This is a genomic window from Gordonia sp. NPDC003424, assembly GCF_053588655.1.
Genome location: NZ_JBSFQJ010000016.1, coordinates 1 through 57,316 on the forward strand (window position 1 = coordinate 1; position 57,316 = coordinate 57,316).

General features: G+C 67.8%; 49 protein-coding genes and 1 riboswitch (1 of these 50 cut by a window edge). Of the genes, 31 read left to right on the forward strand and 18 right to left on the reverse strand.

What is annotated here, in order from left to right; all coding sequences use genetic code 11:
* Positions 1-305 precede the first annotated feature (305 nt).
* The 3 genes from ACWDTI_RS20230 (at position 306) to ACWDTI_RS20240 (ending at position 3,561) form a co-directional block, all read left to right on the forward strand.
* Positions 306-848: a hypothetical protein gene (locus ACWDTI_RS20230; RefSeq protein ID WP_449739911.1), complete on the forward strand. Its 543-nt coding sequence runs from the start codon at positions 306-308 to the stop codon at positions 846-848.
* Entirely contained in the window at positions 845-2,068 is a 1,224-nt protein-coding gene (locus ACWDTI_RS20235) for a type III PLP-dependent enzyme (protein ID WP_449739912.1), read from the forward strand. Before ACWDTI_RS20230 ends, ACWDTI_RS20235 begins: the two co-directional genes overlap by 4 nt.
* Before the next feature lie 149 nt (positions 2,069-2,217).
* On the forward strand, positions 2,218-3,561 hold the full coding sequence (locus tag ACWDTI_RS20240; RefSeq protein ID WP_449739913.1) for an NAD-dependent succinate-semialdehyde dehydrogenase: 1,344 nt from the start codon (positions 2,218-2,220) through the stop codon (positions 3,559-3,561).
* Positions 3,562-3,585: 24 nt separating this feature from the next.
* Here the strand turns inward: ACWDTI_RS20240 and ACWDTI_RS20245 are convergent, their stop codons facing one another.
* Genes ACWDTI_RS20245 through ACWDTI_RS20260 form a run of 4 tightly spaced genes read right to left on the reverse strand, consistent with a single transcriptional unit; the run spans position 3,586 to position 7,312 of the window.
* Positions 3,586-3,969 carry a nuclear transport factor 2 family protein gene (locus tag ACWDTI_RS20245; RefSeq protein WP_449739914.1) on the reverse strand — a complete coding sequence of 128 codons (384 nt, stop codon included), beginning with the start codon at positions 3,967-3,969 and terminating at the stop codon, positions 3,586-3,588.
* 16 nt (positions 3,970-3,985) lie between these two features.
* Complete coding sequence (locus ACWDTI_RS20250) at positions 3,986-4,789, reverse strand: carbon-nitrogen hydrolase family protein (protein WP_449739915.1); 804 nt, start codon at positions 4,787-4,789, stop codon at positions 3,986-3,988.
* 38 nt (positions 4,790-4,827) lie between these two features.
* A complete protein-coding gene (gene speB, locus ACWDTI_RS20255; RefSeq protein WP_449739916.1) occupies positions 4,828-5,817 on the reverse strand; it encodes an agmatinase in 990 nt (329 codons plus the stop codon).
* Between the two features lies 1 nt (position 5,818).
* Positions 5,819-7,312, reverse strand: a complete 1,494-nt coding sequence (locus ACWDTI_RS20260; RefSeq protein WP_449739917.1) for a purine-cytosine permease family protein — start codon at positions 7,310-7,312, stop codon at positions 5,819-5,821.
* Between the two features lie 166 nt (positions 7,313-7,478).
* On the opposite strand from ACWDTI_RS20260, the gene ACWDTI_RS20265 reads away from it, so the two are divergent.
* Entirely contained in the window at positions 7,479-8,969 is a 1,491-nt protein-coding gene (locus ACWDTI_RS20265) for a PucR family transcriptional regulator (RefSeq protein ID WP_449739918.1), read from the forward strand.
* 6 nt (positions 8,970-8,975) lie between these two features.
* Here the strand turns inward: ACWDTI_RS20265 and ACWDTI_RS20270 are convergent, their stop codons facing one another.
* The 3 genes from ACWDTI_RS20270 to ACWDTI_RS20280 all read right to left on the reverse strand — a co-directional run bounded on the left by ACWDTI_RS20270 (position 8,976) and on the right by ACWDTI_RS20280 (position 13,876).
* On the reverse strand, positions 8,976-10,373 hold the full coding sequence (locus ACWDTI_RS20270) for a carotenoid oxygenase family protein (protein WP_449739919.1): 1,398 nt from the start codon (positions 10,371-10,373) through the stop codon (positions 8,976-8,978).
* A gap of 19 nt (positions 10,374-10,392) precedes the next feature.
* Entirely contained in the window at positions 10,393-11,022 is a 630-nt protein-coding gene (locus tag ACWDTI_RS20275) for a hypothetical protein (RefSeq protein ID WP_449739920.1), read from the reverse strand.
* A gap of 109 nt (positions 11,023-11,131) precedes the next feature.
* On the reverse strand, positions 11,132-13,876 hold the full coding sequence (locus tag ACWDTI_RS20280) for a LuxR C-terminal-related transcriptional regulator (protein ID WP_449739921.1): 2,745 nt from the start codon (positions 13,874-13,876) through the stop codon (positions 11,132-11,134).
* A gap of 95 nt (positions 13,877-13,971) precedes the next feature.
* On the opposite strand from ACWDTI_RS20280, the gene ACWDTI_RS20285 reads away from it, so the two are divergent.
* On the forward strand, positions 13,972-15,555 hold the full coding sequence (locus ACWDTI_RS20285) for an adenylate/guanylate cyclase domain-containing protein (RefSeq protein WP_449739922.1): 1,584 nt from the start codon (positions 13,972-13,974) through the stop codon (positions 15,553-15,555).
* On the opposite strand, the gene ACWDTI_RS20290 is transcribed toward ACWDTI_RS20285, so the two are convergent.
* The gene (locus tag ACWDTI_RS20290; protein WP_449739923.1) at positions 15,531-17,123 is read right to left on the reverse strand and encodes a Na+/H+ antiporter; all 1,593 of its coding nucleotides are present in this window, start codon (positions 17,121-17,123) and stop codon (positions 15,531-15,533) included. The genes ACWDTI_RS20285 and ACWDTI_RS20290 overlap by 25 nt on opposite strands.
* A 43-nt stretch (positions 17,124-17,166) precedes the next feature.
* Between ACWDTI_RS20290 and ACWDTI_RS20295 the strand changes: the two genes are divergently transcribed.
* From ACWDTI_RS20295 to ACWDTI_RS20310, 4 genes are all read left to right on the forward strand, one after another.
* Positions 17,167-17,511, forward strand: a complete 345-nt coding sequence (locus ACWDTI_RS20295; RefSeq protein ID WP_449739924.1) for a UBP-type zinc finger domain-containing protein — start codon at positions 17,167-17,169, stop codon at positions 17,509-17,511.
* Between the two features lie 21 nt (positions 17,512-17,532).
* Positions 17,533-19,263, forward strand: a complete 1,731-nt coding sequence (gene purT / locus ACWDTI_RS20300) for a formate-dependent phosphoribosylglycinamide formyltransferase (RefSeq protein ID WP_449739925.1) — start codon at positions 17,533-17,535, stop codon at positions 19,261-19,263.
* A 15-nt stretch (positions 19,264-19,278) separates the two neighbouring features.
* The gene (locus ACWDTI_RS20305) at positions 19,279-19,758 is read left to right on the forward strand and encodes a DUF456 domain-containing protein (RefSeq protein WP_449739926.1); all 480 of its coding nucleotides are present in this window, start codon (positions 19,279-19,281) and stop codon (positions 19,756-19,758) included.
* A 135-nt stretch (positions 19,759-19,893) separates the two neighbouring features.
* Positions 19,894-20,352, forward strand: coding sequence for a hypothetical protein (locus tag ACWDTI_RS20310; protein WP_449739927.1), 459 nt, complete (start codon positions 19,894-19,896; stop codon positions 20,350-20,352).
* A gap of 83 nt (positions 20,353-20,435) precedes the next feature.
* On the opposite strand, the gene ACWDTI_RS20315 is transcribed toward ACWDTI_RS20310, so the two are convergent.
* Positions 20,436-21,827: an FAD-dependent oxidoreductase gene (locus tag ACWDTI_RS20315; protein WP_449739928.1), complete on the reverse strand. Its 1,392-nt coding sequence runs from the start codon at positions 21,825-21,827 to the stop codon at positions 20,436-20,438.
* 221 nt (positions 21,828-22,048) lie between these two features.
* Here ACWDTI_RS20315 and ACWDTI_RS20320 point away from each other — a divergent pair, with 221 nt between their 5' ends.
* From ACWDTI_RS20320 to ACWDTI_RS20330, 3 genes are read left to right on the forward strand one after another with little or no spacing between them, the layout of a single operon-like run.
* A complete protein-coding gene (locus ACWDTI_RS20320) occupies positions 22,049-22,543 on the forward strand; it encodes an Rv0361 family membrane protein (protein ID WP_449739929.1) in 495 nt (164 codons plus the stop codon).
* Positions 22,540-22,953 carry a rhodanese-like domain-containing protein gene (locus tag ACWDTI_RS20325; protein ID WP_449739930.1) on the forward strand — a complete coding sequence of 138 codons (414 nt, stop codon included), beginning with the start codon at positions 22,540-22,542 and terminating at the stop codon, positions 22,951-22,953. Before ACWDTI_RS20320 ends, ACWDTI_RS20325 begins: the two co-directional genes overlap by 4 nt.
* Complete coding sequence (locus ACWDTI_RS20330; protein WP_449739931.1) at positions 22,950-24,149, forward strand: O-succinylhomoserine sulfhydrylase; 1,200 nt, start codon at positions 22,950-22,952, stop codon at positions 24,147-24,149. Before ACWDTI_RS20325 ends, ACWDTI_RS20330 begins: the two co-directional genes overlap by 4 nt.
* A gap of 13 nt (positions 24,150-24,162) precedes the next feature.
* Here the strand turns inward: ACWDTI_RS20330 and ACWDTI_RS20335 are convergent, their stop codons facing one another.
* Positions 24,163-25,107 (reverse strand): ERCC4 domain-containing protein, encoded by a 945-nt coding sequence (locus tag ACWDTI_RS20335; RefSeq protein ID WP_449739932.1) that lies wholly within the window; start codon positions 25,105-25,107, stop codon positions 24,163-24,165.
* A gap of 9 nt (positions 25,108-25,116) precedes the next feature.
* The gene (locus ACWDTI_RS20340) at positions 25,117-26,226 is read right to left on the reverse strand and encodes an isochorismate synthase (protein ID WP_449739933.1); all 1,110 of its coding nucleotides are present in this window, start codon (positions 26,224-26,226) and stop codon (positions 25,117-25,119) included.
* 101 nt (positions 26,227-26,327) lie between these two features.
* Positions 26,328-26,441, forward strand: a riboswitch (SAM riboswitch).
* Between the two features lie 15 nt (positions 26,442-26,456).
* Between ACWDTI_RS20340 and ACWDTI_RS20345 the strand changes: the two genes are divergently transcribed.
* Positions 26,457-27,734: an aminotransferase class V-fold PLP-dependent enzyme gene (locus ACWDTI_RS20345; protein WP_449739934.1), complete on the forward strand. Its 1,278-nt coding sequence runs from the start codon at positions 26,457-26,459 to the stop codon at positions 27,732-27,734.
* A 127-nt stretch (positions 27,735-27,861) separates the two neighbouring features.
* On the opposite strand, the gene alc is transcribed toward ACWDTI_RS20345, so the two are convergent.
* Positions 27,862-28,845 (reverse strand): allantoicase, encoded by a 984-nt coding sequence (gene alc / locus ACWDTI_RS20350; protein WP_449740034.1) that lies wholly within the window; start codon positions 28,843-28,845, stop codon positions 27,862-27,864.
* Positions 28,846-29,024: 179 nt separating this feature from the next.
* On the opposite strand from alc, the gene ACWDTI_RS20355 reads away from it, so the two are divergent.
* Both ACWDTI_RS20355 and ACWDTI_RS20360 read left to right on the forward strand, forming a co-directional pair.
* On the forward strand, positions 29,025-29,522 hold the full coding sequence (locus ACWDTI_RS20355) for a MarR family winged helix-turn-helix transcriptional regulator (RefSeq protein WP_449739935.1): 498 nt from the start codon (positions 29,025-29,027) through the stop codon (positions 29,520-29,522).
* Positions 29,519-31,222, forward strand: coding sequence for an MDR family MFS transporter (locus ACWDTI_RS20360; protein ID WP_449739936.1), 1,704 nt, complete (start codon positions 29,519-29,521; stop codon positions 31,220-31,222). The genes ACWDTI_RS20355 and ACWDTI_RS20360 overlap by 4 nt, the downstream gene beginning before the upstream one ends.
* 67 nt (positions 31,223-31,289) lie before the next feature.
* Here the strand turns inward: ACWDTI_RS20360 and ACWDTI_RS20365 are convergent, their stop codons facing one another.
* The 4 genes from ACWDTI_RS20365 to ACWDTI_RS20380 all read right to left on the reverse strand — a co-directional run bounded on the left by ACWDTI_RS20365 (position 31,290) and on the right by ACWDTI_RS20380 (position 35,362).
* Positions 31,290-32,903, reverse strand: coding sequence for an acyl CoA:acetate/3-ketoacid CoA transferase (locus ACWDTI_RS20365; protein WP_449739937.1), 1,614 nt, complete (start codon positions 32,901-32,903; stop codon positions 31,290-31,292).
* A 64-nt stretch (positions 32,904-32,967) separates the two neighbouring features.
* Positions 32,968-33,417, reverse strand: coding sequence for a MaoC family dehydratase (locus ACWDTI_RS20370; protein ID WP_449739938.1), 450 nt, complete (start codon positions 33,415-33,417; stop codon positions 32,968-32,970).
* On the reverse strand, positions 33,414-34,622 hold the full coding sequence (locus ACWDTI_RS20375; RefSeq protein WP_449739939.1) for a glycerate kinase: 1,209 nt from the start codon (positions 34,620-34,622) through the stop codon (positions 33,414-33,416). The genes ACWDTI_RS20370 and ACWDTI_RS20375 overlap by 4 nt, the downstream gene beginning before the upstream one ends.
* Positions 34,619-35,362: an SDR family NAD(P)-dependent oxidoreductase gene (locus ACWDTI_RS20380; protein WP_449739940.1), complete on the reverse strand. Its 744-nt coding sequence runs from the start codon at positions 35,360-35,362 to the stop codon at positions 34,619-34,621. Before ACWDTI_RS20380 ends, ACWDTI_RS20375 begins: the two co-directional genes overlap by 4 nt.
* 155 nt (positions 35,363-35,517) lie before the next feature.
* On the opposite strand from ACWDTI_RS20380, the gene ACWDTI_RS20385 reads away from it, so the two are divergent.
* From ACWDTI_RS20385 to ACWDTI_RS20435, 11 genes are all read left to right on the forward strand, one after another.
* Positions 35,518-36,675, forward strand: a complete 1,158-nt coding sequence (locus ACWDTI_RS20385; RefSeq protein WP_449739941.1) for a dihydrodipicolinate synthase family protein — start codon at positions 35,518-35,520, stop codon at positions 36,673-36,675.
* Positions 36,676-36,678: 3 nt separating this feature from the next.
* Positions 36,679-37,578 (forward strand): sugar phosphate isomerase/epimerase family protein, encoded by a 900-nt coding sequence (locus ACWDTI_RS20390; protein ID WP_449739942.1) that lies wholly within the window; start codon positions 36,679-36,681, stop codon positions 37,576-37,578.
* 91 nt (positions 37,579-37,669) lie between these two features.
* On the forward strand, positions 37,670-38,689 hold the full coding sequence (locus ACWDTI_RS20395) for a LacI family DNA-binding transcriptional regulator (protein WP_449739943.1): 1,020 nt from the start codon (positions 37,670-37,672) through the stop codon (positions 38,687-38,689).
* Between the two features lie 159 nt (positions 38,690-38,848).
* Positions 38,849-40,405, forward strand: a complete 1,557-nt coding sequence (locus ACWDTI_RS20400; protein WP_449739944.1) for a malonate decarboxylase subunit alpha — start codon at positions 38,849-38,851, stop codon at positions 40,403-40,405.
* 53 nt (positions 40,406-40,458) lie between these two features.
* On the forward strand, positions 40,459-41,637 hold the full coding sequence (locus tag ACWDTI_RS20405) for an acyl-CoA dehydrogenase family protein (RefSeq protein ID WP_449739945.1): 1,179 nt from the start codon (positions 40,459-40,461) through the stop codon (positions 41,635-41,637).
* 230 nt (positions 41,638-41,867) lie between these two features.
* Positions 41,868-42,953: a sugar ABC transporter substrate-binding protein gene (locus ACWDTI_RS20410; protein ID WP_449739946.1), complete on the forward strand. Its 1,086-nt coding sequence runs from the start codon at positions 41,868-41,870 to the stop codon at positions 42,951-42,953.
* Between the two features lie 13 nt (positions 42,954-42,966).
* On the forward strand, positions 42,967-44,001 hold the full coding sequence (locus ACWDTI_RS20415; RefSeq protein WP_449739947.1) for an ABC transporter permease: 1,035 nt from the start codon (positions 42,967-42,969) through the stop codon (positions 43,999-44,001).
* The gene (locus ACWDTI_RS20420; protein ID WP_449739948.1) at positions 43,998-45,503 is read left to right on the forward strand and encodes a sugar ABC transporter ATP-binding protein; all 1,506 of its coding nucleotides are present in this window, start codon (positions 43,998-44,000) and stop codon (positions 45,501-45,503) included. The genes ACWDTI_RS20415 and ACWDTI_RS20420 overlap by 4 nt, the downstream gene beginning before the upstream one ends.
* A gap of 2 nt (positions 45,504-45,505) precedes the next feature.
* Positions 45,506-46,510: an ABC transporter permease gene (locus ACWDTI_RS20425; protein ID WP_449739949.1), complete on the forward strand. Its 1,005-nt coding sequence runs from the start codon at positions 45,506-45,508 to the stop codon at positions 46,508-46,510.
* A 21-nt stretch (positions 46,511-46,531) separates the two neighbouring features.
* Positions 46,532-47,650 carry an NDMA-dependent alcohol dehydrogenase gene (locus ACWDTI_RS20430; RefSeq protein WP_449739950.1) on the forward strand — a complete coding sequence of 373 codons (1,119 nt, stop codon included), beginning with the start codon at positions 46,532-46,534 and terminating at the stop codon, positions 47,648-47,650.
* A 41-nt stretch (positions 47,651-47,691) separates the two neighbouring features.
* Positions 47,692-49,209: an aldehyde dehydrogenase family protein gene (locus ACWDTI_RS20435; protein ID WP_449739951.1), complete on the forward strand. Its 1,518-nt coding sequence runs from the start codon at positions 47,692-47,694 to the stop codon at positions 49,207-49,209.
* A gap of 66 nt (positions 49,210-49,275) precedes the next feature.
* On the opposite strand, the gene ACWDTI_RS20440 is transcribed toward ACWDTI_RS20435, so the two are convergent.
* Entirely contained in the window at positions 49,276-49,758 is a 483-nt protein-coding gene (locus ACWDTI_RS20440; RefSeq protein ID WP_449739952.1) for an inorganic diphosphatase, read from the reverse strand.
* Positions 49,759-49,940: 182 nt separating this feature from the next.
* Here ACWDTI_RS20440 and dacB point away from each other — a divergent pair, with 182 nt between their 5' ends.
* Genes dacB through tilS form a run of 3 tightly spaced genes read left to right on the forward strand, consistent with a single transcriptional unit; the run spans position 49,941 to position 53,286 of the window.
* Positions 49,941-51,284, forward strand: a complete 1,344-nt coding sequence (gene dacB, locus ACWDTI_RS20445; RefSeq protein ID WP_449740035.1) for a D-alanyl-D-alanine carboxypeptidase/D-alanyl-D-alanine endopeptidase — start codon at positions 49,941-49,943, stop codon at positions 51,282-51,284.
* On the forward strand, positions 51,281-52,357 hold the full coding sequence (locus ACWDTI_RS20450) for a zinc-dependent metalloprotease (protein WP_449739953.1): 1,077 nt from the start codon (positions 51,281-51,283) through the stop codon (positions 52,355-52,357). Before dacB ends, ACWDTI_RS20450 begins: the two co-directional genes overlap by 4 nt.
* Positions 52,336-53,286 carry a tRNA lysidine(34) synthetase TilS gene (tilS, locus tag ACWDTI_RS20455; protein ID WP_449739954.1) on the forward strand — a complete coding sequence of 317 codons (951 nt, stop codon included), beginning with the start codon at positions 52,336-52,338 and terminating at the stop codon, positions 53,284-53,286. Before ACWDTI_RS20450 ends, tilS begins: the two co-directional genes overlap by 22 nt.
* Positions 53,287-53,322: 36 nt before the next feature.
* Here the strand turns inward: tilS and ACWDTI_RS20460 are convergent, their stop codons facing one another.
* Entirely contained in the window at positions 53,323-54,048 is a 726-nt protein-coding gene (locus tag ACWDTI_RS20460) for a glycine zipper family protein (protein WP_449739955.1), read from the reverse strand.
* A 304-nt stretch (positions 54,049-54,352) separates the two neighbouring features.
* On the opposite strand from ACWDTI_RS20460, the gene hpt reads away from it, so the two are divergent.
* Together hpt and ftsH are read left to right on the forward strand one after the other, a co-directional pair.
* The gene (gene hpt / locus ACWDTI_RS20465) at positions 54,353-54,916 is read left to right on the forward strand and encodes a hypoxanthine phosphoribosyltransferase (protein WP_449739956.1); all 564 of its coding nucleotides are present in this window, start codon (positions 54,353-54,355) and stop codon (positions 54,914-54,916) included.
* Positions 54,917-55,086: 170 nt separating this feature from the next.
* Positions 55,087-57,316 carry the 5' portion of an ATP-dependent zinc metalloprotease FtsH gene (gene ftsH / locus ACWDTI_RS20470; protein ID WP_449739957.1) on the forward strand. The gene runs 113 nt beyond the window's last position, so only the first 2,230 of its 2,343 coding nucleotides appear in the window; its start codon is at positions 55,087-55,089; the stop codon falls past the right edge of the window.

Below are 57,316 nucleotides of genomic sequence, written 5' to 3' on the forward strand. Positions count from 1 at the left end.
AGCCATCTGAACTCCCTCGACATGGCCTGACGACAGCATCCACCCCCGCACCGCCATACCCTGGGACGACTCGCCGATCACCTACATATCAAGCCACTCTTCGCGGTCCACGCTGGCCGTCTGCGGCGGCCCAGGTTACTTACTCGGCCAGCGAAGGGGCGGTGGCTCGGTCGGCGAAAGGTGATGGCTCGGTCGGCGATCGGTGAGGGACGGCCTGCCAGGGCGCTGATCTTCGCAACTTACCGGCGAGTTCAGGTAATGAACTACGCGTGTCCGACGCGGGCCGACCACGGCACGCTATGGCTATGTCGCACAGCCGTACTGAGCGGTGGTCAAAGGCGCGTGAGTGGTTCCGACGATACCTACCGGGTGAAATCGCTGGAACGGTCGGTGAACTGGGCTCGGCGGTGGTCGCGTATCTGCTGACCGATTCGTTGATCGTCGCCGCGGTGGCCGCCACGATCGGTGCGAACATCGGCTATTACGCCACGAATTATCTTCGCGCACATCGTGCCTACCTGTTCACCCGCAGATCGTCGAGCATCTCGCGGGGATACGATCACCTCTGGGCGATGGGTTATGCCGTGCGAAGCATCCTCATCGAGTTCGGGCCGGGGGAGATCGCCGACTCGGTGATCGTGCGCCCGGGACTCTATGCGGCGGTACCCATGGTGATCGCGTCACTCGGGCTGGCGGCCGGGTCGATGACGGGCATCGGTGTCGGGTGGGTTCTCGCGAAGGTGGCGGCCGACGTCGTGTTCTACGTGTGCACGATCCTCTCCTTCGAGGCCAACCGATCTCGGGTGGCCGACTATGGTGACGGCGCCGAATCCGTTGGTGAGTCATGAGATCCGCCTTTCGTGAGCAGGTCGTGACCGACCTGCGCGCCGCCGCGGCAGCGGGTCGGTGGCGTGAGCACGTCGTCGCCCACGGCACACCGCTCCTGCTCTTCGACCCGGTCGAACTGGCCCACAGCTACCGACGTCTCGCGACCGCGATGCCGGATGTGGCGTGGCACTTCGCGATCAAGGCCCAACCCCATCCGCGGGTGCTGTCGATCCTGGCCGCGCTCGGCGGACGATTCGACGTGGCGAGCCGATCCGAGACCGATCTCGTTCGGGCGCTGGACATTCCGATGTCACACTGTCTGTACTCCAACCCGCACCGGACCCGGGCGGACATCGCCCATGCGGCGGGTGCCGGCGTCCGTCGCTTCGTGGTCGACACGCCGGGCGCGCTCGCCAAGCTCGCCGGGGTCGAGGGCGTCCGGGTGCTGATGCGGCTCGCGACTCCCCGGGCCAACGCGCACACAGATCTGTCCACGAAGTTCGGGGCCACCGCGGAGGAAGTGGTGTCCCTGGTGAAGATGGCTCTGTCGCTGGGGATCATGGTCGAAGGCCTGTGTCTGCACGTGGGCAGCCAATGCACCCGGCCGGAGTCGTTCGGCCGCGCGATCGCCGCGGCGATCGGCCTGGTGGACCACCTCGACCGGACGACGGGCGTCCGATTGACTGTGCTCGACATCGGCGGCGGCTTTCCCGTCGCGTACACCGAACACGTGCCGCACGTCGGTGCGATCGCTAGCCACGTCGATGCGGCATTCGGGCGGCGACGTGGTGAGTTCGAGATTCTCGCCGAACCCGGGCGGTATCTGGCGGCGTCGTCGATGACGCTGATCACCTCGGTCGTCGGCACGTCGACCCGTAAAGGCCGCGAATGGCGGTTCCTCGACGACGGCATCTATGGCACGTACTCCAACGTGCTGACCGAACAGATCACCCCCGCCCTGGTCGCGGGGAGCGAGGTATTCGACGGGGCGACGCCCACCACCTCGATGATGCTGGCGGGGCCGACCTGCGACAGCATCGACGTCATCGTCGCCGACCATCCGATGCCACCGCTCGACGAGGGCGACCTGGTCATCAGTCCGATGATGGGCGCCTACACCACCGCCACCGCGAGCCGGTTCAACGGATTCGGGGCGGCGCCGATCGTCGAGGTGTACGACGACGTCCGTGCCTCCCCGGGAATTGCGGATTGGCTCGATCTGCCCACAGGCATTCACTGATCACGTTGTCAATAGCCGATTTGTCCACCGATTCCGTCACTGCTGCCGATAGTTGCTCGCGGTTTACCCTGGCCAGCGTTCGTCTCGCTGGCTAGGGTCGGAAGGAGGTGCGGCCGGCCGGCCGTCCGCTGACGTGAGAAAGGACTGCGATGAGCCTGTACGCAGTGGTCGATCCCGCCACCGGCGAGGTCGTCGAGGAGTATCCGACCGCCACCGACGAGCAGGTCGATGCGGCTGTGGCAGCCGCCCAGAATGCGTATTCGACGTGGTCGAAGACGTCGACCGTGGCACAACGTGCCGAACTCATCCGCAAGGTCGCCGCGCTGCACACAGAACGGCGTGACGAACTGGCGAAGATCATCCAGCGCGAGATGGGCAAGCCACTCGACCAGTCGCTCGGCGAGGTCGACTTCTCCGCCGCGATCTACGAGTACTACGCCGACCACGCCGAGAAGTTCCTCGCCGACGAGCCCATCGATCTGCTCGAGGGCGACGGCAGCGCGTTCATCCGCCGCAGCGCCGTCGGCGTGCTGCTGGGCATCATGCCGTGGAACTACCCCTACTACCAGGTGGCCCGGTTCGCCGGCCCCAACCTCACCTTGGGCAACACGATCGTGCTCAAGCACGCCCCGCAGTGCCCCGAGTCGGCGGCCGCGCTGCAGCAGATCTTCCTCGACGCCGGCTACCCCGAGGGCGCCTACGTGAACGTCTACGTCACCAACGAGCAGATCGCCGATGCGATCGGTGATCCTCGCGTGCAAGGCGTCTCGCTCACCGGTTCCGAACGCGCCGGTGCCGCCGTGGCGGAGATCGCCGGCCGCAACCTGAAGAAGGTCGTCCTCGAACTCGGCGGCTCGGACCCGTTCATCGTGCTGTCGTCCGACGACATCGACGCGACCGTCTCGGCCGCCGTCGACGGCCGCTTCGAGAACACCGGGCAGGCGTGCAACGCGGCGAAGCGCTTCATCGTCGACGAGAGCGTCTACGACGACTTCGTCGCGAAGTTCACCGACAAGGTGAAGTCGAGTGCCGACGGATTGGCACCGCTCTCGTCGGTGGCCGCCGCCGAACGGCTCGAGGAGCAGGTCGCGGGTGTCGTGAAGGACGGCGCCACCCTGGATTCCGCGGGCGAACGCAAGGGTGCCTACTTCCCGCCCGGTGTGCTGACGGGCGTGAACCCGGATCTTGAGAGCGCCAAGCAGGAACTGTTCGGGCCGGTTGCCACCGTGTACAAGGTGTCGGGTGAGGACGCCGCCGTCGATCTGGCCAACGACACCCCGTTCGGCCTCGGATCGTATGTGTTCACCACCGATCCCGAGCAGGCGCTGCGCGTCGCCGACAAGATCGACGCCGGCATGGTGTTCATCAACGCCGTCGGCGCCGAGGGCGTCGAGCTCCCGTTCGGCGGCGTCAAGCGTTCGGGCTTCGGCCGCGAGCTTGGCCGCTTCGGCATCGACGAGTTCGTCAACAAGAAGCTCATCCGCGTCTCCTGATCTGACTGACCTGGGCGCCGGTGCTCAACTCGACAGATGCTCGTGCATCACCAGGGGTTTGGGCTCGGCGCTCAGGTCGATGATCACGGTCTCGCGTTCATTCAGGGTGGTGCCGTCGCCGAGCGCGGTGGTGACGCGATGGGTGACGACCGCGGTGTCACCGGCGCAGGTGACCTGCCGATCGGTACTCGTGCACGTGACCACGCGCCAGCCGTCGGCGCGCCACTCGCGCCACAGCGTGCGGTACTCGTCGACGCTCAGAGCCACCGGCGACGTGTCCGGTAGCACGAAGCGCGCGGTGGTCGCGAAGCTGTCGAAGTAGGCATCCTCGTCGTTGGCGGCGAACACCGCCACGAGGTCGTCGAGTGCGGCCAGGGCGCGTTCTGCGGGAGTAGCGTTGCCGGACATGGCTTTTCGTTTCCTGTCAGTAGAGTTCGGGGCGTCGGTCGGTCAGGTAGGGGTTGCGGGCGCGCGACTCGACGAGGAGATCGCGACGCAGATCGACGACGATGAGCGCCGGGTCATGATCGGCCACCGCGAGGATCTCGCCCGACGGTGCGATCACCTCGCTCAATCCGCCATAGGTCAGATCGCGTTCGGCCCCACAGTAATTCGCATACGCGACGTAAACCTGGCTCTCCAGCGCACGAGCCGGTAGCAGGACTCGTTGCACCGCGTCGAACTCGATCATGTTTGCGGTCGGTACGCACACCACGTCGGCGCCGCCGACCGCGAGCAGCCGGACCAGCTCGCCGAACTCCACCTCGTAGCAGATCAGCATGCCAAGACGCCAGCCGTCGAGGTCGACGACGGGCGGCGGGGCTGCTCCGGGGGTGACCATCTCGCGGTCGAGATCCCCATACAGATGCGACTTGCGGTGCGTCGCCACACTGGTTCCGGACGTGTCGACGAGGCGGATCGCGTTGTACACCAGGCCGTCGGCGTCTATTTCAGCACATCCGTACAGGACTGCGACACCGGTCCGACGCGCTTCGGCCGCGACACGTTGGGCGATCGGACCCCCCGGCGGGTCGGCCAGTCGTCGAGCGCTGTCGGCGCCGATGTTGTAGCCGGTCACCATCATTTCGGGAGTGAGCAGCAGGTCCGCCGACGCCGCGACGGCCTGGTCGAGCGCGGCCGCCAGCCGGTCAAGATTCTCCTCGACCTGTTCAGGATGGGGTTCGCATTGCCACAAGGCAATTCGTAGGACATCTGATGTGGCGGTCATGGGTCAGGCTCCGAGGGTCGATGAATACGAGGTGCTGATCAGCGGTTGGCCGAGAGCACCGACAGCAGTTCGTAGGCGACGTGCGCGGCGGCGATGCCGGTGATCTCGGCGTGGTCGTAGGCCGGTGCGACCTCGACGATGTCGCCGCCGACGATGTCGAGGCCCGCGAGCCCGCGAAGCGTGTTCAGCAACTCGCGCGAGGTGAGCCCGCCTGCCTCCGGGGTGCCGGTACCCGGGGCGTGCGCCGGATCGAGGATGTCGATGTCGACGGAGACGTAAACCGGTCCGCCGGCCAATCGCGTGCGCACGCGCTCGACGATACTGCGCACCCCGTCGACCTCGTAGTCGTCGGCGCGCACCACCGCGAAGCCGAGTCGCTGGTCGTCGTCGAGATCGCCTGCGCTGTACAGCGGTCCGCGGATTCCGACGTGCATCGACCGCTCCATGTCGATCAGGCCCTCTTCGCTCGCCCGACGGAATGGCGTGCCGTGGGTGTAGGGGGCGCCGAAGTAGGTGTCCCAGGTGTCGAGGTGAGCGTCGAAGTGCAGCACCGCGATCGGCTGGCCGTGCAGCTTGTGCAGGGCACGCAGCATGGGCAGCGCGATGGTGTGGTCGCCGCCGAGCGCGAGGGTGGCGGCGCCGTCGGCGCCGAGCGCGGTTGCCGCGGCGTCGATCGTCTCGATGGCCTCGGTGATGGCGAAGGGGTTGACCGCCAGATCGCCGCAATCGACGACCTGCTGGTTGGCGAACGGCGACACGGCCATCGCAGGGTTATAGGGCCGCAACAGTTTTGACGAGGCGCGGATGTGGCCGGGGCCGAAGCGGGCTCCGGGACGGTAGCTGACGCCGGTGTCGAACGGGATGCCGACGATGTTCACGTCGCTTCCGGTGACGTCACCGCGGCGGGGGAGCCGGGCGAACGTGCCGGGCTCGGTGTATCGCGGGAACCGGGCGGCGTCGACCTGTCCGACGATGTCACCGCTGGTGATGAACTCGTGGGCGAGTCCGGGAATGATGGTGGGGGACATGTCAGTTCTCCTCCTCGGCGGCGATCTCTGCGCGGATCTCCGATGTGCTTGCGGGGTCCGACATCTCGGGATGCTCGGCCAGTATCCGTTGCTCGCGACCGAGATCCGCTGAGCGGGTGAAGGCGAGGTACGCGCCGCCGGAGACGACGAGACCGACGGCGAACGCGATGTCCACGTTGCCCATGGCGGAGGCGGCCGGGCCGACGTAGAACGGCAGGTCCATGAACGGGATCTCGGCGGCGATGCCGATCAGGAAGGCCGCGATGCCGCGCCACGGCCAGCTGCCGTACACCCCGGCCGGGGTGAAGAGGTCGGCGATCACGTAATGCCCACGGCGCACGAAGAAATAGTCGGTCAGATTCACCGCGGTCCACGGCACGAGCAGGTACAGCATGATCAGCAGCGCGGTGTTGAGCGACTCGGTGGCGTCCGACAGTGCGATGCCGAGCACCAGCCAGACCGCGGCGAGAACGACGATGGTGATCACCCGCAGGTTGCGCGTCGGGCTCACGCTCCGGACGGAGTCGATGGCGGTCACCACGGTCAGCATTCCGCTGTAGGCGTTGAGGCCCATGGTGGCGACCAGGACCAGCGTCGACACCAGTGCGAGGACGCCGCCGAGTCCCGAAACGATCTGATTGGCACCGTCATTGATACCGGAGAGGGCATCGGTGGCGCCGAGGTAGGTGGCCAGGAACGCGCCGAGCGGGATCAGCCACGCCGGTGAGGCGACCGCCCCGACGAACACCGAGGCGATGATCGACGACGGCTTGGTGTCGCGCGGGAGGTAGCGGCTGTAGTCGGAGACATAGGGCGCGTAGGTGATGTTGTAGGAGGCTGCCACCGAGAACTGCACGAGGAAGGCCACCAGGGTGAAGCCGCCCGGACCGGATGGGCCGATCGACCCGTGCACGCCACCGGCGAAGACGCCGATGGTGAGGATCAGCCACAGGGGCAGCGAAATCCAGAACAGGACGCGGAAGCTCTTGTGCAGCAGGTCATGTCCGAAGATCGCGAGTAGTGCGGCGACCACCGTGATGACCACGGCGACGGCCACGGTGTTCCAGCCGAAGATCGACTGGAGTCCGGACTTGAGGATCACCAGGTCGACGACGTTGAATCCGACGAACGTGAAGAGCGTGCCGATCAACGGGAGAAGCACACCGCGGTAACCGAATTGGGCCCGGGACTGGATCATCTGCGGCAGCCCGAGCACCGGACCCTGGGTGGCGTGGAAGGCCATGAACAGCGTGCCGAAGGCGATGCCGGCGATGCCCGCGACGATCGTCCAGATCAGCGAGAGTCCCATGGACGGCCCGACGAATCCGAGGGCCAGGGTGAACGGCTGGAAGTTCCCGACGAACCAGAACGGCCCCTGATGCGAGACCTTGCCGTGCCGTTCGTCGTCGGGCACGTAGTCGATGGACCGGGTCTCGATGGTCGGGCGCCGGGTTGAGTCGGGCTCGGCCGCGAGGTCGGCGGAGAAGGCGGTCATGGCGGGATGTCCGATCTGTGGGAGCAAGGGCGGGGAGCAAGCGTCGGCGATTACGTGTGATCCAGCGTGCGGGAAGTGTGTTCCGCGCAACAGTGACGATCTATCCAATCTGGACATTATGATTGGGCAATATGTACAACCGCTGTTCCCGAGGCGGTGACCGTCGATGATCACCGTCGCCGACGTGGTCGCGGCCCCGGAGTTGAAACTGCAGGTCGCGGCGGGTGCTGACGACCTGGACCGACCGATCTCGATGGTCCACGTCTCGGAGTTGACGACCCCACACGAGTGGTTGCACGGCGGTGAGCTGCTGATGACCATCGGGGTGCTGGTGGAGATGACCGACGCGGGGTGCCGCACCTACCTGGAGAACTGTGCGCGCGGTTCGGTCGCCGCCGTGGTGCTGGGCCTGGGCGCCCAACTCCCGTACCAGAGCTGTCCGGAACCCCTGCGCGTCGCGGCCGAGCAGGTCGGGGTGCCGTTGCTGGTGCTGCCGGGCGATGTGCCGTTCATCGCGATCACCAAGTGGGTGTTCGCGACGATGGCCGAACAGGAACGTCGCGATCTCGAGGCGGCCATGGCCACCAACCGGCGACTCACCGGGCTGGCGACCGCGAGCGCCCCGCTGCCGGCACTGCTCGAGGCGTGGTCCGAACTCAGTTCGGCACCGTGTGTCGTCTGCGACGGAGTCGGCCGGCTCGTCGCCGCGACCCCCGATGCCTCCGAGTCCGATGTCGAGGCGATGTGCCGCCTCGCCGTCGGGGTCGCCGATGACTCCGATGCGCCGGCGTGGTCGGTCCACGGAGATCACGAGATCCACACCGTCGGAACGCATGTGGCGATCGGGTACATCGTGCTCGGGGCGCAGCTCAATCCCGTCGCCCGGCACTCGTCGACCGTGCTGGTGTCGTTGCTGGCCCTGGAACTCGAGCGCCGCCACGTCGCCGGGCAACCCGAACGGCAGCGGCGCCTGACCGTGTTCAACCAGTTGATGCATCCGGGGGTGAAACCTGCACGCGCACAACAACTGGCCGAGTCGGTGGGGTGGCGGGCGTCGCTGGTCCAGGTGGCGGTCCTCAAGCCCGCGCCGGCAGACGTCGACAACATCGCCTTCCGGGTGCGGGCGTCCCTGTCGGCGGCACTGATCCGGGTGCATGCCCAACTGATCGAGGTCGCTCACCCCGAATCCGATGGTTTCGTCTCGACGATGAGCGCTCTGGCGCCCGGCTGCCCGATCGGGGTGGGGGCGCCGGTGTCGGTGGAGTCGCTGGCCGTCTCCGCGACACAGGCGAGGTCTCTGGTCGTCGTCAGCGAACAACTCGGCCGCACGGTCAGCGCCCACGACGGTCAGACCGTGCAACTCCTGCTCGGTCTCGGCAGTCCCCGGGTACTGCGCGGATTCGCCGATTCGGTGCTCGCCCCCCTCGACGGCCTCGACGCGTCCGAACGCGTGCAACTGCTCCGCACCCTCGAGGAATGGCTGCGGTGCAACGGTGCGTGGGATCCGGCGGCGAGCCGGTTGTCCGTGCACCGCAACACCGTTCGCAACCGGATGGAGCGGATCGCCTCGCTCACCGGGCGACGCCTCGACAGCGGCGACGACCGGATGGAGTTGTGGCTGGCGCTCAAGGCCCGCGCCGCGACGCCGCGGGTGTGACGCCGCTCAGGCGGGCAACCAGGCCCCGTGCAGGCCGGCCGGCACCCGGATCGGCAGGTCGATGGTGGCGATCGCGCCCGCCGACGGGTCGTCGGCGGACAACAGGTAGAAGCGCGATCGCATGTCGGTGGGGTCGGTCCCGATCGCGCCCCAATAGTCCTGGCCGCCACCGGGGAGGTAGATGGGTTCGCCGATGGCCACGCCCGGTCGCCACACCGTTTCGGTACCGGCGTGCAGGTCGTAGAACCACAGACTGTCGAGGTCGCCGCGGTCGCCCGGGCTCTTGGCGACCGTTGCGATCCGGCGGTGGTCGCGGGTCAGTGAGCGGTCGTCGATGCGGGGGAACTCCATGTCGACCGCGTTGTCGCTCAAGGTGTTTCGGGAGATACGGCCGCCGGGGTCGATGACGGCCCGGGTCAGCGCGGAGGTCGCCGGTGTGGGTTGATCGGTGAAGCCGCCCGGATAGGTCCACTCCACGTAGTCGACGGTCACCGACCCGTCGGGATCGTCGAAGGCGTTGGCGAAATGCCACACCCAGAACGGGTCGGTGTGGACCCAGCGCACCGCACCACCGTCGCGGGGGATGAGCGCGATCCGGGTGCCGTCGTCGGGCCGCCACGAGAGCAGGGAACCCCCGGTCATCGCGGCCTCCAGATCAAAGATCAAGGGGCACACGAACAGGACGATGTACCGGGAGGTGAGTGCCATGTCGTGGATCATCACCGGCTCGTCGAGTCCATCGACGGGCGTGGGGTTGCGTACCGGCTGACCGTCGGGCCCGATCACCGCCCATGTCAGGTACGGCGCCTCCAGCCCGTAGTTGAACAGCACCAGCTCGCCGGTCGCCGGATCGAGCTTGGGGTGGGCGGTACTGCCGACGCGCATGGCGCCGTCGCAGTCCGTTCTGGCCAGCGTGGCCAGGTCCTCGGACGAGAGCAGATACGGCTGATCGGCCTCCGCCATGGCCATCAGCCGACCGCCGTGGCGCACGATGTTGATGTCGGGCAACGCGCGGACGGTGCCGGCCAACCGGTCACCGACCTCGGCGGCCGGCGGTGTGTAGCCGTCGGTGATGCCGGACCAGATGGCATGTCCGGCGGCCTCTTCCGCGATCACCATGGGCGTCCGCACAAACCGGTTGCGATAGGCGGCGGTGCCGCCGTCGAGCGTGATCCGGTGCACCATGGCGTCGCCGTCGAGCGGGTAGACATACGACCCGATCGGGTCGAAGCGGGGATTGGGGCCGTTGCGCAGGTAGCTGCCGGACAGGTCGGCGGGAAGCTCGCCGCGGATCGGCAGATCGGTGACGTCGACCTCGTCGCGCTGCGGAGCGAATACCCCGGTCAGGTGTGCGTGATGGGTGAGTTCGACGGGTGCGGGGCGGGTGGGGGCGGCGTTGGTCATCGGGGTTCTCCGGTTTCGGTCAGGGGCGGCGAGCTGGAGTGGTGGGTTGTGCGGTGCCGGCCGATGCTGCCGGGCCTTGGGCGATGGCCTGGGTGCGCTTGACCGCGAGAACGATCAGCGCCACCGGGATCACCCAGTTGAGCAGGACGTTGCCCGGGTGCGCGCCGGCCACTCCGGCGGCCGATGCCAGGACACCCGCGATCACGTGGCAGCAACCCATGACGGCGACGGCACCGGCCCAGACGAGGCTGATCTGGCGGTTCTTGGCCCGGAAGATCGGCGAATGCCAGAGTGCCGGATCGACGGTCTCGCGCGCATACTGCTCGGTGAACGGCACCGTGAAGGCCGAGACCGCCATGATCGCGGCCAGGATGAACGCCGATCCGCCGCGACCGAAGGACACCAGCGCCTCGTCGACCTGGTGATTCCCGACGATGCCGATGACGGCGATGACGCCGAACAGGATCACGCCGGAGACGTCGAGGATCTTCCATCCGCGTCCCTGCATGGCGCCATACGCGGTCATGCCGAAGGCGATCGCGCACGCCGCGAGGGCGGCGACGGTCACGTGATCGGCGCCCAGTCGCTCGGCGGCGAAGCTGAAGACGAACCAGGGGGCGAGGCCGAGGATCATCGATTTGGTGTTCATGGTGTTCTCCTTGCGAGGTGGTGTTGCGGTGATGCATCCACTCTCGCCTCCGTGAATGGCGCAGACATCTGCGTCATGACGGACATTTCGCTGCCATCCGCTGGCTTCGCTAGCGCCGCGCGGCGACGTGGGCAGCGAGTTCGACGCGGGTGCGCAGGCCGAGCTTCGCCAGGGCATGTGAGACGTGGGTCTGCACGGTCCGTGTAGAGATGAACAGCTGATCGGCGATCTCGGCGCCGGACAGGCCGGTGGCCACCAGCTCGACGACGGTCACCTCGGTCTTGGTGAGACTGGCCCAGCCGTGGGTCGGCCGGTCGCGGATCGCGTTCGGATCCATCCGCAGGCCGTGTGCGCGCAGCCGTGAGGCCAGCCGGGACGAGAAGGTCACCGCCCCCATCGCCTGTGTGCGCAGGAAGGCCTGGCTCGCCAGGTCGCGGGCCTGCGACTTGTCGCCGTGTGCGGCCGCGGCGCACGCGGCCTCCTCCCAGGCGTAGGCCTCGTTGAGGCCGTCACCCAGCGCACCGAGGCCGGTTGCCGCGCGCTGCGCGACGTCGACCAGCTCCGCGAGGTCGATCCGGCCGAGCGAGGCCAGACACCGGGCTCGCGCCACGTCGGTCGGGCCGGCGGCAGCCGCGGTCGGGGCGTACGGCATCGCGTCGAGGCCCGCGAGGACCGACTCGAGCAGCGCCACGTCCTGTGCGCGTGTGCCGATCCGGGCGCATTCGATCGCGAACCACGGCAACCAGCCGTACAGGTGTGCCGACACAGCCCGGTCCCAGGTTGCCGCGGCCCCGCTCGCGGCAGGTTTGAGTTTGCGGCGGGCCTCGTGCTGCAGGGCCCACGCGCGAGCGGCATTGGGAAACCCGAACTGGTCGGTCAGCCCGGAATCGTCCCAGAGGTCGAGTCGAGTTGTCGCCGACGCCAGGTCGCCCCGGAACAGGTCGACCATGGCGCGGCCGGCGATCGCCTGCGAGGTCCACCCCATGTCGGCGGCTGCCGCCCGTTCCAGCCCGGCGTCCCAGGCCGCCGCCGCGTCGTCCAGGTTGCCACGCCCGAAGTCCACTGCGCCCTGGGTGAGCTCGTGATAGGCGGTCATCCAGTCGGTGCCGCGGTTGGCGCGCAGCCGGACGACGCTCTCGAGCAGATCGGCGGCCGCGGCCGGCCCTCGGGTGTAGAGACCGACGAGCGGCGGCCAGATGTCGGCCGACGAGGTCGCGAGCCCGCCCGACCCCACGTCCTCGCCCTGGCGCGCCGACGCCGCCAGCGCCAACCGCAGTCCGTCCTCGACCTGTCCGATCAGGAACAGCCGGAGGGCCTCGGCGACGAGTCCCTGGACCGATCTGCCCGGGCCGTCACGCTCGATGTCGAAGAACGGCTCGAGCGGGACCGGGGTAGCGCAGTCGAGCAGGTTCAGATAGTGGCGCAGATCGATGAGGCCCTGTGCCACGTCGTCGGCCAGCGGGAGCTGCAACGTCTGATCGATCAGGGATCGCGCCTGCCCGGTATCGCCTTTCGCGATCAGCGAAAAGAGCTGAATCCGAAGCAGATCGGCGATCTCGGGAATCTCTGTCGCCTGGGTGAGACCCTCCTCGGCGACCGTGGATGCGCGGGCCAACTGCCCGGTGCGTGCCAAGGCCACCGCCAGCGCGACATTGACTCCCGGCGCGGTGCTGCCGGACGTCGTGGCGGTCGTTCGGGCCAGCGTGTCGAGGAGGTCGACGGCCACCGACGGGGTGTTCGCCAGATCATTCTCGGCGCGGCGGACCGCGCTGAGCATCGCATCCCCGCCGGTCCCGGCGGCCAGCCGGTGGTGGGCCACGAACTGCGTGTTCTGTGCGTTGGCCGGAAGACCGGCGATTGCCTCGTGCAGCACCGACCGCAGCGCCGGAGCCATTCCCTCGTACGTGACGTCCGCGTAGAGGTCGTGCGTGAACCGGACCGTACGGTCGTCGGAGATGGCGATGATCCCGGCATCGACCGCCGACTGGGCCGCGCCCACCAGGGCCGCGGGGGCCGAGCCGTCGAGCGCCGCCAGATCGGCGATCCTCGCGGGGCCGCCCCACACGGCGAGTTTCCGGGTCAGTTCCCTGGTGGGTCCGTCCAGGAGCGAGAGGTGCTCGGCGATGGCGCTGCGCGTTCCCGAGGTGACGTCGGCGGCCGCCCCGGAGACCATCGACGCGTGCCCGCGGGAGATCTGCAGGCCGCCGGATTGCTCCAGCGAACGCACCATCGAGATCGCCTGCATCGGATTGCCGCCCGCCGACGACAACGCGGCTGCCAGTCCGCGGTCGGGAACGGCGCCGAGGATCTCGCCGGCGATGGCGGCGATGCTGTCCTCCGTCATCGGCGGCAGCGTCCACTCGCAAACATCTGCGCGAACAACCAAGCGGCTCAGCAGATTTCGCTCCGGAAGTGGGCGACGCCCGACGAGGAGGACCAGGGGGAGGTCACGCGTCGCCCCGGACAGCCGGAACAGCAGGTCGAGCGTCCCGGCGTCGGCATGGTGGGCGTCGTCGAGAACCAGCACGAGGGGGCCGTCGGCACACAACCCGTCGACCCGGCTGTACAGACGGTCCTCGAATCGGTCGGGCACCGGATGAGGGAGATCGATCCCGACGAGCCGGGCCGCCGCGGCGAACGGCTGCCGCCACGACATCTCATCGGCCGCCGCGTATCGGGTCGCCACCTCGAGTTCGGACTCGAACGTGCGCAACAGGTGTGACTTCCCGGTTCCCGGGCCGGCCGTGATGACCAGCGTCCGGGGCGCACCCCGCTCGTCGTCGAGGGCTGCCGCCAGCGCGCGCCGCAGTTGCTCCACCGTCGCCCGACGACTCGGGTGAACCGACGCGATCATGCGGTCAGGCTAGCGCCGAATCGGACACCGGCGCCGGACAACGATGTCGGTGCGTATCGTCGTCGGCTGGTGCCGGGCATGAGAAGCTGAGCGTCATGAGCTCGACGAGGGCGGGCCGCGATTACGGGTCGATCCTGCTGGGGCGGACGGGGGAGAGTCCGCGGCGTCGGCGCGTCCGGATTCAGGTGCTGCTCACGGTGTCCCTCGTCGGGTCGAATCTGGTCGGTGTCTGTGTCGCACTGTTGCTGGCGACGGTGGGCATTCCGGAGCCCTCGGTGTTTCAGGCCCGGTTGTGGTGGGTGAACCTCATCGCGGTTCCGGTGTACATCGTGGTGGCATTCGCCGTCGGCATCCTGCTCGGCACGGTGGTCGAGGTGCGCAACCTGCGGTGGGCGATCCGCCGGGTTCCCCCGACCGCACGGGACGCGCGTCGCGCCCAGCGCGCCCCGCTGGTCCTCGTCGCGATCCAGGCCGCGCTGTGGGGAGTGGCCACGGTGATGTTGACGATCATGTACGGCGTCCTGGACCCGGATCTGATCCCGAAGGCGTTCTTCGTGGTCGGGATGTCCGGGGTGGTGGTGGTCATGGCGTCCTACCTCTTGATCGAATTCGCGATGCGACCGGTGATGGCCGAGGTGATCAGCGCCGGATTCCGTCGCCGCGAGCGCTCCGGCATCCTGTCGCGGGCCGTGGTGTCGTGGATCGCCGGCTCGGCGATACCCACCGTCGGCATCATGCTGATCGTCCTGTTCGGGGCGTTGCGTGACGACACGTCCAAGATGGACCTGTTCGTGGGCGTGACCGTCCTGTCGATCATCGCGCTGGTCACCGGTCTCGCCCTGTGTGTGCTCTCGACGACGAGCGTGAACGCCGCGATCGGCAGCGTCCGCGGCGGCATGCGGCGCGTCCAGAAGGGCGATACAGACGTCGACCTGGTCGTCTACGACGGCACCGAGGTCGGCGACCTGCAGGTCGGGTTCAACAGCATGGTCGCGGGCCTGCGGGAACGGGAACAGCTCCACGACCTGTTCGGCCGGCACGTCGGGCGCGACGTGGCCGACGCGGCACTACAGCGGGACCCGGAACTCGGCGGCATCGAACGCACGGTCGCGGTGGTGTTCGTCGACGTCATCGGGTCGACGACGCTCGCCTCGAACCGGTCGCCCACCGAGGTCGTCGACATCCTCAACCGCTTCTTCGCGGTCATCGTCGGCGCGGTCGAACGCCGGCGCGGCCTGGTCAACAAATTCGAGGGCGACGCGGTGCTGGCGATCTTCGGCGCGCCCGTCGACCTCGACGACCCGGCGGGTGCCGCGTTGTGCGCCGCCCGCGAGATCGCCTCGGGACTGGCCGCCGACGTTCCCGACCTCGTGGCCGGCATCGGTGTGGGCTACGGCCCCGTCGTCGCCGGGAACGTCGGTGCCATCGAACGCTTCGAGTACACGGTGATCGGCGACCCGGTCAACGAGAGTGCCCGGCTCTCGGAGCTGGCCAAGCGGGATCCGGCCCGCCCGCTGGCGTCGGGAAGAGCCGTCGACGCCGCGGCAACGGAGACCGCGAACTGGGAACGGTTGGAGACGACGACGCTGCGCGGCCGGACCGACCAGACGACGGTCTACGCGGCGCGCATCGCCCAGCCGGCCGCCGATGCGCATCAGTCCACCTCACGGTCCATCTGACCTTCGGCGAAGTCCAAGCGGCGCAACGCCGTTCGCAGCACCTCGTCGTCGATGTGCCCGGCGTCGCGTTCGGCGATGAACACGGTCCGCTGGATCTGCACCAGTTCCATCCGCATCCGGTCGGATGCCGCGGTCGGACTCTCGCCGATGTCCTCGGGTCCGCGGCCGAGTTCCTCCCACGCGACGTTGCGCTGGGTGGTGACCCATTTGCGCAGCATGGCGACCTGATGTCGGCGGGGGTCGTCGGGTGCGACGCCGGCGGCCAGTTCGTCGAGACGTCGCTCGCACTCGCGTGACGCACGATCCTGCGCCGCGGCGAAGGCGAGCCGGTCGGCCGCCGCGTCGTCGACGGCCACGTCGAGTCGGCGGATCATCCACGGCAGCGTGGTGCCCTGGATGAGCAGGGTGCCGACCACGACGACGAAGGTCAGGAACAGGATTTCCGCGCGGGCCGGGAACGGCTCGTCGCCGTCGGTGGTCAACGGGATGGCGAACGCGGCGGCCAGCGACACCACACCGCGCATGCCCGCCCAGCCGACGATGAACACCGCCCGGACTGTCGGGACATCCTCGCGCGCGCGGATTCTCGGCAGCAGCCGCGGGAGGTAGGTGGCCGGGTAGACCCATACGAAGCGGACCAGGATGGTTGCGGCGAGAACGACGGTCGCATCGATGGTCACCTGCATCCACGACTGGCCGGTCAGACCCCGGATCAGGAACGGCAGCTGCAGGCCGATCAGCAGGAACACGAACGATTCCAGGATCGCGTCGATCGATTTGCGGGCCGCGTCGTCCTGCAGCCGAGTCGCGTACCCGAGCCGCACGGACCGCTGACCGAGGAAGAGACCGGCGACGACCACCGCGATGACGCCCGACGCCTCGACCCGCTCCGCGATGTAGTAGGTGCCGAACGGCACCAGGATGCCGATGGCGGTCTCCATCGGGGGGTCGGTGAGCCACGTCCGCAGCCATGACACCGCGTAACCGATGCCCAACCCGATCGCGACGCCACCGACCGCCGCGATGGCGAACGTCGACAGCCCGTCGGCCACCGTGGCGGTCGCGCCGACCGCGGCGGCCAGCGCGATGCGGAACGCCGTGAGTGCGGTCGCGTCGTTGAGCAGGCTCTCCCCACCCAGCAGCGTCATGATGCGCCGGGGCAACCCGACCCGGCGACCGATGGCCTGAGCGGCCACCGCATCCGGGGGAGCGACGACCGCGCCGAGCACCAGCGCCGCGGCGAGCGGAAGGTGCGGCACGGTCCAGTAGGCGACCAGCCCGACGGCGACGGTGGAGAACAGCGGCAGACCGATCGCCAGGAGACCGATCGCGCGGTAGTTGGCGCGAATCGCCTGGTAGGAGCTGTCCTGCGCCGCCGAGTACAACAGTGGCGGCAGAATCAGGAACAGCACGAGCTCCGGCTCGAGCGCCACATCGGGGGTGCCCGGAATCCAGGCGAGCCCCAGACCGACGACGACCAGGATCAGGGGCGCCGAGAGGTTGTAGCGCCGGCACAACGCGGCGATCAACACCGCGACCACGGCGACCAGCAGAAGGGAAGCGCTCACGCGAAGAACCTAACCCGATGTGCCGACCCGGATAATGGTGAACATGCGACTCTTCCGACGTTCCTCAGACGCCGACGCCTCCGGTGCCGAGTCCCCGCGCCCGTCGTCGACCGCTCGATGTGACGAACTCGCCACCATCGGTGTCGACGTGAACGACGACCCACCACCGCATGCCGCGCTCGATGCGTGCGAGGAGTGCACCCAGCTCGGCGAGCATCACTGGGCTCACCTGCGGATGTGTCTGACCTGCGGACATGTCGGCTGCTGCGACTCCAGTCCGCGCCGGCACGCGACCGCCCATTTCGAGGACACCAGGCACCCGGTGATGCGGTCCGCGGAGCCCGGCGAGGTGTGGCGGTGGTGTTACGTGCACGAGGTCACGGGCTGATCGGCACGTAGAATTCGGCGCATGACCTCAGAGTCTCAGAGCGCCGCAGAGTCTCGAAGCGCCGCCCGGCCGCAGAGCGCTGCCCCGCCCCCGAGCGCACCGCCCCAGGGCGCGATGCCCACGCGTGTGGTGGGCCCGCCGGCACACCTCGGTACCCCGCTGACCCGGACCGCGACCACCGTGATGGTGCTCGGGGCCGGTGAACTCGGCAAGGAGGTGATCATCGCCTTCCAGCGCCTCGGTGTCGAGGTGATCGCCGTCGACCGCTACGAGAATGCCCCCGGTCATCAGGTCGCCCATCATGCCGAGGTCGTGGACATGACCGACGCCGACGCGCTGATGGCGCTCGTGGAGAAGTATCGGCCGAACTACATCGTCCCGGAGATCGAGGCGATCGCCACACCGGCGCTCGTCGAGGTCGAGCGGCGCGGGCTCGCCGAGGTCATCCCCACCGCACGCGCCGTGGTCACCACCATGAACCGGGAAGGGATTCGGCGACTCGCCGACGAGGAACTCGGCCTGCCCACTTCCCCGTACCTGTTCGCATCGACCCCGGAGGAACTCGAGATCGCCGCGACGCAGATCGGCTTCCCATGCGTCGTCAAGCCGGTGATGTCGTCGTCGGGCAAGGGGCAGACGGTGGTTCGGGTGCCGGCCGACATCGGTACCGCCTGGGAGAACGCGAGTTCCGGTGCGCGCGTTGCCGGCGACCGGGTCATCGTCGAGGGTTTCATCGAATTCGACTACGAGATAACGCTTCTCACGGTCCGGTCGGTGGATCCGGCGACCGGCCGGCTGGTCACACACTTCTGTGCACCGATCGGTCACCAGCAGGTCGGCGGCGACTACGTGGAGAGCTGGCAGCCCCACGAGATGAGCACCGACGCGCTCGGTGCCGCCACCTCCATCGCGGCGCGGATCGCCACCGCACTGGGTGACGGAAGGCTCGGCGGCCGAGGGATTTTCGGGGTCGAACTGTTCGTCAGGGGCGACGACGTCTACTTCTCCGAGGTGAGCCCGCGGCCGCACGACACCGGTCTGGTAACTCTTGCCACACAACGACTTTCGGAATTCGAGATGCACGCCCGGGCGATCCTCGGCCTGCCGGTCGACGTGACGCTCGCGTCGCCGGGTGCCTCCGCGGTGATCTACGGACAACTCGACGAGACCGCGATCGGGTTCGAGAACGTCGCACAGGCACTCGCGGTGCCCGAGACCGACATTCGGCTGTTCGGCAAGCCGGAGAGCTTCCATCGGCGTCGCATGGGTGTGATCACCGCGACCGCCGACGACGTCGCCACCGCCCGGAAGCGCGCGGTGCACGCCGCGTCGCTGGTGAATCCGGTGTCCGGCCGACCCTTCGAGGTCGCACCGACGCCGATCGCGCCGCCGCCCCCACCGGCAGTCCGTCCGGGTGGGCCCGGTGGCCCAGCCGGCCCAGGTGGCCCCGGCCCGGTTCTCGGGCCGCCACCTCCCCCGGGGCCTCCGGCCTCCGCGCCCCGCGGCGGCGCGCCGGGACCGTATCCACGGGGTCCGCTGCCGCCGCGCACTCCGGGGCGTCCGATCGGACCGCCGGGCGCACGACCGTTTCCGCCGCCACCAGGCCATCGGCCGGAGGGTCCGGCGCCGCAGGGCCGGGTGCCGCAGGCCTATTCGGCGCAGGCCGGTGCTCCGCAACCCCGTGCACCGAGGCAACAGCCACGGACCCAGTCGCCCCCGGCCGACGGCGTCGACCGGGCGTCGGTCGACTGATCGGCGCGGACACCGATGTCATTCGGGGGTGAGCTGCTCGTCGGGGTGGTGATCCTCGTCGGGCTCCTCGGGATCGTGTTCCCGGTACTGCCGGGCAGCCTGTTGATCGTCGCGGCGATCGGGGTGTGGGCGGCTTTCGTGGGTGGTGGCGCGTGGGGCGTGTTCGCCGCCGCGGCCGTCGTTATCGTGCTCGGCGAGGTGATCAAGTACTTCCTCGCGGGCCGGTCGCTGAGGTCGGCGGGCATCCCGAATCTGACCATCGCCGTCGGCGGTGTCCTCGGGATCATCGGGTTCTTCGTGATCCCGGTGATCGGGCTGTTCCTCGGCTTCATCCTCGGGGCCTACGCGGCCGAGCTGATCCGCACGCGTAGCGGCGGGTCCGCCTGGCGCGGGGCTGTTTCCGCGTGTAAGGCGGCGGCGATCACGATGGGTATCGAGCTCCTCGCCGGGCTGATCGCGAGCGGGATCTGGCTGGCCGGTGCGTTCGGCTGGTGAGTAACCGACCGTGTCGTTTGCATAACGATAGGGTGACCGGTGCTGTGAATCGGCTGTGCGGTGGGTAACGATCGGCTTGGGCTGGGCCGATATACGGTCCAGATGTCGAAAACGCCGTCAACATAAGGAGACTCGATGAGAGCATCGCTCAAGCGCGCAGCCGTGGCGGTCATGGCGACCGTCGGAATCGCTGCCGGTACGGTTTCTGCGACCGCCCCCGCCCAAGCGGCCACACCGGGTGACCTGGAGATCCTCGGTGGCATCGAATGTCACTTCGGTCAGTGGGGTCAGCCATGGAATCAGGCGTGGTACATGTACCGCTGGATGACCGTCCGCAACATCGGCGGCACGACGGTGCACAACGTGATCCTGAACGAGATCAACGGCGCGTCGGTGCGCGTGAAGGAACTCAAGCCCGGCCAGTCGATGTCACGATGGGACAACAAGACGCAGCGCTGGGTGCGCCCGATCGAGACGCGCTGGTTCGGTTGCGTCCCGGCGACGATCTCCGGATTCACCTTCGGTGACGAGGCCGAGAACCTCCTCAACAACTTCGGCTACTGGCAGAACTGGCGCCGCATGGACAACCCGTGAGATAGCCGAACCCGGTACGTCACCAGCATTCGCGCCTGTCGGTGCGTGTGCTGGTGACGTACGGACGTCGGGTTCGGTGGGCGCTACGCGCCCTGGACCTTGTGCGGCTCACTCGCCGCGAGCATGTCTTCACGCTCGACGACCTTGATGCGTTCGCGTCCCTCGGCCGCGCCGAGCTGGCGCTCGTGCTCGTCGAGGCGATACCAGCCGTCCCACGTGGTGAACGGGATGCTCTTGGACTCCAGCAGCTCGATGACGGCGTCCTCGTTCGGCGTCGCCGGGTCGAGCAGGGCGCCGTTGGCCATGTCCTCGAGGATGCAGTCGACGGTCTCGTTGGCGTCGCCCTTGGTGTGGCCGATCAGGCCGACCGGTCCGCGCTTGACCCAGCCGGTGGTGTACATGCCGGTGAGTTGGTGGCCCTCGTCGAACACCCGGCCGGCCTCGTTCGGGATCACACCGGCCTGCTGGTCGAACGGGATCTGCGGCAGGTTGTCCGACAGGTAGCCGACCGCGCGGTAGACCGCACCGATCTCCCAGTCGGTGGTTCTCCCGGTGGCCTTGACGTTGCCGGTGCCGTCGAGTTCGGTGCGCTCGGTGCGCAGCCCGACGACCTTGCCGTTCTCGCCGAGGATCTCGGTGGGGTTCTCGAAGAAGTGCAGGAACAGTTTGTGGATCGCGCCCTGCTTGGGTTCGCGGATCGCGTAGTTCTCGATGATCGTGGCGACCTGGTCGGTGATCTTGGAACTGCGGCGCGCGACCGTGGAGCCCTCGTCGTACTCGATGTCCTCGGGGTTGACGATGACCTCGATGTTCGGCGAGTGATCGAGTTCCTTGAGTTCGAGCGGGGTGAACTTCGCCTGCGCCGGGCCGCGACGGCCGAAGACGTGGACCTCGATCGCCTTGTTGGCCTTGAGGCCGTCGTAGACGTTGGCCGGGATCTCGGTCGGCAGCAGTTCGTCGCCGGTCTTGGCGAGCACGCGTGCCACGTCGAGGGCGACGTTGCCGACGCCGATGACGGCGACCTTCTCCGCCTCCAGCGGCCAGGTGCGCGGGAAGTCGGGGTGGCCGTCGTACCAGGCGACGAACTGGGCGGCGCCGTAGCTGCCGTCGAGGTCGATGCCGGGGATGCCGAGTGCGCGGTCGTCGGTGGCGCCGGTGGAGAAGATCACCGCGTCGTAGAGATCCTGCAGTTCGGCCAGCGTGATGTCGGTGCCGTAGTCGACGTTGCCGAGCAACCGGACCTGCGGCTTGTCGAGCACCTTGTGCAGTGCGGTGATGATGCCCTTGATCCGCGGATGGTCCGGGGCGACGCCGTACCGGATGAGGCCGAACGGGGCGGGCATCCGCTCGTAGAGGTCGATGCTGACGCCGCGCTCCTTGGCGGTGTCGGACTTCATCAACGCGTCGGCGGCATAGATCCCGGCGGGACCCGCACCGATGATGGCAACCCGCAACGGGCGGCTGTTGTCACTCATGGAGTAGGTGCTTTCCGTGGCTCTCGTGGAGACTCCCCGAAGAGAGTCGCTGGTGGCGGCCGCATTTGCGGACCCTATCCCTTCTACGGTAGGCGTTCTGTGCCCGTCACCAAAATCTGGCTGTGAGGCTTGCCTCACTTCACGCTTCCTCCGGCCCCGTTCGTGTCCGTTCCGGTGGACCCTGCCGGGCCGCATCGCCGACGATCGATAGACTTCGCGCCATGTCTGAAGGCCAACGCGGCCGCGGGTCGGCACGGAACGACGATGCGGCCGACGCGCAACGCTCGTGGAAGGACGCCTGGCCCTTTCTGCTCGCGTTGATCGTAATCGTCGTCGCGGCGGCCGCGATCGGGATCTCACACCTGCTGCGGCCGGCGGAGGACCGGATGAGCGAGACCGCCCGGGTCCAGCACGCGATCAGCGACGCCTACACCGCCCGCAACAACGCCGACTACGCCGCATACCGGTCGGTGACCTGTGCCGCGGAACTGTCGTCGGACGCGTTTCCGACCGAGTCTGAGTTCGTCGAGCAGAACCGCCGCTCGAACGAACAGAACGGGCACATCGTGATCCCGGAGATCACCGACATCACCGTGACCGGAGATCGAGCGTCGGCGCAGGTACATTGGCACTTCGACGGCAAACCCGACGAGCAGCAGGTCGCCGGCACGGTCGTGGTGCGTGAAGACGGGAACTGGAAGGTGTGCAAGTCGTGACTTACGCGGGAGATCTGACACCGCAGCAGGCGTGGCAGAAACTGGAGAACGAGGTGGACACGGTGCTCGTCGACTGTCGGACGCGCGCCGAGTGGTCGTTCGTGGGTGTACCCGACCTCGAGATCATTGGTAAGAACACCGTGTTCGTCGAGTGGACGACCTTCCCCGACGGTACGCACAACGACGCGTTCGTCGACCAGATCCGTGCCGCCGGCATCACCGACGACACCGAGGTCATCTTCATCTGTCGCTCGGGACATCGGTCGATCGGTGCCGCGGAAGCCGCCACCGCCGACGGAATCCGTAAGTCCTACAACGTGCTCGACGGATTCGAGGGTGCCCTCGACGAGAACGACCATCGCGGCGCCGTCGGGTGGCGGGCAGGCAATCTTCCCTGGAGACAGTCATGAGCAAGCAACTCCCCGAAGGGCTCTCCGCGGACACCCTCGCGGTGCGCGCCGGCCTCGACCGGTCCGGGTTCTTCGAGACATCCGAGGCGCTGTACCTGACCAGCGGCTACGTCTACGACTCGGCCGAGGCCGCCGAGCGCGCCTTCACCGGCGAGGACGAGCGATTCGTATACTCGCGCTACGGAAATCCGACCGTGCACATGTTCGAGGAACGCCTGCGGCAACTCGAGGGCGCCGAGGCGTGTTTCGCCACCGCCAGCGGCATGGCCGCAGTGTTCGTCGCGCTCGGTGCGCTGCTGAAGGCCGGCGACCGCCTGGTGGCCGCGCGCAGCCTCTTCGGCTCCTGCTTCGTGGTCTGCAACGAGATCCTGCCGCGGTGGGGTGTGGAAACCGTGTTCGTCGACGGCGAGGACCTCGATCAGTGGGAGCAGGCGCTGTCGGAGCCGACGACCGCGGTGTTCTTCGAGACCCCGTCGAACCCGATGCAGACGCTGGTCGACGTCGCCAAGGTCTGCGAGATGGCGCACGCGGCGGGAGCGCAGGTGGTGCTGGACAACGTCTTTGCCACGCCGTTGCTGCAGCAGGGGCTGGACATGGGCGCCGACGTGATCGTGTACTCCGGCACCAAGCACATCGACGGGCAGGGCCGGGTGATGGGCGGTGCTGTACTCGGCACCAAGGAGTACATCGACGGGCCGGTGCAGACGCTGATGCGGCACACCGGTCCGGCGTTGAGTCCGTTCAACGCCTGGACGCTGGTCAAGGGGCTCGAGACGATGCGGCTGCGGCTGGACGCATCGGTCGCCTCCGCTCTGCTGATCGCACAGTTCCTGGAGGACGACCCCCGCACCGGATGGGTGAAATATCCCTTCCTGCAATCACATCCGCAGTACGAGTTGGCGCGTGCGCAGATGTCCGGCGGTGGCACGGTCGTCACCTTCGAGATCGCCGATCGCGACGGCGTCGACGGCAAGAAGCGCGCCTTCGAAGTCCTCAACGGGCTGCAGGTCATCGACATCAGCAACAACCTCGGTGACTCCAAGTCGCTCATCACGCACCCGGCGACCACCACACACCGTGCCATGGGACCGGCGGGTCGCGCGGCAATCGGGTTGGGCGACTCCGTCGTTCGGCTCTCGGTGGGCCTCGAGGGCGTCGACGACCTGCTGGCCGACCTGGACCGCGCGCTCGGCTGAACGGACGGTGGGGTCAGCCGTTGCGGACCTCGTAGGCGTTGCGGATGGCGGCCGGGATGCGGCCCCTGGCGGGAACGTCGAGCCCCTGGGCCAGTGCCCACGCACGGATCTCGGCGGGGCTGGCCGCCGGGCCCGCCAGGTCCTGCACCACGACATCGGTCCGCTCGCTCAACTGCCATTCGTGGCGGGCCGCGCCGAGCCATCGGTAGGTCCACTCCTCGGCCATCTTCCGGTTGTCGCAGAACACGATCGGGACCGTCGGGAAACGGACCTGGGCTTCGGCGAGCGACTCGGCCAATGACGCACCGGCGACATACTCGCGTTTGAACAGGGCGCTGTACGGCGCCTCGACGACGACCGCGGCACGCTCGAGGCCGGAGAGATCGGCGAGTTGGTAGGTGAACTTGCCCGACAGCAGGCCGCCCGAGAGGTCGTCGACGGACTTGCGTTCGACCGCGGCGATCACGATGTCGCCGTTGACGATCGCGTAGTCGCCGGCATGCAGGCGCCGGCGGGTGGTGGTCGCCTGCTGATGGCCGAAGGTGTAGGCGTACTTCTCGCCGGAGTCGACGACGATCTCGAGCACCTGCCCGTGAGCCCGCGCGGTGGGCAGGGCGACGTTCGGCCGGGCCTGTTTGGTGGTGCGCCGGGACTGCCAGAAGATCATCTCCCGGCCCCGCGCCTGGGTCAGCACGAACTGCGATCGGTTCTCCCGCGCCCGATCGATGACCAGATCGATGGCCGCGCCCCGTCGGGACACCGAACGCACGGGGTGTTGCTCGACGATCTCGGGTCTGTCCGGCCACTCCTGGGCCCGGTGACAGTAGACCTTGCTGGTCCGTGGCCACGTGTCGCGGACCTTCAGGATGATCCCGTTGGGGCCGAGCGGGATTCGGACGAGATACGGCAGGGTCGAGCCCTCTTCGGGATTACGGGCGATGAGGAAGTCGTCAGGCATCGTCGCCGGTCAACGGTCGATGCACAGCGCGTTGAGGACGGTGCGGAGCTTGGCCGTCGTCTCGTCGAGCTCGGTCTGCGGATCCGATTGCGCGACAATGCCCCCGCCCGCCCACGTACGCAGTGAGCGATGATCGGCGGACAGGTGCAGACACCGGATGGTCACCATCCACTCACCGTCGCCCGCGTCGTCGCACCAGCCGACCGTACCCGCATAGAGGCCGCGATCGCCTTCGGTTTCGCGGATGAACTGTGCAGCAGGGTCGCTCGGGGTGCCGCACACCGCGGGGGTGGGACTGAGCAGCAGGGCGAGATCCAGGGCGGTGACCGAATCGTCGCGCAGCACACCGTGGATCGGGGTGGCCAGATGCCAGATCTCACCGGTCGCACGGACATCCGGGGTCGCCGGCGCATCGAGTTCGCGGCACAGCGGGGCAAGTCGTTCGCGCAGATAGTCCACCACGAACGCGTGCTCGGCCAGATCTTTCGACGACGTCCGCAAGGTCTCGGCCGCGGCCCGATCGGCGGCCGGGTCGTCGCTGCGGGGCCGCGACCCCGCGTAGGGCCGGCAGGTCACCTCCCTACCGTGCTTGCGCAGCAACACTTCCGGGCTCGATCCGAGCAGCCACGAAGCGTCACCCCAGGCCGCGCCGACATCGACGGCGAACGCATTGTGCTCGGTGTTGCCGTGCGCGAGTGCACCGATCACCGCGGCGACATCGATCTCGGGTTCGACGACGAGGTCGACGGCACGTGCCAGCACCACCTTTTCCAGATCACCGTCGGCGATCGCCTTGACCGCGTGGGCGACACGGTCGCGGTGTTCGGTGCGCTCGGGGGAGAACGACATCGCGGTCACCGTGTGCGGTCGGCCGCGTGCGCCGGTGACGGGTGCCGGCGAGTGCGTCAGCGCCACCGGTGCGACGAGCGCGCTGCGTGCTGAGCTGTCGAAGGCGATGGCACCGGTGATCGCCGTGACGGACCCCGAACGGACCGCGGCGGCCGCGGCGGTCGCGTCGGTGAACGTCGCTGCCGTACCGGTCGCGCGCACGGTTCCGTGCGGACGGGACAGGACGAAGACGTCGCCGGTGGCGGTGTCGTCGGCTGCGCTCATCGTCATGCCCCCAACCGTACGCCAGAGACTGAGGGTACCCTCACTCGAGTTTCGCGCAGCGTGAGTGAAAATTGACACTCCCGTGGTCGTCCGTCACTCTTGGTGCAGGTCATGAGTGCCAGTGACAAGCCCCGGCTCGCTGGTCGGCAACCCTCCTTCGCGGTGGGGTGCTCCGGGTGACGACCTGGCCGTCGGTCGACCGACCACGGCAAGCGCGAATCCACAGGAGTACTGCCATGACCGCTGTCCTCACAGCACCCGCAACCCGTCGTGCCGACAGGTGCGCCGTGCCCACGATCGCCCCGCTGGCCGCCGTCGTCGGAGCCGATGAACACGTCCCGGTCCGAGCCGGTGACCCCGTTCGATATGCCAATCTCGACTATGCGGCGAGCGCGCCGGCACTGTGTGCGGTCGCCGGCGCGGTGACGGAGGCGCTGACCGGATACGCGAGCGTGCACCGCGGGGCCGGGCACCTGTCGCAGGTCACCACCCGCCGCTACGAGCAGGCGCGGGAGACGGTGCGCCGGTTTGTCCGGGGCCGCGCCGACGACACCGTCGTGTTCACCCGGGGCACCACCGACTCGATCAACCTTGCCGCGCACATCACCGACGGGGACGTCGTGGTCCTCGACATCGAGCATCACGCGAACCTCTTGCCGTGGTGCGCACCGCGCCCCGACGGCTCGACCCGTGCGCGTATCGTGCCGGCCGCGTCGACCATCGAGGACACCCTGGTCGCGCTGGAGCGCGAACTCGCGGCCGCGCCTGCCGCGCTGCTGGCGGTGACCGCCGCGTCCAACGTCACCGGGGAGGTGCTGCCGATCGGACAGCTCGCCTCCCTCGCGCATCGCTACGGCGCACGCATCCTCGTCGACGCCGCGCAGTACGTCGCGCATCGGCCGATCTCGATGGTCAGCCACGGTATCGACTATCTCGTGTTCTCCGGGCACAAGGTCTACGCGCCGTTCGGTACGGGCGTACTGATCGGCCGTGCCGACTGGCTCGATGCTGCCGCACCGTATCTCGCCGGCGGCGGCGCGACCGCGGACGTGGGCGTCACCGGCGGCTGCACGGATGTCCGCTGGCACACCGGCGCCGCACGCCACGAGGCCGGCTCGCCGAACGTCCTCGGGGCGGTCGCGATAGCCGCTGCCTGCCAGGCGATTTCCCACATCGGCTTCGAATCGATCGGCGATCACGAAGAACGTCTGCGGGCCCGCCTCGACGACGGTCTGGCCCGGATCGACGGGGTCGACACGCTGCAGGTCTTCGTCGACTCCACCGACCGGGTCGGCATCGCCGGATTCGCGGTGGCCGGCCGCGCGCCGCGCGTCGTCGCCGAGTTCCTCAGTGAGAGTGCGGGAATCGGTGTGCGGGACGGCAAGTTCTGCGCTCACCCACTGCTGCGTCGACTCGGCTACGACGACGGCGCCGTCCGGGCCAGCTTCGGACTCGGCACCGGATCCGACGACATCGACCGGTTGGTCGATGCGTTGGCGCGCCTGACCGCGTGAGCGGGGGACACGTGGTCGAGCGATCCGGCGGATAAGCACATGAAACCGCCCAGGTGCACACGGATTTCCGTGTGTTCCTGGGCAGTTTCGTGTGCGAAAGGCGGGTCGAGCCGCCCGCGCCGATACCTCAGGCCTCGCCGCGCTCCCACTGTTCGAGGAGCGCGGCTTCGGCGTCGTCGGTGAGGGTGCCGTAGAGCTTGAACCGGGCCATGCCGCCGTCGGGGTAGATGTCCATCCGCGCCTCGGTCATCGGCCGGTCGAGATCGATGACGAACCGATGCCGGGTGTCGGGCTGTAACTCGGTGCGCCCCAACATCTCGAACCATTCGCCCGTCTCGCCGTCGCGTCCCCGGACCGTCGCGGAGCCCGGCGAGTTGCCGAGGAACCAGCTGGTGTCGAGTTCGACCAGACTCACCCGGCCCCGGCCCGCGAGGCGGACCTGCACCCAGTCGTTGCCCTCGTCGCGACGCCGCGATGTCTCCCATCCCTCGCCCATGTGTCGGGCCCGGCCGGGCATCAGCAGGTTGTTCGGCGAACTGTAGAACATGTTGGAACACGCGGTGATCAGGCCACCGTTCTCCAGCGCGGCGAGGTCGAAGTGGCCGTAGCGGAAGAAGCGCGGGTCGGGGACGCCGCGTCCGTGCACCCGGAAGCGGGCGACGCCGCCGTCGGGATACATCGTGAGCCGCACGTGCGTGAATCGATTCTTGGCGTCCACCTTGAACGGGTTGCGGGTGTCGCCGTCGACCGGACTCTTGTCCACGATGGTCATCCAGTCGGTGTCGTTCACCAACTGATCCGCCGACGCCACGCCTTCGACCGCGGCCGCCTCCACCGAGATGAACGGCGGATAGTTGCCCTTGAACCACGAGGTGTCGACGACGACGCCGTACACCACGCCCGGAGCGCCCAGGCGCACGATCGCCTGATCGACACCGGTCGACCGTCGTCGTCGCGTCTCCCAGCCGTCGTAGATCTGGCCTTTGTGGCCGAAGGTCGCCGGCTGGTACTGCGCGGGCGGTGTCTTGATGAGGTTCTGGGCCTCGGCGAAGAGATCGTCGTTGGTCCAGATCACCGCGCCGCCGAGGTCGCGCAGGGCGAGGTCGGGCATGGACGTGAAGTGCGGCCGATTGCCGGAGGTCGGTGGTTGCGGTGTCACGAGTGTTGATCGTAGGTAAGGGTTTGCCTCAATTCGAATCAGCGCGCATACTTGTGCGATGCAATTAGTTTCGGGCTGAAACTAATTGCAAAGAGAACGTAAAGGATTCGGGGAGAAGGGAAGGCGGGCGCATGCTCGATGATTCGGCTGTCGATGAGCTGTTCGACGTGCTCGCCCGCTACATGCGCGTGCGGGACCGCGCCGTACACACCACGTTGAAGACCGCCGACGGTGAGTTCGAGCTCGCGGCGTTCAAGGGGCTGTTCCATCTCGAACGCCAACCGATGCGTTCCCGGGAACTGGCCGAGAGTCTCAATGCCGACCCGTCGACCGTGAGCCGGCACGTCTCCCAGCTCGTCGATCTGGGACTGGTCCGTCGAGAGGCCGATCCGGACGACGGTCGGGCCACGCTGCTCGTGGTCACCGACGTCGGTCGGGCGAAGGTCGAGGCGATGCGTACCGCACGCCGCACGGCCATGGGCACGGCGATGGCCGACTGGACCGACGACGAGCTGCACACGCTGGTGCGACTCCTCGGCCGTTTCGTCGACGCCGCGGAAACCGTGATGGCACCGCACTGTGCCAAGCCCCCGGCATCGCCCACAGATTTTGTGAAAGGACAGCAATGACAGAGTCATCGGCCGCCGCGCACGCGGTGACCCACGACGAGGTCGCCGGAGCCGGACTGACGCATCGTCAGATCCTGACGATCCTCGCCGGCCTCATGATGGGCATGTTCCTCGCAGCCCTCGACCAGACGATCGTGTCGACGGCCATCCGCACCATCGCCGACGACCTCAAGGGCTACGACATGCAGGCGTGGGTGACCACCGCCTACCTGGTCACCTCGACCATCGTGACCCCCCTGTACGGCAAACTCTCCGACCTCTACGGCCGCAAACCGTTCTTCCTGCTGGCCATCTCGATCTTCATCGTCGGCTCCCTCCTGTGCAGCATGGCCACCTCGATGTACGAGCTCGCCGCATTCCGGGCCTTCCAGGGTCTCGGTGCCGGCGGTCTGTTCACGCTGGCCCTCACCACCATCGGCGACATCGTGCCGCCACGCGAACGGGCAAAATACCAGGGCTACTTCCTGGCCGTGTTCGGTACCTCCAGCGTCCTCGGCCCGGTGCTCGGCGGCCTGTTCGCCGGCCAGGCGTCGATCCTGTTCATCGCCGGCTGGCGCTGGGTGTTCCTGGTGAACGTACCGATCGGCATCGTGGCACTCGCGGTGGTCTACAAGGTGCTCAACTACGACCAGCAGAAGGGCACCGGCGGGCGCACCGACTACTGGGGCGCCACCGCGCTGGCGGTTGCCGTCGCACCGTTGCTGATCGTCGCCGAGCAGGGGCGCGTTTGGGGCTGGACGTCGGGGACCTCGATGCTCTGCTACGCCATCGGCGTGATCGGCATCGCGTCGTTTGTCTGGATCGAGCACAAGATGGGCGACGACGCCCTGATCCCGTTGCGCCTGTTTAAGAACTGGGTGTTCTCGCAGGGCATCCTGATCTCGATCATCGTCGGTGCGGTGATGTTCGGCGGCATCTCGATGCTGCCGCAGTACTACCAGGTGCTGCGCGGATCGAGCCCGATGGTCGCCGGCCTGCAGATGCTGCCGATGGTGATCGGCCTGATGGCGGGTTCGATCGCGTCGGGCCAGCTGATCTCGAAGACCGGACGCTACAAGGTCTTCACGATCATCGGTTCGATCCTGATCACCGTCGGCACGTTCCTGCTGCACACCGTCGGCACCTCGACGCCGGTGTGGCTGGTCATGGCATTCGCACTGATCCTGGGCTTCGGTCTGGGCAACATGATGCAGCCGATGATGCTCGCGATGCAGAACATCCTGCCGCCCAAGGACATGGGTCTGTCGACGGGTACCGCAACGTTCTTCCGTCAGATCGGCGGCACGCTGGGTGTGGCGGTGTTCTTCTCGATGCTGTTCTCCCTCATGGGCCCGAACATCAAGGACGAGATGACCGCGGCCGCGGCCCAACCCGAGTACCGGGCTGCCGTCGCGCAGGCAGCGCAGAGCGAGGACCCGCAGGTGAGCGGCTTCGCCAAGTCGTTGATGTCCGCGGCGCAGAATCCGGGTGAATCGACCTCGTCGTCGGACAGCGTGATGAGCGATACGTCGGTCATCGAGAAGCTCCCGCCGGAATTGGCGTCGCCGATCGAGGAAGGGTTCGCCGATTCGATGGACCGGGTGTTCCTGGCCGTGTCGATCATGTCGCTGCTCGCGATCGTCGGCACGCTGACGTGGAAGGAACTCCCGCTGCGCAAGGGGAAGCCGATTGGGGCGCCGAGCGAAAGTCAACTGACGTAACCCATCCCGCCCAACGTGACAGAACTACGACCCGAAGTGCCGCAGGGCGCGTTACGTTTGGTGCGCGTCAGATAGCCGCGATGCGCGGGTGCTCGGGCATGGGCTCGAGGGACAGCCCGACCGGGTCCGGCGCGAAAAGCGCCTCGTCCATGGTCCGCAGATCCGGGGCCACATGCAGTCCGAACTCGGATCGGTCGAGGATGTTTCGCTGCAGGTCGACCCCCGGGGCGATCTCGATGACGGTGAGCCCCTCGGGGCGCAGTTCGAGGACGCACCGTTCCGTCACGTAGATGACTCGCTGACCGGTCTCCAGCGCGCGTTTGCCCGAGAAGGTCGGCGAGTCGACCTCGGCCACCAGCTTGGTGTGTGCGCCGTCGGAGCGGATCTGCAACGCACCGTCGTCGACGACGATGTCGCGCCGTCCGGCCGTGAACGAGCCGACGAACACGATCGCCGGCGCGCCGGACGTGATGTCGACGAAGCCTCCGAGTCCGGCGGTCACGTGCCGCCGCTTGGGCAGGCTGTGCACGTTGACGTTGCCGTGCTGGTCGATCTCGAGGAACGACAGCAGCGAGTGTTCGAATCCGCCGCCTTGCAGCAGGGTGAACTGGTCGGCGCTCTGCATGATCGCATCGGGGTTCTGCGACACCCCGAACACGAAGTCCAGCAATGGAACACCGCCGACCGCACCCTGCTCGATCACCCACGAGACGGCCTTGGGCAGACCTTCCTCGACGAGCACGTGCGGCACGAGCGCCGAGACACCGAACCCGATGTTGGCCGTCTCGCCGGATCGGAGTTCACTCGCGGCGCGGCGGGCCATGATCTTCTCCAAGGAGAAAGGGATCGGCTCCAGCGTGCTCAACGGGCGGCGGAGTTCGCCGGAGATCGCCGGATCGTATTCGGTCTGCGTGGTCTGCAACTGGTCGGGCGCGAGCACGACCGCATCGACGAGAATGCCGGGCACGCGGACCATCTGGGGATTGAGGCTGCCGCCCTCGGCCAGATACTTGACCTGCGCGATGACGATCCCGCCGTTGTTGTGGGCTGCGTATGCCAGATCGAGCGCCCCCAACGGTGAGGCTTCCTCTTCGAACGTCAGGTTGCCGTTCGTGTCGGCGGTCGTCGCCCGGATGATCGCCACATCCGGCACGATGGCCTCGTAGAGGAGAAACTCCTCGTCGTCGATCTGTTGAACTCGGACGAAGGCGTCGGGGGTCACGGTGTTCATCCGGCCGGCACCCACTCGCGGGTCCACGAACGTCTTCAAGCCGACTTTCGACAGCACGCCGGGCTGTTTCGCCCCGGCCGCCCGATGTATCTGGAACATCACCCCGGCGGGGAAGTTGTAGGCCTCGACCTCGTTGTTCTCGATCATCTTCCAGATGGCCGGGGGCTCCGCCGACGACGGTCCCGACGGATACGACCCGGCGATCACCCGGGACAACAGCCCGGGCTGGGCGAGGTGATCGACGCCCTTGATCCCCCACATGTCGCCGGATGCGATGGAGTGGATGCTCGTCAGATCTCGCGGTGAACGGGTCTCCCGGTAGCGCTCACCGATGCCGGCGAGGACCGCGTCCGGGCAGCCGAGCCCGGACGAGGAACTGACCGTGACGGTGTCGCCGTCGTGGATGAGGTCGGCGGCCTGACGGGCGGTGAGGATGCGGGGATTGTGCATTGCTGGGACTCCTGGGCAGTGCGTGGTGATCGTGAGTGGATGGACGGGTGATGTGGTCGACGGATCACGGGCCGTCGGGCAGGAACTTCATGACATGGGTGGCGACCATGCAGGTCTCGCCGCGTTGGTTCGTGGCGACGACGGACGAGTACGACTTGTCGGTGGTCTCGTCGATGGTGTCGACCGTGTAGGTGATGGTGACGGTATCGCCGATGAAGACCGGCGCCACGAAGCGCACGCGGTCGTACCCGTAGGAGACCGCGCGGCGACCCGCCCGGGCGGCGATCGCGGTGGAGGCGGTCGACGACAGCCCGAGGATCAGCACGCCGTGTGCGATGCGCTCCCCGTACGAACCGGCCTCCATGTAGGACCGGTCGATGTGGTTGGGGGCGAAGTCGCCGGTGATGCCGGCGAATCCGTAGACGTCGTATTCCCCGACGGTCTTGGTGAACGTCGCGGTATCGCCCGTGTGCAGTCCGCCGCCGGTGTGGGTGAGTTGTGGTGATTCGGTCATGACCGCTCCTGGCCGCTCGGGTGTGTACGTTGCTCGGAGTCGAGGGAGGAAAGCGCTTCCTCGGCGGATAGTCGCACCGCTGCCTCCCGCGCGGCGATGCGCGCGAAATGCAGTGGCGCAGCGATGGCCCGCTCGGCCGATCCGGCGACCTCCGACAGCGAAACCGCCAGATCCGGGGCAGGAGCGGCGAGGTCGCCGGCCACCACCAGGGTGCGCACCCCGGCGGATCGGCATCGGTCGAGGACGGTGCCGACCAGCTTGCCGGTCAGCGAGGTCGAGTCGAATCGACCCTCGCCGGTGATGACCAGGTCGGATGTGTCCACAGCGGCGCCCAGGCCGGTCAGTTCGGCGATCCGTTCGGCGCCGGGATGCAGCGTCGCGCCCCACGCGCGAAGTCCGAAACCGACACCGCCCGCAGCCCCGGCGCCGGGCTCGGAGCGGTCGATGGCGAAGACCGGTTCGGCCAGATCGGCGAAGTGTGCGAGCGCACCGTCGAGATCGCGGCCCATCGCGGAATCGGCGCCCTTCTGTGCTCCGAACGTGTGCGCGGCACCGGTGCGACCGCACAGGGGTGCCCATGTGTCGGTCAGCACCTCGACACCGCCGTCGGGCGGTGAGATCAGCCCGGAGGTGTCGATCTCGGCGATGCGCCCGAGATCGAGGCTGTCGGCGATGTCGAGCCGATGTCCGCTCGCGTCGCAGAGGCGGAGCCCGAGTTCGAGGAGCACGCCGATCCCGGCGTCGGTCGACGCCGATCCGCCGAGACCCACGACCAGGCGCCGGCAACCGTGATCGATGGCCGACCGGATGACCTGCCCGAGTCCCCGTGACGTCGCGCGCGTCGGTGCGAGCTCGGCCATCAGCGGCAGGCCGCTCGATTCGGCGAGTTCGACGACACCCACCGCACCCGGGAGTTCGACCCATCGGGCCGCGACGGGTTGCCGGTCGGGGCCGCACACCGGCCGGCCGACGACGTGCTTGCGCGCCCGGGGATCGGCCGCGGCGATCGCGTCGAGAGTGCCCTCACCGCCGTCCGCCTGAGCGAGGACGGTGAGGTGATCGGACGGCCGCGCCTCGCGCCAGCCCTTGGCGATCGCGTGGGCGATCTCATCGGCTCCGGCGCTGCCCTTGAACGAGTCGGGAGCGATGACGATGGTGGCGGGGCGATGGTCGGCGACGGGTGCCGGCTCTCTCACGGTGGTCATGTGATCGAGTAGCCGCCGTCGACCGGCAGGACGACGCCGGTGACATACCGCGCGGCGTCGGAGACCAGGAAGGTCACCACATCGGCCACATCGTCGCCGTCGGCGAAGCGCTGCAAGGGGATTCGGGCCAGCTTCGCCGCGCGGAACTCCGCTCGGCCGAGCACGTCGGCGGTCATCGGGGTCTCGATGTAGCCGGGCGCGACTGCGTTGACGCGAATGCCGTACTGCCCGAGTTCGACGGCGAGGCCCTTGCTCAGCTGGGTCAGCGCGGCCTTTGTCGCGCCATACGGCACGATGCCGGGAACGGCCCGATCGGCGGACAACGACGCGATGTTCACCACGCTGCCCTTCGACTCGGACAGCGCCTTGGTCGCCTGACGGACCAGCCGGAATGCGGCCGACACATTCACTGCCACCAGCTGGTCGAAGTCGTCGTCGGAGATGTCGATCGCGTCGGTCCGCTTCTGGATGCCGGCGGCGTTGACGACGACGTCGAGTCGACCCGTGCGGCCGATTGCCTCGTCGATCGCCGATTGGCTCACCGCCGGGTCGGTGAGGTCGCCGCACACCCCGATTCCGTTCATCGTCTGCAGGACGGAGTCCACGCGGGGATCGGCGTCGAGGCCGATGACGAACATCCCGTCGCCGGCGAATGCGGCGGCGATCGCCGATCCGATACCGCCGGCGGCGCCGGTGACGATCGCGGTTCTGCCCGCCAGTCCGCTGTGTGAGTCGGCCATGGAGTCCTCTTTTCGGATCGGTCGGCGGAGCACGTAGCCGCCGTGGAGAAACTGTTTTCAGAAATCGATAGCTCTGGGGGAGAGCCTTTACCTCGGTGTTCTCAGGGTATAGGCTCGCCACCACAATCCGCAAGAAAGCGATTACAGGAGATTTGATGTTCACTCTGGACCTACCGCTCGCCGGTGGTGGCACCGCGCCGCAGACCCTTGGCGCACCTGCCGCACTGAGTACCGCGACAACACCTCCGACGTCACGTGACGTGTTCGCGGCCGCCCACGTGGTCGCTGATCCCTACCGCGCCTCGGCCGAAGGTGGCGCGGACCAGATCGACTGGGATGCCACCCTCCGACTTCGGCAGGACCTGTGGTCGTTGGGCCTGGGAGTCGCCGAGGCCATGGACACCTCGCAGCGAGGCATGGGACTCGACTGGCCCGGCGCTCGTGAACTCGCCACGCGCACGCTGCGCGCGGCGGGCGAGGTCGGCGGCCGGGTCGTCGTGGGCATCGGGACCGACCAACTCAAGATCGACGCCCCGACGTTGCCGGACATCACCGCTGCCTACCTCGACCAGATGGCCGCCATCGAGTCACTCGGCGGATCGTGCGTGATGATGGCGAGTCGGCATCTCGCCGCCGTCGCCACCACCCCCGACGACTACGTGACGGTGTACGACGCCGTGCTGTCGCAGGCCTCGCGCCCGGTCGTATTGCATTGGCTCGGTGAGGTTTTCGACCCGGCGCTGGCCGGCTACTGGGGGCACCGCGATCCTGCGGCGGCGATGGACACGGTGGTGGCGATCATCGCCGACCACGCCGCGCGGGTCCGGGGCATCAAGGTCTCGCTGCTCGATCCGGTCCAGGAGATCCGTCTGCGCAATCGTATTCCGGACGGGGTGCGGGTGTTCACCGGTGACGACTACAACTACGTCGACATGATCGTCGGCGACGATGACGGGAACAGCGATGCACTGCTCGGCGCGTTCGCCGCGCTCGGCCCCTTCGCGTCGGCGGCGTTCGCGCGTCTCGATCGGGAGGATGTGGCGGGCTTCCGCGACATCCTGGGTCCGACAGAAGCCTTGTCGCGGTTGATCTTCACCTCACCGACCCAGTTCTACAAGGTGGGTGTGGCGTGGCTGGCATACCTGAACGGTCAGCAGGACCACTTCCGGATGATCGGCGGCTTCGAGACGGGCCGAACCCTGGTCCACCTCGCCGACCTGTTGCGCGAGTCCGACCGGATCGGCCTGTTCACCGATCCCGAACGCACCGCACGCCGTGCACGCGCATACTTCGCGGTCCACGGGATCGGCTGACCGATGCGCCTGTCCGAGTGCAGCCTGAACTCCGCGACCATCCGCGGCGCCTCGCTGACCACCGTGCTCGACCTCGCGGTCGACCACGGTTTCGGTGGCGTCGGCCTGTGGCGCGACGTTCTCCGCGATGCCGACCAGCCGTTGGACGCCCGACGGGTCGCCTCGTCGGGACTGCGGGTGAGCAGCGTCTGCCGGGGTGGCATGTTCCCCCAACCGACGGCGCAGCTCCGGCAAGCGCGCTTCGAGGACAACCTGCGTGCCATCGACCAGGCATACGCCCTGCGCGCGGAGTGCCTGGTCCTGGTGTGTGGCCCGCCCTACGACGGCGATCCCGGCGCGGCGCGCGCCGAGATCCGCGACGGGATCGAGGCGCTGGTGCCCCATGCGGCCGCAGCGGGCGTGGACCTCGCCGTGGAGCCGTTTCATCCGATGATGGCCGCGAGCCGATCCGCGATCACCTCGTTGCGCGAGGCGCTGGCGCTGGTTCGCGCGATCGGGAGTCCACGCCTCGGCCTGGCCGTCGACTCCTACCATCTCTGGTGGGAGGACGAACTCGGCGACCGCATCACCGACGCCGGTGACCTGATCCGCTCGGTCCAACTGGCCGACTGGATGATGCCCATCCACGACGAACTCGAAAGTCGCGGGATGCCCGGGGAGGGTGTCATCGACATGGGGCGGTTCCTCGCGGACTGCCGGGGCGCGGGCTATCGCGGTCTGGTCGAAGTGGAGGTGCTGAGCAGGCACTGGTGGTCGGTGGCGCCGGCCGAGGCCGTCGCGGCAGCCGCGCGGGCGCTCGTCGATCTCGACGACCCGTATGTCCCGACCCCGGACGGCGACACCCCGAGCAATCGCTTTCTCGAGGTGGCGGAGAATGCGGAGTCCGGGCAGTATGGTCGGTGACCAGGCGCGATGTGGATGGCCGCATCGCGACACGTAAACGTCGCCCGACCCGGGGTGCCGTGGTTTTCACACTCACACCGAGGATGAGGTCATGCCGACACAACGCCCCACCGCTGCCCGCTCACGGCCGACCATCGCGACGGTCGCCGATGCCGCAGGGGTGTCCATCGCGACGGTCTCGCGGGTGATGAGCGGGTCGTCCAAGGTCAACCAGGAACTGGCCGACCGGGTCCACGAGGCGGCCGACCGGCTCGCCTACCGCCCGAGTCGTGCGGCCCGAGGTCTCGCGCTCGGCAGCTTGCGCAACATCGGGGTCATCCTGCCCGACCTCACGAACGCCTACTTCTTCGACGTCGTCAACGAGATGCACCGGGGCGCCGCTGAGCAGGGCTACCGCATGCTGGTGGCCGACTCCAACGGCGACCCCGGCGAGGAGCTGAACACCGCCCTCGATCTGCTCGGTCAGGTCGACGGTCTGGTGCTGTTGTCCAGTCGCATACCGACATCGGGATTGAAACAACTCGCCCGACGGCAGGCGCCGACGGTCCTGATCAACCGGATCGAACTCGGCGTGGACCTACCGATGGTCGCGGCCGACAACTTCACGCCGATGATGCAGATGTGCAGCCATCTCGCGCGGCTCGGGCATACCCGCGCGGTCTATATCGGCGGGTCGGACTTGGCGTGGCAGAACCGCGAGCGGTGGCGAGCGGTGCAGAGTTCGTCGGCCTTCGGTCTGCAGACGACGCGTGTCGCCGCCGACGGCACGGTCGAGGGCGCCTACGAGGCGGTTGCCGAGGCGCTGAAACACGACCCGACCGCCCTGATCTGCTTCAACGACCTGAGCGCGATCGGCGCGATCTCGGCGCTGCGTGACAGGGGACTGCGGGTGCCGGAGGACATCTCGGTGACCGGCTTCGACGATGTGGTCCTCGCACGGCACATCGCGCCCAAACTGACCACCGTGAAGAGTCCCAAGGCCGAACTGGGTCGTCGGGGGTGGGAACTCATGTTGACGATGCTCGACAACGGAGAGCAACCAGATTCGCCGGACCCACTCCCTGCCGAGATGGTCGTCCGCGATTCGACAGGTCCGGCACCGGACGCCTGAGCGGGGTCTTCGGCGAGGGCGCGGTCCCGGACGTCGGGGATCGTGGCCGGGAATACCGAGAAAATTCCAGCCGGACTATTGAGAAAGCGCTTTCTCTGCGATACAGTTCACACAGCGAAGCTCGATGTATCCGCTGCAACAGCAAAGAAAGCGTTTCTCATGATCCTCAATCGTGGACTGCGTCCCAGGCAGATGACGGCCGGCGAGGCGATTGATCTCATCCCTACCGGGGCGAGTGTCGCGGTGACCGGAGCCGGCGGCGGTGTCCTGGAACCCGAGGCGCTGCTCGCCGCGCTCGAGACGCGTTTCACCGATACCGCGCAACCGCGTGACCTCACGGTCGTCTACGCACTCGGCATGGGGGATCGACGCGGCGGTGGGGCCGGTCGATTCGCGCATCGTGGACTCGTACGACGCGTGATCGGCGGGTTGTGGACGTGGTCGCCCGAACTGCGCGAGATGGCCCGGGACGAGGATATCGAGGCCTACGCGCTGCCGGGCGGAGTGATCAGTCAACTCTTCCGGGAGATCGGTGCGCGACGGCCGGGTCTGATCACCGAAGTCGGTCTCGGCACCTTCGCCGACCCCCGGCTCGGTGGCGGCAAGTTCAACGCCGCGGCCACCGACGACATCGTCGAAGTGGTCGAACTCGATGGTCGGGAGTATCTGCGCTACAAGCCATTTGAGGTCGACGTGGCCCTTGTCCGGGGCGATGTGATGGACCGTAACGGCAACATCGGGTGGGCCGGAGAGGCCGCCCAGCTCGACGCATTGTCGATCGCGCAGGCCGCCCGCGCCTCGGGCGGGATCGTGATCGCCCAGGTCAAGGCGATCACCGACGACGTGCTCGACCCGCATATCGTTCACCTGCCCGCGGTCCTCGTCGACGCGGTCGTCGAAGTCCCCGCCCAGTGGCAGACGCATGAGTCCGAGTTCGACGAAAGACTCTGCGGCCCAGGGAATCTCGACGTTGAACCGGCGAGTCCGGTGGCTCCGGTGCGCGACATCATCGCCCGCCGCGCCGCAGCGTTGATCGGCCGGGGCTCGATCATCAACGTCGGTTTCGGCATGCCCACCCACGTGGTCGACGTCTTGGCCGCCGACGGTCGTCTGCGCGACAACACGATGGTGATCGAACAAGGCATCATCGGTGGCCGCCCGCTGACCGGAGACCTCTTCGGCGCCGCGATCCACCCGGAGGTCGTGCACGCGTCCACCACCCAGTTCGACCTCATAAACGGCGGCCTGATCGATCTCACGTGCCTGGGGATGGCCCAGGTCGACGCGCACGGATCGGTCAACGTGAGCTGCATAGCCGGTGCCGTCAACGGGCCCGGCGGCTTCGTCGAGATCTCGCAGAGCGCACGGACGGTGGTCTTCTGCGGGACCTTCACCGCCGGCGGACTCGACCTCGCCCTCGACGACGGGCGTCTGTCCATCCGACGCGAAGGGCGAGTTCCCAAGTTCGTCCGGTCGCTCGAGCAGGTGACCTTCTCCGGCTCCCGCGCACTGACGGCCGCGCAGCGCGTCGTCTACGTCACCGAGCGGGCGGTCTTCGTCCTCGGTGCGAACGGCCTCGAGCTGACCGAGGTCGCCCCGGGCATCGACATCGAACGAGACATCATCGCGCACATGGGCTTCCATCCGGTCATCGACGCGCCCAGGCAGATGGATCCCGCGCTGTTCGGGGCCGCAGTCGCGCTCGCGCCCCGCTGAATCACCGACCACCCAATCATCCGAACACCCACAAATCACCTGAGGAGTGATCAATGTCCTTCGCACCTGGTACCGCCAACAGTCGCATCCCCACCGCGCTGTTCGGATCCGAGGAACGCACCCTCGTCGCCGAGTTCGTCGACGAACGTATCCGGCCGATCGCGGCCGAACTCGACGAGACCGAGCGGTTTCCCGACGAGATCTATGCCGAGATGGGCAAGATCGGCCTCTTCGGCATCACCGTGCCGGAAGAACTCGGCGGAGTGGGCGGCACCGCGCTGGACTACCTGTTCGTGATGGAGTCGCTGTCGTACGGCTACGCCTCCATCGCCGACCAATGCGGTCTGGTCGAGATCCTGGGCAGCCTGCTCGGCGGCTACGGGAGCGATGAACAGAAAGAGCGCTATCTGCGTCCCATGCTCGCTGCCGAGAAGCGGTGCGCCTACGCACTGACCGAGCCGGGGTCCGGATCGGATCTGGGGTCGATCACCACCCGGGCGGAACGGACGTCGTCGGGCTGGCGGTTGCGCGGAGAGAAGATCTACATCCACAACGCACCTGTCGCCGACTTCGCCGTCGTGCTGGCCGTCACCGATCCGGAGCGCGGTAAGCGGGGCGGTATCTCGGTCTTCGTCGTGGACATCGATGCGCCCGGCGTGAGTCGGGCCTACCACGAACACAAGATGGGTCAGCGGGCCTCCCAGGTCGGCGGACTGGTGTTCGACGACGTCGAACTCGACGAGTCCGCGCTCCTGGGCGAGGAGGGACAGGCGTTCGGCTACATGATGAAGGTGCTGGCCAAGGGGCGGCTCGGCATCTCCGGGCTCGCCCTGGGGATCAGCCGCGCGGCGCTGGACGCCGCCGTGCGCCAATCGCTGGATCGCCACCAGTTCGGCCGCGCGATCGCCGACAACCAGGCGATCTCCTTCTCCCTGGCGTCGGTTGCCACCGAGCTGCAGGCGGCGACGTCGCTGTCGGTGAGCGCCGCCCGGGCGCTGGATGCGGGCGACGCCGATGCCGAGGTCTTGTGTTCGATGGCCAAGCTCAACGCCTCGGAGGCGTGTGTCCGGCACACCGATGCCGCGCTACAGGTGTTCGGTGGAAACGGCTTCATCCGCGGGTACGAGGTCGAACGGCTCTACCGCGACGCCCGCATCACCAAGATCTACGAAGGCACCAGCGAGATGCAGCGCCTGATCATCAGCAGGTCGCTGTTGCGGGCCGCCGGCTAACGTCGCGGCGTCGCGGCCCGGCCACTGAGAAAGCGCTATCAAGAATCACTCGTTGGGTGGGTCGGAGGCGACGGCGGGGCGGTTGATCGCGCGCGCTCGGCGTGATGCCGAAGAGTCTGTCTGATCTGCATTGATGCCCGTCACTCGGCCAAACCGGCGGCGGCGCTGCACAACCCTTGACATGTGGTCCCGATCACTGTAGAAAACGCTTACAGGAGGTTTCAATCTTCATGGCACATTCAATTCCCCGATCTGCGGCGCGGAGGTTCGCGACCCTGGCCGTCGCCGCGGCTCTCGGGTCCGCGGCACTCGCCGGGTGCGGGTCGGGTTCCGGGACATCGGACGCGAGCAACTTGCTGATGGTCTCCGAGGTTCGGTCTCTCACGAACCCGTACGAGGCCGCATGGGTGGAGGGCAGCGAGGCCTACGCCAAGTCGGTCGGCGTCGACCTCAAGGTCATCGTCTACGGCGGCGATTCGCAGAATGCGCTCTCGCAGCTGCAGTCGGTGCTGGCGACGGGCAAGAAGGTCCTGCTCAACATCAACCCCAACACCAGTGCCGACACCCCGGCCATCGTTCGGGCCGTACAGAACAGTGGCGGCTGCGCGGTCACGCAGTGGAGCAAGCCGGCCGACCTGCACCCCTGGGATGTCGGTGACGGATGGGCGTCCTACGTCAGCTACGACGGCATCAAGGAGGGCTCGGACACCGGTGATGTCCTCGGCAAGAGCGTCGGCGACAAGGGTGGCGTCATCGCCATCCAGGGCCTGCTCGCCAACGAGGTCTCCAAGACCCGGTACCAGGGCTTCACCGAGGGCATCGCCAAGCATCCGGGGGTGACGGTGCTCGACAGCCAGCCGGCGGACTTCGACCGCAACAAGGCCTACGCGACGACGCAGACATTGCTGAACAAGTACGGCGACAAGGTCAACGGCATCTGGGCGGCCACCGACTCGATGGCGCTCGGCGCGCTGCAGGCGGTGCGCGAGAAGGGCAAGGTCGGGCAGATCAAGGTCGCCAGCGCCGCCGACGCGACGCCCGAAGGTCTCGAGGCCATCCAGAAGGGTGAGATGGTCTCCACCTACACCACCGACCCCTACTTCAACGGCGCCATGGGCCTGTCCATCTGCCATCAGGCCGCGACCGGTCAGCTCGACGTTTCGCAGCTGCCGAAACTCAAGCGCGAGTTCTACGTCGATCAGAAGCTGATCACCAAGGACAACGCCGGCCAATACACCCAGCGCCCGACCGATCAGCAGATCGTGGACTCGGTCCAGGATCCGTTCTCGCGCATCGTCGGCCCGATCGATCAGTGAGGAACTCCCGACCATGACCACTTCAGCTCCGGCGCAGCCGGAAGAGATCGCGGCAGCCGGCGACATCGCCGGAACCAGCGGCAGATCGGTTCTGTTGTCCCGATGGGGACGATCGCTCGGACCGCTCGTGGCGCTCGTCGCCCTCTGTGCGATCTTCTCGTTCACCGCCGACTCGTTCTTCACGATCGGCAACTTCAACGCCATCGTCCAGCAGGCGGCCATCCCGCTGATCCTCGCGATGGGCGCGACGCTCGTCGTCCTGATCGGCAGCGTCGACCTTTCCATCGAGGGCGTGATGGCCGCGAGCGGACTCACCTTCGTCCTGCTCGCGGCGAACAGCGTCAACGGAAACGACCTCGGACTGTGGGCAGTACTGCTCGCGATCGGCGTCGGTGCACTGTTCGGACTGGTCAACGGCGTACTCCACGCGATCGCGCGGGTCCCGTCGTTCCTAGTGACGCTGGGCACCTGGTTCATCGGCCTGGGCGTTGCCACGGTCCTGTTCGGCACCACGACACCGCAACTCGCCGACGCGGCGCTCGCAGGGTGGGCCCAAGGTGCGTGGCTCGGCATCCCGATGATCGTCGTGTTCGCGATCGTGGCACTTCTCGTCACCTTGTTCATCTGCAAGGTCACGTCGCTGGGCACCCACACCTACGCGATCGGCGGTGACGAGGCGATCAGCAAGGTGACCGGTATCAACGTCACCCGCACGAAGGTCATCCTGTTCACCATCGCCGGCATCATGTCCGGGCTCGGCGGAGTCCTCGCGACCATCCGGCTCGGTGTCGGAGACGTCGGGGTCGGCTCGGGCAACCTCTTCCTCACCCTGTCGGCGGTGGTGGTCGGCGGAACGCTGCTCTCCGGAGGTCGCGGCGGACCTCTGCATTCTCTGGTCGGCATCCTCCTGCTCGTCGTCCTCGGCAACGGTTTGTTGCTCTCCGGCGCGAGTCCCTATGTCCAGCAAGGCGCGCAGGGCGTGATCATCGTCGCCGCGGTGATCGCGACCGGCTGGCCTGCCCGCAACCGATTGAGGGTCGTGAAATGACACCGCTACTCGAGCTCGACGGAATCACCAAGCGCTACGGCCCCAACGTGGTCCTCGACGAGGTCTCCATCACCGTCAACAAGAACGAAGTGATCGGACTCATCGGCGAGAACGGGGCAGGCAAGTCGACACTGCTCAAGATCCTGGCCGGCGTGCACAAGCCCGACGGTGGCGTGATGCGGATCGCCGGCGTCGACACCGTGTTCGCCGACCCGGCGGATGCCACCCGCCACGGCGTCGGCGTCGTCCACCAGGAACAGTCGCTGCTGCCCAACCTGACTGTCGCAGAGAACCTCACCCTGGGATCGGAGTCGGACTACGTCCGCCTCGGTGTCACCCGACGAGGTGCCCGACGACGCGCCGCCCAGGCGATGCTCGACCGCGTCGACTCCGGCGTCGATCCCGACGCGCCGACCGAGGACCTCGGGTTCGCCGAACGGCAGATGGTCGAGGTCGCCCGGGCGATCAGCGACCGGCAGTCCGACCACGCCCCACTGCTGGTCCTCGACGAACCGACATCGGTGCTGCAGCCCGCCGACATCGAGATCCTGCGCGACCGGGTCATGGCGCTGCGTGAGATCGGGTCGGTCATCTTCGTCTCGCACCGGCTCGACGAGGTCCTCCAGTTCTCCGACCGGGTCTACGTACTGCGCGACGGCCGCCTCGTGGGCGAACGCCGTACCGAGGACGTGGACGAGAAAGAGCTCTACTCGATGATGATCGGCAAGGAGGCCGCGGACGAGATCTACTGCACCGAGCGGCGGACGTCGGTCGACGACGTGGCCCCGGTCCTCGACGCGCGCGACGTGTCGGTCGGCCGCAGCGTCGAGAACGTCTCGCTCTCCGTCAAACCCGGTGAGGTCGTCTGTATGGTCGGCGTCGCCGCGTCCGGCCGGGAAGAGTTCGCGCGGGCCGTCTTCGGGGCCGAACCGCTGCGTGGCGGGACCGTGGCGGTCGGCGGTTCGCCGCTCTCGCCGCGGTCGCCCAATCAGGCGGTCGGTGCGGGCGTCGCCTACCTGCCCGCCGAGCGGCGCACAGAGGGCATGGTGTCGGGCGCCACGGTGGCCGACAACATCTGCCTCACCCATCCGGTTTCCGGTCGTCGAGGTCGCGCCGCGGCCGCACGGCAGATCGCCGAGCGATGGATCCGGGACCTGCACATCCGTCCCGACGATCCCGACGCCGACATCGCCCGGCTGTCCGGTGGCAACCAGCAGAAGGCCGTACTCGCCAAATGGCTGTGCGACGACGACCTGTCGGTGCTGATCCTCGACCACCCGACCCGCGGGCTCGACATCGGCGCCAAGGAAGACGTCTACCGCCTCATCCGCGACCTCTCCGACCGCGGCGTCGGCGTGCTCGTCCTGGCCGACACGCTCGACGAGGCGATCGGACTCGGACACCGCATCGTGGTGCTCCGCGACGGGCACCTGACCGCCGAATACGACTCTGTCGCAACACAACCCCCCACCAAACTCGAGCTACTCGAAAAGATGATGTGACCATGGCTGACACCGCAATCACCTCGACCCTGCGCCGCACCGGGACCGCGCCCACCCGCTCGTCACTGCCCTCGGCGGCGATGCTGCGGACGGCAGGCCCACCGGCCCTGCTGATCGTGCTCCTCGGGCTGGTCACGATCGCCGAACCGAACTTCTTCTCGACCACGGCACTCGCGGTGGTCACCGCACAGGCCTTGCCCATCCTGCTGCTCGGACTCGGGCAGATGTTCGTCATCCTGACCGGCGGCATCGACCTGTCCATCGCGGCGGTGTGCTCGCTCGGAACGGTGATCCTCGCCCAGACCATCGGCGCCACAGGGCCATTGGCGATTCTCATCACCGTGGCCGCCACCGCGGTCATCGGCGCGCTGACGGGCTTCCTGATCACGCTCGGACAGGTCCCCTCATTCGTGGTATCGCTTGGGGCCCTGGGATTCTGGGGCGCGATCGCGCTCGCGCTGTCGGGCTCGACGACCATCTACATCGACCACCACTACGGCGCGATCTTCTGGCTCAGCTCGACGAGCTTCCTGTCGATGCCGCTCGCGGTGTGGATCGGCATCGTGATCGCCGCCGGGATCTGGGCCTTCATGCACTATCACCCGCGCGGCAACATCTTCCACGTCGTCGGACTCGGCGAGCGCTCGGCGCTGATGGCCGGCATCCGGACAAAGGCGGTGCGCATCACCGCGTTCGCACTCTCCGGGCTGTTCGCCGGCCTGGCCGCGGTCGTGCTGTCGTCCCAACAGCAAAGTGCGGCACCGCAATTGGCGGACGCTCTGCTACTGCCCGCGATCGCCGCGGTCCTCGTCGGCGGATGCGCGATCACCGGCGGTATCGGCAGTGCCTGGAAGGTCATCGTCGGCGCGCTCATCGTCACCGTGCTGCGCGTCGGTGGATCGGTGGCCGGCGTCGACCCCAACTACCAGCAGATCGTCTACGGCGGCGTCGTCATCGCGATCGTCGTTCTCACTCTCGACCGCAGCAAACTCACCATCATCAAATAGACCACCTCAGGAGGAACCATCATGTCTCGAACAGTGCGCGGAGCAGTCATCGACGCCATCGGCGGAAAGTGGGAGGTCGAAACCCTCGAACTCGCCGAACCCGGACCCGGCGAGGTCCGCATCAAGGTCATGGCCTCGGGCCTGTGCCATTCCGACGACCACCTCGTGACCGGCGACATCCCCAACGCTCTCCCGATGGTGGGAGGACACGAAGGCGCGGGCATCATCGACGCCGTCGGACCGGGCGTGCGTCGCCTGGCCGTGGGCGACCATGTCGCCACCGCCTATCTGCCGGCCTGCGGTCGGTGCCGGTGGTGTTCGCAGGGCATGCAGTACATCTGCGACTCGGGCGCCGGGATGGAGAACGGATTCGGCATCGACGGCAACGCCCGGTTTACCCGTTCCACCGGCCAGCCGATCGGTGCGATGCAGCGGCTGGGCACCTTCGCCAACTACCTCGTGACCGACGAGTCGCAGGCGGTGAAGATCGACGCCGACCTGCCGTTCGACGTCGCGTGCCTGGTGTCTTGCGGTGTCGCCACCGGTTGGGGCGCCGCGGTCAACGCAGCCCACGTGCGGCCGCGGGACACGGCGATGATCGTCGGCGTCGGCGGCGTCGGGATCAACGCGGTGCAGGGCGCGCACAACGCGGGCGCCGCGCACGTCGTCGCCGTCGACCCCGTCGAGTTCAAGCGTGAACGAGCCCTGGAGTTGGGTGCGACCCACGCGTTCGCGTCCATCGCCGAGGCGATGCCGTTCGTGGGTTCGGTGACCAACGGGCAGGGAGCGGACTCGGCGGTCGTCACCGTCGGTGTGGTCGACGGCGCGCTGATCGCCGAAGCGTTCTCCGCGGTCCGCAAGGAAGGTCGGGTGGCGGTGGTCTCGATCGGCCAGAACGAGCCGGGGATCCCGATCAGCCCGTTGGAACTCGTGGTCTACGCGAAGACGCTTCGCGGCGTGCTGTTCGGCAACTGCAACCCGACGACCGACATCCCGGCGCTGCTCGACTACTACAAGGCGGGAAACCTGAAGCTCGACGAGCTGATCACCACGCGGTACACGATCGACCAGGTCAACGACGCGTACGCCGACATGCACGCGGGCAAGAACCTGCGCGGCGTGCTGATCCACGAGCACTGAGCACGATCACCGGCACCCGTTCGATACACGAGGAGTTCTACATGTCGTCCAGCACGATCGACACCGCCACGGCGATCCGTCGGTACGGACAGTTCATCGACGGCCGCGTCGAGGCGGCCGACGCCCGGCCGGCGATCACCCGGCACAGTCCGGTAGACGGCCGGGCACTCGCGGAGATCCCCGCCGGTACCCGCGACGACACCGTCCGCGCGATCGCGGCTGCGCGCCGCGCATTCGACACGGGTTCATGGCCGCGGATCCCGGCGATGGACCGGGCCCGGACACTGCTGCGCGTTGCGGCACTGATCCGGTCGGATGCCGCGCGACTGGCACGCATCGAGGCCGAGGAGACCGGGAAGCCGTTGCGGTACGCGGAGAGCGACATCGCCGGCAGCGCGGAACTCTTCGAGTACGCGGCGGGACTGGCCATGTCGTCCCACGGCGAGGCCCACACCGGACTCGGTGAGGACTGCACCGCACTGGTCGTCCGGGAACCGGCAGGCGTGGCGGCGATGATCATGCCGTGGAACTTCCCGTTGCTGTTGCTGGCGCAGAAGCTGCCGTTCGCGCTCGCGGCGGGGTGCACCGCGGTCGTCAAACCGTCCGAGTTCACGTCCGGAACCACCCTCGAACTCGCCGGCATCCTGGCCGAGGCCGGCATCCCGGACGGTGTGGTGAACGTCGTCACCGGATACGGCGCCCAGGTGGGGGCGGTGCTGGCCGAGAGCCCGGATGTCGACCTGCTCTCGTTCACCGGCAGCACGGCGACCGGTCACGCGATCACCGCCGCGTCGGCGGGCACGGCGAAGCGGTTGTCGATGGAACTCGGCGGGAAGGGCGCAAACATCGTCTTCGACGATGCCGATCTCGACGACGCGCTCGACGGGGTGTTGTTCGGCGCGTTCTTCAACAACGGCGAATGCTGCGTTGCCGGATCGCGGTTGCTCGTGCAGGACACGGTCGCGGAAGCGTTCGTGGAACGTCTGGTCGCCGCGGCAAGGCGGTTGCGGGTGGGTGACCCACTCGACGGCAGCGTCGACGTGGGCCCGATGATCCATGCCGACCACAAGGACAAGGTGTGCCGGCATATCGCGTCCGCCGAGGCCGGTGGGGGACGGATCGTGCTGGGCGGCGATGTGCGGACGGGTTCGCAGGGCTCGGCCGGGCACTTCGTCGAGCCCACGATCATCGTCGACGTCACCGAACGATCGCCGGAATTCGTCGAGGAGATCTTCGGGCCGGTGCTGACGGTCACCCGTTTCGCCGATGCCGCCGAAGCCGTCCACCTGGCGAATGCCACCCCGTACGGGCTGTCCGGCTCGCTGTGGACCAAGGACATCGACCGTGCACTGTCGGTGGCCAAGCAACTCCGCAGCGGTCGCGTCTGGGTGAACACGACGATCGACGGCGGTCCCCAACTCCCGGCCGGTGGCATGAAGCAGTCCGGCTACGGCCGCGAGATGGGCGTCGTCGGATTCGAGGAGTTCACCGAGGTCAAGACGATCCAGATCCGCGAGGGCAAGCGCACCCACGCGTTCGGTCACCTCCGGGCTTCGTGACGTCCACGTCAAACGCCACCAGCACACTCGACGTCTGTGCTGGTGGCGTTTGGTGTGAGGATGACGTCAGTGGCCGGGGAAGCGCTCCACCGCGGCCTGCGCGACCTTTTCGGCCTCTGCCTTGCCGACCCAGCCGCCCGGCTGGACCTCCTTGCCCGGCTCGAGGTCCTTGTAGTGCTCGAAGAAGTGCGAGATCGGGCCGAGCTCGTACTCCGAGACGTCGCTGATGTCCTGGATGTGGTCCCAACGAACGTCACCGGCCGGGACGCACAGCAGCTTGTCGTCGCCGCCGGCCTCGTCGGTCATCGTGTACATGCCGACGACGCGGGCCTTGACGATCACGCCGGGAACCACCGACTCGGGCAACAGCACGAGCGCGTCGAGCGGATCGCCGTCCTCGCCGAGCGTGTCGTCGATGTAGCCGTAGTCGGCCGGGTAGCCGAACGACGTGTAGAGGTAGCGGTCGAGGTAGATCTTGCCGGTCTCGTGGTCGACCTCGTACTTGTTGCGGCTACCCTTCGGGATCTCGATGGTCACATCGAATTCCACTGCATCCTCCTGGCGTCGTCGTCATTGCGGTGGGTGACGGCAGGCGGCCTGGGCGAATACCGCTGGTCGCCTGCACAGATCGCCTCAACGATACTGTGGGGGCTTAGACGGGGGGACCCCGAACCCTCGTATCGCACCGAGGAGGAGGTCTTGTGGGCGCACGGCGCAGATCCACCCGCCGCATGCTGTTGTGGACGATCGTCGCCGTGGTGATCCTGGCGGTGATCGCCGCCGGATCCGTCGTCATCGCGCTGCGCCTGGACTCGTCCGACGAGTTGCCGCCCGGCATTCCGCCGCAACCGGCCGCGATCACGGTGAATCCGCAGATCCGCCCGGTGTCGGTGACCGCGCCCGCACCCACGCCCGCCGGCGTGCAGCAGGCCATCGCGGCCGACATCCGCGCGCCGGCGCTCGGCGAGTTCACCGGCCAGATCAGTGATGTGCTGACCGGGCAGGTGCTCTGGTCGGACAACCCGGCAACCCCCCGCACTCCGGCGTCGAACACCAAGATCCTCACCGCGGCGGCCGCGCTGCTCGCATTGCCGCACGACAAGCGGCTGACCACCACGGTGGTGGCGGGGCCGAACGGGCAGGTGATCCTCAAGGGCGCGGGCGACCCGACGCTGACCGCGCAGCCCTCCGGAGTCGACAGCTTCTACACCGATGCCCCGCGGATCGCCGACCTGGCCGCGCAGATCCGTAAGTCGGGTGTCACCGTCACCTCCGTCGCCGTCGACACCAGCGCCTATCCCGGTCCGACGATGGAACGTACCTGGGATCGTCAGGACATCGCCGGCGGCGACATCGCGCCGATCGAGTCGTTGATGGTCGACGGGGCGCGGACAGACCCGCTCGACGAGTTCTCGCCACGCTCGGCCGCCCCTGCGGAGATGGCCGGTCGGGCCCTGGCCGAGGCGTTGGGTGTCACCTCGGTGGTCACCACGACCACGGCTCCGGCGACCGGCCAGGTCATCGCATCGGTCAGCTCGGCGCCGCTGGTCACCCGGGTCAACGACATGATGCGCTACAGCGACAACGTGCTCGCCGAGACGCTGTCCCTGGAGCTCTCGGTGGCCCGGGGCGGCCCCGCGACCATCGCCGGCGGCGTGGATGCCGTCGAATCGGTGTTGCGGGAGAAGGGCTTCGACCTCACCGGCGTCACGCTGCGCGACGCGTCCGGACTCTCGTACGCGAACAAGGTGCCGGCCGGACTGCTGGACACATTGATGACCGGGGCCAGTGGGCCCGCGCAGCCGCTGATGCGCCCGATGCTCGACGGGCTTCCGGTCGCCGGCGGTACCGGCACGCTGGCCGACCGCTTCAACTCGACGACCAACCCCGGCGCCGGCTGGGTTCGCGCCAAGACGGGAACGTTGACGGGGGTGAGTTCGTTGACCGGCATAGTGCAGACCGTCGACGGACGGGTCCTGTCCTTCGCACTGATGTCCGGCGGCACGTCGCCGGCCGATGCACGGCCCGCGCTCGATGACGTGGCCGGCGATCTGAGGGAGTGTGGTTGCCGATGACCGAGGTCACCGAGCAGGTCGAGCCCGAGTCCATCGGGGCGCGTATCGACTGGGGATTCGCGGCGTCGACCGCCAAGCGTCTGGCGCGGCCCGGTCCGAAGGCCACGTCCTACACCGTCGACGCGGCACAGGCCGAACTCGCCGACGCCGCCGTGCGGGCGGAGGCGCCGGTGCGTGAGGTCACCGGCCTCGCCGACGGGCTCCGCGTGCCCACCGCCCGCATCCTCGACCGCAAGGAGTGGATCGACGCGGCCGCCCAGTCGATGCGGTCGATGCTCGGCGCCGACGAGGTGCCGGCGCCGAGTGGGATCGGGCTCGGTGGACTGTCCGCCAAGGCGGGTGGCCTGCAGGCGGGTGCGCTGCTCGCGTTCCTGTCCGGGGCGATCCTCGGGCAGTACGACCCGTTCACCCCCGACCCGGAGACCGGTGACCCCGGCGTGCTGATGGTGGTGACGCCGAACATCATCTCGGTGGAACGGTCACTTCATGTGGTGCCCAGCGACTTCCGGCTCTGGGTGTGCCTGCACGAGGTCACCCACCGGGTGCAGTTCTCGGCGAATCCCTGGTTGCGGCAATACATGATCGACAACCTCGAGATCCTCACCTCCGAATCCGGGGAGAGCGCGGGCGAGGTCGTCGGCCGGATCACGTCGATGTTGCGGGACCAGAACACGCCGCGCGAGAAGGGCGTGATCGGCGCGATGCAATTGCTGCAGACGCCCGAGCAGCACGAGGCGTTCACCCGGATGATGATGCTCGGCACCCTGCTCGAGGGGCACGCCGACCACGTGATGGATGCCGTTGGTCCGCAACAGGTTCCGACCGTTGCGTCGATACGTCAGGCGTTCGACCGGCGCCGGACCACACCCCGGAATCCGGTGCAGCGCATCATCCGGGCACTGATCGGGATGGATGCCAAGCTTGCCCAATACATTCGGGGCAAGGCCTTCGTCGACGAGGTGGTCGACGGGGCGGGTATGCCGGCCTTCAACACCATCTGGACATCGCCGGAGACGATGCCCCGCCCGGACGAGATCGACGAACCGCGGAAATGGATGCAACGGGTGCTCTGACGCGGGCGGTCGCGGACTTCGTCGCCGCGTATCCCGCCGTCGGCACCGATGTGTGTGTGGCCCTGTCGGGCGGGCCGGATTCGTTGGCGCTCACTGCTTGTGCGCTCCGGGCGGGGCTGCGGGTCCGGGCGCTGGTCGTCGACCACGGCTTGCAGACCGGGTCGGCCGAGGTCGCCGAGGCGGCTGCGGCCGCCGCGCAGTCCCTCGGCGCCGATGCGCGCGTTCTGGCCGTCGAGGTGGGTACCGAGGGTGGCATGGAGGCCGCGGCCCGGGCCGCGCGATACGCGGCGCTCGACGAGGCCCGCGACGGATGCGCGGTGCTCCTGGGCCACACCGCCGACGACCAGGCCGAAACCGTCCTGCTCGGCCTGGCCCGTGGTTCCGGTGCGCGGTCGCTGGCCGGCATGCGGCCGTGGAACCCGCCCTGGGGCCGGCCGCTACTGAGCGTTCGACGATCCCGAACCCTCGCCGCCTGCACCGAACTCGGCCTGCGCCCGCATCATGACCCGCACAACCGCGATCCGCGTTTCACCCGCGTGCGGCTGCGCAGCGAGGTGTTGCCCCTGCTCGACGAGGTCTTGCACGGCGGTGTCGTCGAGGCGCTCGGGCGGACGGCGGCGGGGTTGCGGGCCGACAACGACGCGCTCGACGGGATCGCCGACGATCTGTGGTCCGCGGCGGCGTGTGGCCACGACCTCGACCTCGGCGACCTGGCGGGGGCGCCGACGGCGGTCCGCACCCGCGTCCTGAGACGCTGGCTGCTCGACGTCGGGGCGACCGAACCGAGCCATCGGGTCATCTCGGCCGTGGACGCGTTGGTCACCGATCCGAGATCGCGAGCCGCCATCGCAATCGGGGGGGACTCCGCGGTGCGCCGCGTTGTCACTCGGGTGGGACAACGACTGACGGTCCGCCTCGATGACCGTTGAGGCGGACCGTCAGGTGGAACTGTCAGGTGAAATCTGTCAGGGCACGATCTGCGGTCTGAATGGCGAGTTGATGGTCTGGAAGTACTGGATCGCTGCGCCGACCAGTGAACCACCGCCACCGAGCATCAGACCGATGATCCCTCCGACGGACGCTCCCAGCACGAACCCGCCGAGGACGCAGCCGATCACGGTGGTGGCGGTCGCGATGACGCATCCGAGAATGCCGCCCACGATCGCGCCGATCGCCGTACCCACGATGGACGAGATGGTCAGTCCGGTACTGAGTTGCTGATTGAACCGGGCCAACGCCTGATCGTCGCGCTGTTGTCGGGTCTGAGGGCCTACGATCGTTGCCGCCTTCACCCGCAGTGAATCCACGACACCCCGGTCGACAGCGGTCGAACGTGCGAGATCACGCGACGGTGTCAGGGTCGCCGTGGTGCCGGCGGTGTGCGCATCGATGGGAAATTGACGATATTCCTTTCGATATGCCAAAGGCATGGTGAACACTTCTGCTCCCGCGAGGTTACGGATCGTCAGAAGATTGTTTTCTATCGCTATGCGGCCGTTGTCCACCGTCAGGGACAGCGAGTTCGCGGTCCTCGTCAGCTGGTATTTGACCGGACCCGCCGTCGCCGGGGCAGCCTGGGCAAATCCGGCGAAAGCCGTAATCGACACGGTCACAAGGGAAATGATCGACAGGATACGGAAGCGGAGGATGGTGCGAGACCGGGATGATCCGGTCCGTCGATCGGTTGGCATATTGACAACTTTCCGATTGGAGGACTCCTTCGGGGGGAGCCCGGATGAGACGCGGACTGGCTGCTGTTTGTTCGCGGTGCAAATGATTCGACCCCGGAAGAATCAATTTGCCACGAACAACTTCACTTTCACAAACTCTTGTTCACTGCGGTCAAAAAATGTGTCATCTGTGAATGCGTGTTGCCTTTCGTAATCGTAGTGTGATCAAACGCACAACGACTGTCGGCTGAACGGGCGACACCGAGTCAGAGGTCCAAGGGCGCCTTGTGCGCTGGAAGCAGCCGACCCGTGACAAGCTAGACACGTGCAGCTCCCAGACCCGTACGGCGACGACATCGAATCGATTCTGATCACCGAGGAACAGATCAGGCAACGCACGCAGGAGCTGGCCGACTCGGTGGCCGCCCGGTACACGCAGACCGACGAGGATCTCGTCCTGATCGGAGTCCTCAAGGGCGCGATCATGTTCATGACGGATTTCGCGCGCGCTCTCCCGATTCCCTCCCAGATGGAGTTCATGGCGGTCTCGAGTTACGGCTCGTCCACGTCGTCGTCGGGCGTGGTCCGCATCCTCAAGGACCTCGACCGCGACATCGAGGGCCGTGATGTCCTCATCGTCGAGGACATCATCGACTCGGGGCTGACCCTGTCGTGGCTGATGAGGAATCTGGCCACCCGTAATCCCCGCACCCTCGAGGTGTGCACGCTGCTCCGTAAGCCGGAGGCGGTGCGGTCGCCGGTGGACGTCGCCGACGTCGGATTCGACATCGCCAACGAGTTCGTCGTCGGGTACGGCCTTGACTACGCCGAGCGCTACCGCGATCTGCCGTACATCGGTCTCCTGCGGCCATCGGTGTACGAGCACTGACCGGTCCCTCTCGCGGATACGACGGAACGGTTTTCCCTGCTTGATCGTTGACCGGTAGCCTCTAGAAGTGAGCCCGGCAATAGTGCTGCCGGCAGTCCGTCAACCGGGAAGGACAGTGGATCGAGAGCGGGTCACGTCGGCGACGACGACCCCGACCGCCACCAACACGCATGAACCGTAAGTCAGTCTTCCGCAATCTCGCCGTCCTGGCGCTGATCGTGCTGGCCATCTGGGGCTGGACCGCGATGCGCGACTCGGGTCGCGAGTACCGAGGCGTCGACACCTCGGTCGCGTTGACGCAGCTCAACGTCAAGAACACCAGCCGGATCGACATCGACGACCGCGAACAGACTCTGCGGATCGAGCTCAAGGAGCCGATCAAGATCGACGGCGACGACGTCACCAAGATCAGCGCGAAGTACCCGGCGTCGGCCGGTGAGCAGGTCTTCGACTCGGTCACGAAGACCGGGGCGCCCTATCAGACCAACGTCAGCCAGCAGTCGGCCCTGTGGCAGATCCTGATCTTCATCCTGCCGATGCTGCTGCTGTTCGGTCTGTTCTTCTTCGTGATGAACCGCATGCAGGGCGGCGGCCGCGGCGGCGTCATGGGCTTCGGCAAGTCCCGGGCCAAGCAGCTGACCAAGGACATGCCCAAGACCACGTTCGCCGACGTCGCCGGTGCCGACGAAGCGGTCGAAGAGCTCTACGAGATCAAGGACTTCCTGCAGAACCCGGCCCGGTACCAGGCCGTGGGCGCGAAGATCCCCAAGGGCGTGCTGCTCTACGGTCCGCCCGGCACCGGTAAGACGCTGCTCGCCCGCGCCGTCGCCGGGGAGGCCGGCGTGCCGTTCTTCACCATCTCCGGCTCGGACTTCGTCGAGATGTTCGTCGGCGTCGGCGCCTCCCGGGTGCGCGACCTGTTCGAGCAGGCCAAGAACAACAGCCCCTGCATCATCTTCGTGGACGAGATCGACGCGGTCGGTCGCCAGCGCGGCGCCGGCCTCGGCGGCGGCCACGACGAGCGCGAGCAGACCCTCAACCAGCTGCTGGTGGAGATGGACGGCTTCGGCGACCGCTCGGGCGTCATCCTCATCGCGGCCACCAACCGTCCCGACATCCTGGACCCGGCGCTGCTGCGTCCCGGCCGCTTCGACCGGCAGATCCCCGTCGGCAACCCGGACATCGCGGGTCGCCGCGCGATCCTGAAGGTGCATGCCAAGGGCAAGCCGATCGCGCCCGACGCCGACCTCGACGGCCTGGCCAAACGGACGCCGGGTATGTCGGGCGCCGATCTGGCGAACGTCGTCAACGAGGCCGCCTTGCTGGCCGCGCGCGAGAACAAGCAGACGATCACCGCGGAGATGCTCGAGGAGGCGGTCGACCGCGTCATCGGCGGTCCGCGCCGCAAGAGCCGCATCATCAGCGAGCACGAGAAGAAGGTCGTCGCCTACCACGAGGGTGGTCACACGCTGGCCGCGTGGGCGATGCCGGACCTCGACCCGATCTACAAGGTCACCATCCTCGCGCGTGGCCGCACCGGTGGACATGCGCTCGCGGTGCCCGAGCAGGACAAGGAACTGATGACGCGGTCGGAGATGATCGCGCGTCTGGTGATGGCGATGGGCGGTCGCGCCGCCGAGGAGCTGGTCTTCCACGAGCCGACCACCGGTGCGTCGTCGGACATCGACCAGGCCACCAAGATCGCCCGGGCGATGGTCACCGAGTACGGCATGAGCGCCAAACTCGGCGCGGTCCGCTACGGGCAGGAGCAGGGCGACCCGTTCCTGGGCCGGTCGATGGGCACTCAGACCGACTACTCGGTGGGCGTGGCGACCGAGATCGACGACGAGGTCCGCCGCCTCATCGAAGCCGCGCACACCGAGGCGTGGTCGATCCTCTCGGAGTACCGCGACACCCTCGACGTGCTGGCGAGCGAACTCCTCGAGAAGGAGACGCTGACCCGCAAGGACCTGCAGCAGATCTTCTCCGGGGTCAACAAGCGTCCGCGGATCACCGCGTTCAACGAGTTCGGTGATCGCACCCCCAGCGACAAGCCGCCGGTCAAGACGCCGGGCGAACTGGCGATGGAGCGGGGCGAACCGTGGCCGCCGCCGAAGCCGGTGGCGCCGGAGCCGGTGGGGGTGGCGCAGACCCTCGGCGCACCCGCACCGCAGCCGCCCGGCGGATCGCATCAGCCCGGCTCGTATCAGCCCGGCGGATATCCGAATCCTGCTCCGGGACAGTCGTATCCACCGGCCTACCCACCGCAGTCGGCGCCCGGGCGTTCGCCGTACGGCGGCTACACCGGCCAGCCCACGCCGGGTGGCACCCGGCCGGACTACGGCGCCCCACGCGACTGGTCGGCCCCCGGATGGCCGCCGCAGGGTGAGCCGCCGAACG

Coding starts and splice junctions, on each gene's coding strand:
- speB (WP_449739916.1), bottom strand. CDS start 5,817: ATGTCCCCCACCATCATTCCCGGACTCGCCCACGAGTTCATCACCAGC.
- ACWDTI_RS20435 (WP_449739951.1), top strand. CDS start 47,692: ATGTCGTCCAGCACGATCGACACCGCCACGGCGATCCGTCGGTACGGA.
- ACWDTI_RS20280 (WP_449739921.1), bottom strand. CDS start 13,876: ATGATCGCGTCGGTTCACCCGAGTCGTCGGGCGACGGTGGAGCAACTG.
- ACWDTI_RS20335 (WP_449739932.1), bottom strand. CDS start 25,107: ATGCCTGACGACTTCCTCATCGCCCGTAATCCCGAAGAGGGCTCGACC.
- dacB (WP_449740035.1), top strand. CDS start 49,941: ATGCTGTTGTGGACGATCGTCGCCGTGGTGATCCTGGCGGTGATCGCC.
- purT (WP_449739925.1), top strand. CDS start 17,533: ATGACCTCAGAGTCTCAGAGCGCCGCAGAGTCTCGAAGCGCCGCCCGG.
- ACWDTI_RS20365 (WP_449739937.1), bottom strand. CDS start 32,903: ATGCACAATCCCCGCATCCTCACCGCCCGTCAGGCCGCCGACCTCATC.
- ACWDTI_RS20395 (WP_449739943.1), top strand. CDS start 37,670: ATGCCGACACAACGCCCCACCGCTGCCCGCTCACGGCCGACCATCGCG.
- ACWDTI_RS20240 (WP_449739913.1), top strand. CDS start 2,218: ATGAGCCTGTACGCAGTGGTCGATCCCGCCACCGGCGAGGTCGTCGAG.
- ACWDTI_RS20230 (WP_449739911.1), top strand. CDS start 306: ATGTCGCACAGCCGTACTGAGCGGTGGTCAAAGGCGCGTGAGTGGTTC.
- ACWDTI_RS20375 (WP_449739939.1), bottom strand. CDS start 34,622: ATGACCACCGTGAGAGAGCCGGCACCCGTCGCCGACCATCGCCCCGCC.
- ACWDTI_RS20285 (WP_449739922.1), top strand. CDS start 13,972: ATGAGCTCGACGAGGGCGGGCCGCGATTACGGGTCGATCCTGCTGGGG.
- ACWDTI_RS20320 (WP_449739929.1), top strand. CDS start 22,049: ATGTCTGAAGGCCAACGCGGCCGCGGGTCGGCACGGAACGACGATGCG.
- ACWDTI_RS20360 (WP_449739936.1), top strand. CDS start 29,519: ATGACAGAGTCATCGGCCGCCGCGCACGCGGTGACCCACGACGAGGTC.
- ACWDTI_RS20385 (WP_449739941.1), top strand. CDS start 35,518: ATGTTCACTCTGGACCTACCGCTCGCCGGTGGTGGCACCGCGCCGCAG.
- ACWDTI_RS20405 (WP_449739945.1), top strand. CDS start 40,459: ATGTCCTTCGCACCTGGTACCGCCAACAGTCGCATCCCCACCGCGCTG.
- alc (WP_449740034.1), bottom strand. CDS start 28,845: ATGCCCGACCTCGCCCTGCGCGACCTCGGCGGCGCGGTGATCTGGACC.
- ACWDTI_RS20450 (WP_449739953.1), top strand. CDS start 51,281: ATGACCGAGGTCACCGAGCAGGTCGAGCCCGAGTCCATCGGGGCGCGT.
- ACWDTI_RS20235 (WP_449739912.1), top strand. CDS start 845: ATGAGATCCGCCTTTCGTGAGCAGGTCGTGACCGACCTGCGCGCCGCC.
- ACWDTI_RS20345 (WP_449739934.1), top strand. CDS start 26,457: ATGACCGCTGTCCTCACAGCACCCGCAACCCGTCGTGCCGACAGGTGC.
- ACWDTI_RS20250 (WP_449739915.1), bottom strand. CDS start 4,789: ATGACCGCCACATCAGATGTCCTACGAATTGCCTTGTGGCAATGCGAA.
- ACWDTI_RS20420 (WP_449739948.1), top strand. CDS start 43,998: ATGACACCGCTACTCGAGCTCGACGGAATCACCAAGCGCTACGGCCCC.
- ACWDTI_RS20330 (WP_449739931.1), top strand. CDS start 22,950: ATGAGCAAGCAACTCCCCGAAGGGCTCTCCGCGGACACCCTCGCGGTG.
- ACWDTI_RS20355 (WP_449739935.1), top strand. CDS start 29,025: ATGCTCGATGATTCGGCTGTCGATGAGCTGTTCGACGTGCTCGCCCGC.
- ACWDTI_RS20340 (WP_449739933.1), bottom strand. CDS start 26,226: ATGACGATGAGCGCAGCCGACGACACCGCCACCGGCGACGTCTTCGTC.
- tilS (WP_449739954.1), top strand. CDS start 52,336: ATGGATGCAACGGGTGCTCTGACGCGGGCGGTCGCGGACTTCGTCGCC.
- ACWDTI_RS20315 (WP_449739928.1), bottom strand. CDS start 21,827: ATGAGTGACAACAGCCGCCCGTTGCGGGTTGCCATCATCGGTGCGGGT.
- ACWDTI_RS20305 (WP_449739926.1), top strand. CDS start 19,279: ATGTCATTCGGGGGTGAGCTGCTCGTCGGGGTGGTGATCCTCGTCGGG.
- ACWDTI_RS20295 (WP_449739924.1), top strand. CDS start 17,167: ATGCGACTCTTCCGACGTTCCTCAGACGCCGACGCCTCCGGTGCCGAG.
- ACWDTI_RS20430 (WP_449739950.1), top strand. CDS start 46,532: ATGTCTCGAACAGTGCGCGGAGCAGTCATCGACGCCATCGGCGGAAAG.
- ACWDTI_RS20410 (WP_449739946.1), top strand. CDS start 41,868: ATGGCACATTCAATTCCCCGATCTGCGGCGCGGAGGTTCGCGACCCTG.
- ACWDTI_RS20270 (WP_449739919.1), bottom strand. CDS start 10,373: ATGACCAACGCCGCCCCCACCCGCCCCGCACCCGTCGAACTCACCCAT.
- ACWDTI_RS20245 (WP_449739914.1), bottom strand. CDS start 3,969: ATGTCCGGCAACGCTACTCCCGCAGAACGCGCCCTGGCCGCACTCGAC.
- ACWDTI_RS20260 (WP_449739917.1), bottom strand. CDS start 7,312: ATGACCGCCTTCTCCGCCGACCTCGCGGCCGAGCCCGACTCAACCCGG.
- ACWDTI_RS20380 (WP_449739940.1), bottom strand. CDS start 35,362: ATGGCCGACTCACACAGCGGACTGGCGGGCAGAACCGCGATCGTCACC.
- ACWDTI_RS20425 (WP_449739949.1), top strand. CDS start 45,506: ATGGCTGACACCGCAATCACCTCGACCCTGCGCCGCACCGGGACCGCG.
- ACWDTI_RS20415 (WP_449739947.1), top strand. CDS start 42,967: ATGACCACTTCAGCTCCGGCGCAGCCGGAAGAGATCGCGGCAGCCGGC.
- ACWDTI_RS20265 (WP_449739918.1), top strand. CDS start 7,479: ATGATCACCGTCGCCGACGTGGTCGCGGCCCCGGAGTTGAAACTGCAG.
- ACWDTI_RS20275 (WP_449739920.1), bottom strand. CDS start 11,022: ATGAACACCAAATCGATGATCCTCGGCCTCGCCCCCTGGTTCGTCTTC.
- ACWDTI_RS20400 (WP_449739944.1), top strand. CDS start 38,849: ATGATCCTCAATCGTGGACTGCGTCCCAGGCAGATGACGGCCGGCGAG.
- ACWDTI_RS20370 (WP_449739938.1), bottom strand. CDS start 33,417: ATGACCGAATCACCACAACTCACCCACACCGGCGGCGGACTGCACACG.
- ACWDTI_RS20460 (WP_449739955.1), bottom strand. CDS start 54,048: ATGCCAACCGATCGACGGACCGGATCATCCCGGTCTCGCACCATCCTC.
- ACWDTI_RS20390 (WP_449739942.1), top strand. CDS start 36,679: ATGCGCCTGTCCGAGTGCAGCCTGAACTCCGCGACCATCCGCGGCGCC.
- ACWDTI_RS20310 (WP_449739927.1), top strand. CDS start 19,894: ATGAGAGCATCGCTCAAGCGCGCAGCCGTGGCGGTCATGGCGACCGTC.